At 69.7% G+C, this 57,671-nt stretch carries 47 protein-coding genes and 1 pseudogene (1 of these 48 cut by a window edge); 17 read left to right on the top strand and 31 right to left on the bottom strand.

Translation table 11 applies throughout. From position 1 onward, the window contains the following. From B0F77_RS07425 to B0F77_RS07400, 6 genes and pseudogenes are all read right to left on the bottom strand, one after another. A pseudogene (locus B0F77_RS07425) lies at positions 1-718 on the bottom strand (ATP-binding cassette domain-containing protein) (its annotated part extends 11 nt beyond the left edge of the window); the annotation flags it as partial. Next, the gene (locus tag B0F77_RS07420; RefSeq protein ID WP_086662022.1) at positions 715-2,538 is read right to left on the bottom strand and encodes a dipeptide/oligopeptide/nickel ABC transporter permease/ATP-binding protein; all 1,824 of its coding nucleotides are present in this window, start codon (positions 2,536-2,538) and stop codon (positions 715-717) included. The gene B0F77_RS07420 and the pseudogene B0F77_RS07425, both read right to left, overlap by 4 nt. A 73-nt stretch (positions 2,539-2,611) precedes the next feature. Further along, positions 2,612-3,559, bottom strand: a complete 948-nt coding sequence (locus tag B0F77_RS07415; protein ID WP_086662021.1) for an ABC transporter permease — start codon at positions 3,557-3,559, stop codon at positions 2,612-2,614. After that, complete coding sequence (locus B0F77_RS07410; RefSeq protein ID WP_086662020.1) at positions 3,556-5,127, bottom strand: ABC transporter substrate-binding protein; 1,572 nt, start codon at positions 5,125-5,127, stop codon at positions 3,556-3,558. The genes B0F77_RS07415 and B0F77_RS07410 overlap by 4 nt, the downstream gene beginning before the upstream one ends. Next, positions 5,124-5,990, bottom strand: a complete 867-nt coding sequence (locus B0F77_RS07405; RefSeq protein WP_086662111.1) for a serine hydrolase — start codon at positions 5,988-5,990, stop codon at positions 5,124-5,126. The genes B0F77_RS07410 and B0F77_RS07405 overlap by 4 nt, the downstream gene beginning before the upstream one ends. Then, complete coding sequence (locus B0F77_RS07400) at positions 5,990-7,366, bottom strand: serine hydrolase domain-containing protein (RefSeq protein ID WP_086662019.1); 1,377 nt, start codon at positions 7,364-7,366, stop codon at positions 5,990-5,992. Before B0F77_RS07400 ends, B0F77_RS07405 begins: the two co-directional genes overlap by 1 nt. Positions 7,367-7,590: 224 nt before the next feature. Between B0F77_RS07400 and B0F77_RS07395 the strand changes: the two genes are divergently transcribed. Further along, entirely contained in the window at positions 7,591-8,322 is a 732-nt protein-coding gene (locus B0F77_RS07395; protein WP_086662018.1) for an ABC transporter ATP-binding protein, read from the top strand. A gap of 3 nt (positions 8,323-8,325) precedes the next feature. After that, complete coding sequence (locus tag B0F77_RS07390; RefSeq protein WP_086662017.1) at positions 8,326-10,836, top strand: FtsX-like permease family protein; 2,511 nt, start codon at positions 8,326-8,328, stop codon at positions 10,834-10,836. Between the two features lie 110 nt (positions 10,837-10,946). Here B0F77_RS07390 and B0F77_RS07385 read toward each other — a convergent pair whose 3' ends face one another. Next, positions 10,947-12,254, bottom strand: a complete 1,308-nt coding sequence (locus B0F77_RS07385; RefSeq protein WP_086662016.1) for a cytochrome P450 — start codon at positions 12,252-12,254, stop codon at positions 10,947-10,949. Positions 12,255-12,386: 132 nt separating this feature from the next. Next, entirely contained in the window at positions 12,387-13,562 is a 1,176-nt protein-coding gene (locus B0F77_RS07380; protein ID WP_086662015.1) for a GNAT family N-acetyltransferase, read from the bottom strand. 62 nt (positions 13,563-13,624) lie between these two features. Here B0F77_RS07380 and B0F77_RS07375 point away from each other — a divergent pair, with 62 nt between their 5' ends. Further along, positions 13,625-14,359 carry a class I SAM-dependent methyltransferase gene (locus B0F77_RS07375; protein WP_158102629.1) on the top strand — a complete coding sequence of 245 codons (735 nt, stop codon included), beginning with the start codon at positions 13,625-13,627 and terminating at the stop codon, positions 14,357-14,359. Here the strand turns inward: B0F77_RS07375 and B0F77_RS07370 are convergent, their stop codons facing one another. The 3 genes from B0F77_RS07370 to B0F77_RS07355 form a co-directional block, all read right to left on the bottom strand. Further along, positions 14,360-15,109, bottom strand: a complete 750-nt coding sequence (locus tag B0F77_RS07370; RefSeq protein ID WP_086662013.1) for a DUF899 family protein — start codon at positions 15,107-15,109, stop codon at positions 14,360-14,362. 491 nt (positions 15,110-15,600) lie between these two features. Beyond that, positions 15,601-17,124: an ABC-F family ATP-binding cassette domain-containing protein gene (locus tag B0F77_RS07360; protein ID WP_086662011.1), complete on the bottom strand. Its 1,524-nt coding sequence runs from the start codon at positions 17,122-17,124 to the stop codon at positions 15,601-15,603. Next, positions 17,117-18,718 (bottom strand): ABC-F family ATP-binding cassette domain-containing protein, encoded by a 1,602-nt coding sequence (locus B0F77_RS07355; RefSeq protein ID WP_086662110.1) that lies wholly within the window; start codon positions 18,716-18,718, stop codon positions 17,117-17,119. The genes B0F77_RS07360 and B0F77_RS07355 overlap by 8 nt, the downstream gene beginning before the upstream one ends. Positions 18,719-18,949: 231 nt before the next feature. Here B0F77_RS07355 and B0F77_RS07350 point away from each other — a divergent pair, with 231 nt between their 5' ends. The 4 genes from B0F77_RS07350 to B0F77_RS07335 are packed head-to-tail and all read left to right on the top strand — an operon-like array spanning position 18,950 to position 23,040. Then, positions 18,950-19,561: a helix-turn-helix transcriptional regulator gene (locus B0F77_RS07350; RefSeq protein ID WP_086662010.1), complete on the top strand. Its 612-nt coding sequence runs from the start codon at positions 18,950-18,952 to the stop codon at positions 19,559-19,561. A 2-nt stretch (positions 19,562-19,563) separates the two neighbouring features. Next, positions 19,564-20,628, top strand: a complete 1,065-nt coding sequence (locus B0F77_RS07345) for a cytochrome P450 (RefSeq protein WP_086662009.1) — start codon at positions 19,564-19,566, stop codon at positions 20,626-20,628. After that, complete coding sequence (locus B0F77_RS07340) at positions 20,625-21,563, top strand: patatin-like phospholipase family protein (RefSeq protein ID WP_086662008.1); 939 nt, start codon at positions 20,625-20,627, stop codon at positions 21,561-21,563. The genes B0F77_RS07345 and B0F77_RS07340 overlap by 4 nt, the downstream gene beginning before the upstream one ends. Positions 21,564-21,567: 4 nt before the next feature. After that, a complete protein-coding gene (locus B0F77_RS07335) occupies positions 21,568-23,040 on the top strand; it encodes an amidase (protein WP_086662007.1) in 1,473 nt (490 codons plus the stop codon). Here the strand turns inward: B0F77_RS07335 and B0F77_RS07330 are convergent. Beyond that, positions 23,030-24,247, bottom strand: a complete 1,218-nt coding sequence (locus B0F77_RS07330; protein ID WP_086662006.1) for an MFS transporter — start codon at positions 24,245-24,247, stop codon at positions 23,030-23,032. The genes B0F77_RS07335 and B0F77_RS07330 overlap by 11 nt on opposite strands. 138 nt (positions 24,248-24,385) lie before the next feature. On the opposite strand from B0F77_RS07330, the gene B0F77_RS07325 reads away from it, so the two are divergent. Continuing rightward, positions 24,386-25,039 (top strand): winged helix-turn-helix transcriptional regulator, encoded by a 654-nt coding sequence (locus tag B0F77_RS07325; RefSeq protein WP_086662005.1) that lies wholly within the window; start codon positions 24,386-24,388, stop codon positions 25,037-25,039. Here the strand turns inward: B0F77_RS07325 and B0F77_RS07320 are convergent. Genes B0F77_RS07320 through B0F77_RS07310 form a run of 3 tightly spaced genes read right to left on the bottom strand, consistent with a single transcriptional unit; the run spans position 25,017 to position 29,034 of the window. Then, positions 25,017-26,369, bottom strand: a complete 1,353-nt coding sequence (locus tag B0F77_RS07320; RefSeq protein WP_086662004.1) for a carboxyl transferase domain-containing protein — start codon at positions 26,367-26,369, stop codon at positions 25,017-25,019. The genes B0F77_RS07325 and B0F77_RS07320 overlap by 23 nt on opposite strands. Beyond that, on the bottom strand, positions 26,353-27,756 hold the full coding sequence (locus B0F77_RS07315) for an acyl-CoA synthetase (RefSeq protein ID WP_086662003.1): 1,404 nt from the start codon (positions 27,754-27,756) through the stop codon (positions 26,353-26,355). Before B0F77_RS07315 ends, B0F77_RS07320 begins: the two co-directional genes overlap by 17 nt. A gap of 3 nt (positions 27,757-27,759) precedes the next feature. Next, positions 27,760-29,034: an SLC13 family permease gene (locus tag B0F77_RS07310; protein ID WP_086662002.1), complete on the bottom strand. Its 1,275-nt coding sequence runs from the start codon at positions 29,032-29,034 to the stop codon at positions 27,760-27,762. 135 nt (positions 29,035-29,169) lie between these two features. Between B0F77_RS07310 and B0F77_RS07305 the strand changes: the two genes are divergently transcribed. Then, entirely contained in the window at positions 29,170-29,871 is a 702-nt protein-coding gene (locus B0F77_RS07305; protein ID WP_086662001.1) for a FadR/GntR family transcriptional regulator, read from the top strand. Here the strand turns inward: B0F77_RS07305 and B0F77_RS07300 are convergent. After that, a complete protein-coding gene (locus tag B0F77_RS07300; RefSeq protein ID WP_086662109.1) occupies positions 29,849-32,836 on the bottom strand; it encodes a TIM-barrel domain-containing protein in 2,988 nt (995 codons plus the stop codon). The genes B0F77_RS07305 and B0F77_RS07300 overlap by 23 nt on opposite strands. A gap of 84 nt (positions 32,837-32,920) precedes the next feature. Continuing rightward, on the bottom strand, positions 32,921-33,538 hold the full coding sequence (locus tag B0F77_RS07295) for a dihydrofolate reductase family protein (RefSeq protein ID WP_086662108.1): 618 nt from the start codon (positions 33,536-33,538) through the stop codon (positions 32,921-32,923). A gap of 154 nt (positions 33,539-33,692) precedes the next feature. Between B0F77_RS07295 and B0F77_RS07290 the strand changes: the two genes are divergently transcribed. From B0F77_RS07290 to B0F77_RS07280, 3 genes are all read left to right on the top strand, one after another. After that, on the top strand, positions 33,693-34,721 hold the full coding sequence (locus B0F77_RS07290; protein WP_245847871.1) for an AAA family ATPase: 1,029 nt from the start codon (positions 33,693-33,695) through the stop codon (positions 34,719-34,721). Then, positions 34,718-38,839, top strand: a complete 4,122-nt coding sequence (gene fxsT / locus B0F77_RS07285; RefSeq protein ID WP_086661999.1) for an FxSxx-COOH system tetratricopeptide repeat protein — start codon at positions 34,718-34,720, stop codon at positions 38,837-38,839. Before B0F77_RS07290 ends, fxsT begins: the two co-directional genes overlap by 4 nt. A gap of 268 nt (positions 38,840-39,107) precedes the next feature. Next, a complete protein-coding gene (locus B0F77_RS07280; RefSeq protein ID WP_483868445.1) occupies positions 39,108-40,646 on the top strand; it encodes a GMC oxidoreductase in 1,539 nt (512 codons plus the stop codon). 23 nt (positions 40,647-40,669) lie between these two features. Here B0F77_RS07280 and B0F77_RS07275 read toward each other — a convergent pair whose 3' ends face one another. From B0F77_RS07275 to B0F77_RS07265, 3 genes are all read right to left on the bottom strand, one after another. Next, on the bottom strand, positions 40,670-41,149 hold the full coding sequence (locus B0F77_RS07275; RefSeq protein WP_086661997.1) for a carboxymuconolactone decarboxylase family protein: 480 nt from the start codon (positions 41,147-41,149) through the stop codon (positions 40,670-40,672). Further along, entirely contained in the window at positions 41,146-42,225 is a 1,080-nt protein-coding gene (locus tag B0F77_RS07270; RefSeq protein ID WP_086661996.1) for an NAD(P)H-dependent amine dehydrogenase family protein, read from the bottom strand. Before B0F77_RS07270 ends, B0F77_RS07275 begins: the two co-directional genes overlap by 4 nt. A 71-nt stretch (positions 42,226-42,296) precedes the next feature. Next, positions 42,297-42,527, bottom strand: a complete 231-nt coding sequence (locus tag B0F77_RS07265; protein WP_086661995.1) for a hypothetical protein — start codon at positions 42,525-42,527, stop codon at positions 42,297-42,299. 147 nt (positions 42,528-42,674) lie between these two features. On the opposite strand from B0F77_RS07265, the gene B0F77_RS07260 reads away from it, so the two are divergent. Further along, positions 42,675-42,911 (top strand): hypothetical protein, encoded by a 237-nt coding sequence (locus tag B0F77_RS07260; RefSeq protein WP_143466609.1) that lies wholly within the window; start codon positions 42,675-42,677, stop codon positions 42,909-42,911. 13 nt (positions 42,912-42,924) lie between these two features. Here the strand turns inward: B0F77_RS07260 and B0F77_RS07255 are convergent, their stop codons facing one another. The 3 genes from B0F77_RS07255 to B0F77_RS07245 are packed head-to-tail and all read right to left on the bottom strand — an operon-like array spanning position 42,925 to position 45,867. After that, the gene (locus tag B0F77_RS07255) at positions 42,925-43,650 is read right to left on the bottom strand and encodes an alpha/beta fold hydrolase (RefSeq protein WP_086661993.1); all 726 of its coding nucleotides are present in this window, start codon (positions 43,648-43,650) and stop codon (positions 42,925-42,927) included. 19 nt (positions 43,651-43,669) lie between these two features. Further along, positions 43,670-44,860, bottom strand: a complete 1,191-nt coding sequence (dinB, locus tag B0F77_RS07250; protein ID WP_086661992.1) for a DNA polymerase IV — start codon at positions 44,858-44,860, stop codon at positions 43,670-43,672. A 35-nt stretch (positions 44,861-44,895) separates the two neighbouring features. Then, positions 44,896-45,867, bottom strand: coding sequence for a serine hydrolase domain-containing protein (locus B0F77_RS07245; RefSeq protein ID WP_086661991.1), 972 nt, complete (start codon positions 45,865-45,867; stop codon positions 44,896-44,898). Between the two features lie 150 nt (positions 45,868-46,017). Here B0F77_RS07245 and B0F77_RS07240 point away from each other — a divergent pair, with 150 nt between their 5' ends. Both B0F77_RS07240 and B0F77_RS07235 read left to right on the top strand, forming a co-directional pair. Further along, on the top strand, positions 46,018-47,544 hold the full coding sequence (locus B0F77_RS07240) for an ArnT family glycosyltransferase (RefSeq protein WP_245847870.1): 1,527 nt from the start codon (positions 46,018-46,020) through the stop codon (positions 47,542-47,544). 286 nt (positions 47,545-47,830) lie between these two features. After that, entirely contained in the window at positions 47,831-48,961 is a 1,131-nt protein-coding gene (locus tag B0F77_RS07235; protein ID WP_086661990.1) for an HNH endonuclease signature motif containing protein, read from the top strand. 4 nt (positions 48,962-48,965) lie between these two features. Here B0F77_RS07235 and B0F77_RS07230 read toward each other — a convergent pair whose 3' ends face one another. From B0F77_RS07230 to B0F77_RS07205, 6 genes are all read right to left on the bottom strand, one after another. Next, entirely contained in the window at positions 48,966-49,820 is an 855-nt protein-coding gene (locus tag B0F77_RS07230) for an SDR family NAD(P)-dependent oxidoreductase (RefSeq protein ID WP_245847869.1), read from the bottom strand. After that, positions 49,817-50,389, bottom strand: a complete 573-nt coding sequence (locus B0F77_RS07225) for a TetR/AcrR family transcriptional regulator (protein ID WP_086661988.1) — start codon at positions 50,387-50,389, stop codon at positions 49,817-49,819. The genes B0F77_RS07230 and B0F77_RS07225 overlap by 4 nt, the downstream gene beginning before the upstream one ends. 47 nt (positions 50,390-50,436) lie before the next feature. Continuing rightward, positions 50,437-51,102: a response regulator gene (locus B0F77_RS07220; protein WP_086661987.1), complete on the bottom strand. Its 666-nt coding sequence runs from the start codon at positions 51,100-51,102 to the stop codon at positions 50,437-50,439. After that, complete coding sequence (locus B0F77_RS07215) at positions 51,099-52,331, bottom strand: sensor histidine kinase (protein ID WP_086661986.1); 1,233 nt, start codon at positions 52,329-52,331, stop codon at positions 51,099-51,101. The genes B0F77_RS07220 and B0F77_RS07215 overlap by 4 nt, the downstream gene beginning before the upstream one ends. 81 nt (positions 52,332-52,412) lie before the next feature. Beyond that, positions 52,413-53,030, bottom strand: coding sequence for a TetR/AcrR family transcriptional regulator (locus B0F77_RS07210; RefSeq protein WP_158102628.1), 618 nt, complete (start codon positions 53,028-53,030; stop codon positions 52,413-52,415). 5 nt (positions 53,031-53,035) lie between these two features. After that, positions 53,036-54,295, bottom strand: coding sequence for an MFS transporter (locus tag B0F77_RS07205; protein ID WP_086661984.1), 1,260 nt, complete (start codon positions 54,293-54,295; stop codon positions 53,036-53,038). A 56-nt stretch (positions 54,296-54,351) separates the two neighbouring features. Here B0F77_RS07205 and B0F77_RS07200 point away from each other — a divergent pair, with 56 nt between their 5' ends. Beyond that, the gene (locus B0F77_RS07200; RefSeq protein WP_086661983.1) at positions 54,352-55,137 is read left to right on the top strand and encodes an SDR family NAD(P)-dependent oxidoreductase; all 786 of its coding nucleotides are present in this window, start codon (positions 54,352-54,354) and stop codon (positions 55,135-55,137) included. Here the strand turns inward: B0F77_RS07200 and B0F77_RS07195 are convergent. Both B0F77_RS07195 and B0F77_RS07190 read right to left on the bottom strand, forming a co-directional pair. Continuing rightward, positions 55,127-56,275, bottom strand: coding sequence for an NAD(P)/FAD-dependent oxidoreductase (locus B0F77_RS07195; RefSeq protein WP_086661982.1), 1,149 nt, complete (start codon positions 56,273-56,275; stop codon positions 55,127-55,129). The genes B0F77_RS07200 and B0F77_RS07195 overlap by 11 nt on opposite strands. Next, the gene (locus tag B0F77_RS07190) at positions 56,272-56,589 is read right to left on the bottom strand and encodes a bifunctional 3-phenylpropionate/cinnamic acid dioxygenase ferredoxin subunit (RefSeq protein ID WP_086661981.1); all 318 of its coding nucleotides are present in this window, start codon (positions 56,587-56,589) and stop codon (positions 56,272-56,274) included. The genes B0F77_RS07195 and B0F77_RS07190 overlap by 4 nt, the downstream gene beginning before the upstream one ends. 132 nt (positions 56,590-56,721) lie before the next feature. Here B0F77_RS07190 and B0F77_RS07185 point away from each other — a divergent pair, with 132 nt between their 5' ends. Further along, a complete protein-coding gene (locus B0F77_RS07185; protein ID WP_086661980.1) occupies positions 56,722-57,504 on the top strand; it encodes an IclR family transcriptional regulator in 783 nt (260 codons plus the stop codon). Positions 57,505-57,671 lie beyond the last annotated feature (167 nt).

Raw genomic sequence — 57,671 nt, 5'->3', positions numbered from 1 at the left:
TTCGCTGTGGTGCGGCGGCGAGCAGCTCCCGCGTGTACAGGTGCCGCGGGTCGGTGAGCACCTGCTCGGCCGGCCCCTCCTCCACGATCTTGCCGGTCTTCATCACCGCGATGCGGTCGCTCACGTACCGGACGACGGCGAGGTTGTGCGAGATGAACAGCATCGACAGCCCGAGCCGCCGCTGCAGGTCCCGCACCAGGTTCAGCACGGCGCCCTGCACGGACACGTCGAGCGCGGACGTGATCTCGTCCGCGATGATCACCTTCGGCTGTCCGGCGAGGGCCCTGGCGAGGGCGACGCGCTGCCGTTGCCCGCCGGAGAGCCTCGCCGGGAGCGAGGAGGCGCGGCCGGGGTCGAGGTTGACCAGTTCGAGGAGCCGCGCGACCTCTTCGCGTTTGTCGGTTCCCTTCGGCATCGCCTCGGCGATCGACCGGCCGATGCTCATCCTCGGGTCGAGCGACGAGTACGGGTCCTGGAACACCATCTGCAGCCGCCGTTGCCGAGGTTTGAGGCGCTGGACGTCCATGCCGTCGATCAGGACGCGCCCGGCGGTGGGGGCGACGAGGCCGACCGCCGCGGCGGCGAGCGTCGACTTGCCCGATCCCGACTCGCCGACGAGGCCCACGACCTCGCCCGGCGGCACGGTCAGGCTCACGTCGTCGACGGCTTTGAGCGTGCCGTAGTGCAGGCTGACGTTCTCGAACTTCAGCTCACTCACCTCGGGCCTCCAGCGGTGACGAAGCAAGCGACGCGGTGCTCGTTCGCGACTTCCGTGAGCTCGGGTTCCTGCTGACGGCACCTCTCGTCCGCCTTCGGGCAGCGCGGCGCGAACGGGCACCCCCTGGTGATCTCACCCGGCTCCGGTGGCCGGCCGGGGATGACGGCGAGCGGCGCCTCCCGGTCCGTGTCGAGATCGGGCACCGCGGCCAGCAACGCCGTCGTGTACGGATGCCGGGCCGACGTGAACAGCTCGGCGGTCGGCAGCTCCTCGACCACCCTGCCCGCGTACATCACCAGCACCCGGTCGCAGGTCTGCGCGACTACCGTGATGTCGTGGCTGATCAGCAAGACCGCCGCCGACCGTTCCGCGCGGACCTTCGCCAGCAACCGCAACACCTCCCGCTGCACGGTGACGTCCAGCGCGGTGGTCGGCTCGTCGGCGATCACCAGCTGGGGTTCGCCCATCAACCCCATCGCGATCATGGCCCGCTGCCGCATGCCGCCGGAGAACTCGTGCGGGTACTGCCTGGCCCGTTTCGCAGCCGTGGGAATCCGCACGGCCTTGAGCCGGTCCACGGCCCGTTCGAAGGCCTTGGTCCGCGACATCCCTTGGTGCACTTCGGAAACCTCCGCCAGTTGCCGCCCGATGCGCCGCGTCGGGTTGAACGAGGTCATCGGGTCCTGGAACACCATCGCGAGCGACGTCCCCAGCTCGCGATCGGACGTCCTGAGCAACGGCTTCCCGGCGAACGCCAGCCGATCCGCCGTCACCACGCCGGGATGCTCGACCAGCCGCGACACCGCCAGCGCGGTGAGGCTCTTACCGGACCCCGACTCGCCGACGACCCCGATCATCTCGCCCTGCCGGACGGTGAACGACACCCCGCGCACCGGCGTGATCCACCCGGCCGGCCCGGGAAACGCCACCCGCAGGTTCCGCACGCTCAACACCCCGTCGCCCTGTTTGTTGTCCACAATGGACTCGGATGGTTTCTTCCCGGCGACGGCTACCTGCCGATGACCGGCAGCGGCTGCCGCGGCCTCACCGAACAGGTTGAACGCCAGTCCGGCCACCACCACGGCGACCGCCGCCCCGAGCGCGGGCGCGGGCGTGACGTAGATCCGGTTGAGCCCCTCGCCGAGCAGCCGTCCCCAGTCGTACGAGGGTGCCTGCACCCCGATGCCCAGGAACGACAACCCGGCGAACGCGGTCAGCGCCTGGCCCGCCGCGAGCGTCGCGTTGATCACGAGCGGTTCGGCGATGTTCGGCAGCACGTGCCGGGTGAGCAACCGGAACCTGCCCACTCCGCACACCCGCGCGGCCGCGATGAAGTCGCGGCCGCTCACCGACGCCGTCAGCGTCTGGGTGAGGCGGGCGAACGACGGGGTGATCGCGAACGCGATGGCCAGCACCGCCCCGATCGTCCCGGTGCCGAAGATGACGGCGAAGAACAACGCCAGCAGCAGCCCGGGGAACGCCACGGCGATGTTCACCGCCGACGTGACGGCCCTGGCCGCCCAGCGGGGGAGCACCGACGGCAGTGAGCCCAGGATCAGGCCGGTGATCACGCCGACGAACGTGGCCAGCAGTGCGAGCCCGAGAGTCAGGCGGGTGGCGACGAGGACGCGGTGGAAGATGTCGCGGCCGAGCGAGTCGGTGCCGAGCAGGTGGTCGGCGGACGGGCCCTGCTGCAACGCGTCGGTGTCGATCGCGGCGGCTCGGTCGCCCCAGAGGAGCGGGGCGAGGACGGCGAGCGCCACCAAGAGGGTCAGGAGGACGGCGGAGGCGGCGCCGACGGGGGAGCGGAGTGCGCGCATCACGTTTCCCTTGTCGTCGTCGGGGTGAGGAGGACGGCGGAGGCGGCGCCGACAGGGGCGCAGTGGGCGCGCATCACGTCTCCCTGATCGTCGACCGGGGATCCAGCAACGCCAGCACCACGTCCACCACCAGGTTCACCAGCAGCACGCCCGCCCCGTACACCAGCACGATGCCCTGCACCGCGGGATAGTCCTTCTGCTGGATCGACCCCACGATCGTCGACCCCAGCCCCGGCCACGCGAACACGTTCTCCACCAGCACGGTCCCGGCGACCAGCGCGGCGAGCATCATCCCGCCCAAAGTCAACGTCGCGGTGATGGCGTTGGGCAGCGCGTGCCGCACGTACACCAGCCGCGGTGGCAACCGCTTCGCCCGTGCGGTCCGGACGAAGTCGTTGCCCAGCACCGAAAGCAGCTCCACCCGGACGATCCGGGCGAGCACCGCGGCCGGTCCGATGGCCAGGGCCAGCACCGGGAGCACCCACGAGCCGGCGGCGTCGTTGCCCGCCACGGGGAACACGCCGAGCTGCACCGCGAACAGGCTCACCAGGCCGACGGCCAGCAGGAACTCCGGGATCGCCGTGAAGACCACGCTGACCGACGTGAACGCGAGCTCGCCGCCGCGCCGGCGGCCGCCGCGGGTCAGCACCGCCATCACGACGCCGACCGGCACCGCCACGACGATCACGACGAGGAACGCCAGCACCGCGAGCTGCACGGTCGCCGGCAGCCGGTCGCCGATCAGCGAAGCGACCGGTGTGCCGCTGACCAGGGAGGTGCCGAACTCGCCGCGGAACAGGCCGGTCAGGTAGTGCCAGTACTGCACCGGCAACGGGTCGTCGAGACCCAGCGCGGCACGGCGGGCGGCGACCACCTCGGGTGGTGCGGTGAGGCCCAGCGTCTCGCGGACCGGGTCGCCGGGGATCAGGTGGATCATCAGGAACGCCGCGGTCACCAGCACCCAGAGCGAGGTCAGGAACCGCACCGACCGGCGCCGGGCGAAGGGCAGCCACGTGGTCATGAGGCGAACATCCGGATCGACGTCGGGTCGGGGCCGTCGCTCATGGTGAACTTCGCGCCCTTGACGAAGGTCGGTACGAGCGCGTCGAAGTACGGGACCAGGTCGAGGGACTTGATCAGCGCGGCCTCGGCCTTGTCCCAGTGCTCGCACCCGGCGTTGCCCGCGACGGAGGCCGCCTTCGTGGACTCCGCTTCGAACGTGGGGTTGGTGATGTGGCTGAAGTTCACGCCCTGCGGCGGCACCGCACCGGACGCGAACGGCACGAGCTGGCTCGGCAGCGACAACGTCAGCGGCACCATCGACACGTCCCACGCGCCGGTGCCGAACAGCGTCTGGTTGACGCCGGCGGCGTCGACGGGCTGGATCTCGACCTTGACACCAATGCCCTGCCACGCCTGTTGGATCAGCTCGGCGGTCGCGGTGAGGGTCGGGCCGGCGACGGTCGGCTGGAGCAGCTTGATCGACAGCGGCACGCCGTTCCTGGCCCGCACACCGTCCGGCCCGGCCCGCCATCCCGCCGTGTCCAAACCCGCGGCGGCAGCGGCTTTGTCGTATCCGGGCAGGTTCGCACTCACGTTGTCGCCCGTGCACGGCCGCGGTTCGATGGTCACCAAACCCTTGGACGGCCTGCCCTTGCCGCCTGTCAGCACCTTGCCGGCCTGCGCGAGGTCGAGACCCTGCACGAGCGCGCGGCGCACCGCGGGGTCCGCGCCGGGGTGTCCGGACGCGTGGTTGAACGACAGCGTTCCCAGCGGTGTCGCGTAGTCGACGTGGTCGACCTTCTGGGCCAGCAGGCGTTCCTGGTCGGGGCCCGCGACCGTGGCCGCGGTGAGCTGACCGGACAGCAACAGGTTCACCGCGGTCGTCTCGTTCGCGATCACCCGCACGACGACCTTGTCCGGCAGGCCCTGCTGGTCGCGCTGCCAGTCGCCCGGTCCCCACGCGAAGTCCTTGCGCCGCACCAGGGTGTAGTGGTCGTTCGGCACGATCTCGGAGACGGTGAACATGCCGGTGCCCTGCTCGCCCTTGGTGAGCAACGAGCGGTCGGCCATGCCCTTGGCGCACACGATCGGCAGCGAGCCGGCGTTGGTCAGCAGGAACGCGTCCGGCGCCCCGCTGGTCACCGTCACGGTCCGGGTCGCTTCGTCGGCGGTCGCGGACGTGCCCGCCGCGACCTGGATTCCTGCCAGCGGCGACTTGTTCTTGGGATCTCCGATGAAGGTGATGTTCGCGGCGACGTCCGCGGCGGTCAGCGGTGTGCCGTCGGCGCACGTGATGCCCTGGCGCAGCGTGAAGGTCGCCGTCGTGGTCGTGGCGTCCCACTTCTCCGCGAGACCGGCGACGACATCGCCGGACGACGTGCGTTCGATCAACCTGCCGTAGAGGAACCGGCCGACCGAGCGGGCGGCGGACAGGACCGTCAGCGCGGGGTCGAGGGTGCCCGGATCCGCGCCGATCGACAGCGTGAACGTCTTGCCGTCGGCCAGAGCGCCCGACTGGGAACTCCCGGACGCCCCGCACCCGGACACGACGAGGGCGACCGACACGACTACGGCTGTGCGTTTCATGACGTGCTCCGGAGGTGGTCGACGGCGAGACGTCCGGCGCGGCCGATCACCGCGTCGACGGCGGGTTGCCTGAGGTCGAGCGACTTCGCGCGGGTGAACACGGCGACGGCGTAGGCGCGGCCGTCGGGGTAGGTGACGACGCCGGCCTCGTTGCGCACGCTGGGCAACGTGCCGGTCTTGGCGGCGACCTGGACGTCGGCGGGAAAACCGGAGCTGAGCCGATGCGGCCAGATCTGCTGGGTCATGATCTGCCGGACGCGTTCGCACGCCTCGGGAACCGCCGCGCGGTCGGTCCAGATGGCGTCGAGCAGCGTGGTGATCTCCCGCGGTGTAGAGGAAGTGGTGCGCTCAGGGTCCACGATCGCCATCTTGTGGATGAGGTCCCAGGTGGGAGATCCGAGCGCTTCCTCGGCCTCCAGCGGGGTCAGGGCCAGGTCGACGGACATCGACGCGAACAGGTCCTCGCAGCAGCCCAGGATCCGGGTGCGGTGCAGGCCGAGGTTCGACAGCACCTTGTCGACCGCGGCCTGGCCCACGCGGTGGAAGAGCACGTCCGTCGCGGCGTTGTCGCTCATCGTCATCATGAACAACGCGAGGTCGCGCCAGCTCATCTCGACGTCGTCGGCGCAGCCCGCGGTGCCGATCCCGCCGATGCGGTACCGGGACGTCACCCGCGTGCGCTCGGCCGGATCCAGCCGTCCCGCGGCCACCTCCTCGGCGTAGGCGACGGCGACCGGGATCTTGAACACCGACGCCAGCACGACCGGGTCGTCCGCGCCGAAGGAGAACTCGTGGTCCGTCCCGATCTCGCGGGCGTGCACGAACCCTTCCGCGCCGGCCTCGGCGAACACCTCCGTGAGCATCACCGGGCGACCCGCCGGTCGGCACGGCCGGTGTGCAGGAACAGCGCGCGGCCCTGGCCGTCGTCGCCGACGAACGCGTGCGGCATGTGGATGCCGTGCACCGGTTCCGCGGCAACGAGAGTGTCGTCGCGCCACGGCACCAGCTCGGTCTTGCCCGCCGACTCCGGGCTGAGTTCGGCCATGATCCCCTTCGGCACGACCTCCATCCAGATCCGGCCGTCCGCGTCCTGTGTGACGATCCGCTCGCCGACCGACGACACGTAGACGCCCTCGAACCGTTTGCCGTCGACGCGTTCCGGCTCAGCGGAGGGCTCGGGCATCGCGGGCAGTTCGACGCCGGTGAGCTCGCGCAGCACGTGCCGGAAGATCGCCTGGTACAGGTCGACGGTCTTGCCGCCGTTGGTCAGCAACGCGACCGCGACGCCGTGTTCGGGAACCAGGCGCAGGAAGGCGTTCTGGCCGATCGTGCCGCCGTCGTGGCCGATGACCGTCCCTTGTGGATAGTGGAACAGCTCCCAGCCCAGACCCCAGGCGTCACCCATCAGTGCCAGGTCCGGCACCTGTGACTGGACCTCCCGCATCGCCGCCGCGCTCTCCGGCGACAGCACGCCGGAGCCGCCGTTCAGGTGCATCCGCGCGAACTTCAGCAGGTCGCGGGCGGACATCGCGAGCATCGAACCGGCCGGTGCGTTCGACCGCACCAACGCCCACACGGGCGCGACCTGCGGCCCGGCCTCCGGGTCCGGCGTGAGGTGCCCGGTCGCCGCGCGGAACATGATCGCCTCGTAGGCGTCGGCGGCCGCGTGGGTGAGGCCGAGCGGGGCGAACAGGTGCTCGCGCAGGCAGTCGTCGTACTGCTTGCCGCGCATGACCTCGACGATCCGGCCGAGCACGACGTAACCGGCGTTGTTGTAGCTGAACATCTCGCCCGGCGCGAAGAGCTGCGGAGTGTCGTGCAACGTGGCGACGTACTTCTCCACGCAGTCGTCGCCGCGGCCGGTGTCGGTGAACAGGTCGCCCTCGAAGCCCGCCGTGTGGCACATCAGCTGGCGCACGGTGATGCGCGCGGCCGCGTCCTCGTCGGCGATCCGGAAATCAGGCAGGTAGTCGCGCACCGGCGCGTCCAGGTCCAGCAGGTTCTCGTCGACGAGCTGCATCGCGAGGGTCGTCGTCCACACCTTGGTGATCGACCCGATCTGGAACAGCGAGTCGGTCGTCGTCTCCACGCCGGTGTTCTTGTTCAACACGCCCGTGGCGGCCTCGGCCACCTCGTCGCCGACGGTGACGGCCGCGGTGGCACCCGGGACCTCGTACTCGGCCGCCAGTCGCGGCAGGTTGTGCTGCAACCAGTCGTTGATCTCGCTCAACTTGGACATCCGCGCGTCCCATCCATGCCGACGTGACTCCGGTCACGGCCAACGCTAGGTTCGGCGGCCCCGCGGCCACCTCGTCGTGATCGACGAATCTGCGGGCCCGGATCTGTCGGGACGGACGAAGGTGGAGCAGGCTCTACCTCGGTCCGGGCAGCCTGCGTGATCGATCTTCGCGCGCGCCGAACTTACGTTCTTCGCAGAAGTCGTTGCGAGCCAAGGAGAACGTGATGAGGGCAGACGCGCTGTCGCTGCAGGGGGTGCGGAAGGTGTACGGCTCGGGTGGTGGCGCCGTCACCGCACTGGACGAGGTCACCGTCGACATCCGGCGGGGCACCTTCACCGCGGTGATGGGACCGTCCGGGTCGGGCAAGAGCACCTTCCTGCACTGCGCGTCGGGCATGGACCGGCCGACGTCCGGGCGCGTGCTGCTCGGCGACACCGACCTCGGCCGGTTGAAGGAGGCGAAGCTGACCGAGGTGCGGCGCGACCGGATCGGGTTCGTCTTCCAGGCCTACAACCTGCTGCCGTCGCTGACCGTGCGGCAGAACATCACCCTGCCGCTGCGCCTGGCCGGCCGGAAGGCGGACCAGGCGTGGCTGCGCGAGGTCGTCGACCGGGTCGGGCTGACCGACCGGCTGGACCGGCACCCGGCCGAGCTGTCCGGCGGCCAGCAGCAGCGCGTCGCGATCGCACGGGCCTTGGTCGCCCGGCCCGAGGTGGTGCTGGCCGACGAACCGACCGGCGCCCTGGACTCGCGGACGGCGCACCAGGTGCTCACGCTGCTGCGGTCCATTGTGGACGAAATGGGGCAGACCGTGCTGATGGTGACGCACGACCCGGTCGCCGCGTCCGCCGCGCACAGCGTGTTGTTCCTGGCCGACGGGCGGCTCGCGGGTGAACTGCACGGTCCGACGCCGGAGAAGGTCGCCGAGCGCATGACGCACCTGGGGGAGTGGTAACCGATGCTGGACCTCGCCTGGCAGACCGTCAAAGCCCGCACCAGCGGGTTCATCGGCGCTTTCGTCGCCGTTCTCTGTGGTACCGCGTTGGTGGCGGCCTGCGGAATCCTCATGGAGTCCGGGTTTCGCGGCGGCGTGCCCACCCAGCGTTACGCGGCCGCTGACGTGGTCGTCACCGGCGATCGCACGGTGCGCCCACCAGATGGGGACGTGCTGGCGTTCGAGCACGCGGCCGAGCAGCCGGCCGTTCCCGCCGCGCTGGTCACCAAGATCGCCGCGGTGCCGGGCGTGCGGGCCGCGGTGCCCGAGCTGACGTTCCCCGCCGTGGTGGTGGGTCCGGACGGGCAGGCGCTCGCGGACAAGCCGTCGCTCGGGCACAACTGGGAGGCGGCCGTGCTGGCGCCGTTCACGTTGCAGGAGGGGAAGGCCCCGACCGGGAACGACGAGGTGGTGCTCGACTCGGCGCTGGCGGCACGGGCCGGCGTCTGGGTGGGCGGCGAGGTGCGGGTGATGACGCGCTCGGCACCGGTGAGCTACCGGGTGACCGGAGTCGTGGACGGACAGGGTGATCGCCAGGCGGCGCTGTTCTTCAGCTCTGCCAAGGCGGCCGAACTCTCCGGCCGGCCCGACCAGGTCAGTGCGATCGGAGTGCTCGCCGCCGGTGATGTCGCTGACGGTGATGTCGCCGACCGCATCGAGCACGTCCTCGCAGCGGACCACGTCGCGGTCTCGACCGGTGCCGACCGCAGCGCCGCCGAGTTCGACGACGTCAGCCAGACCAAGTCGATCCTGGCGATCCTCGCCGGCTCGTTCGGCGGCTACGCGGTCCTGGTCGCGATCTTCGTCGTGGCCAGCACGCTCGCCCTGACCGTCGAGCAACGCCGGCGCGAGTTCGCCCTGCTGCGGGCCGTCGGCGCCACCCCGCGCCAGATCCGGAAGCTGATCGGCGTCGAGACCACGGTCGTGTCCGTGATCGCCGGCGTGATCGGCAGCCTGCTGGGCATCGGGGTGAGCCAAGGCCTGCGCGCCGCGTTCGCGAAGATCGGCGTCGTACCGGCCGACTTCGCGCTCTCGATCAGCCCGCTGCCGCTGGTCGCCGCGTTGCTGATCGGCGTCGGCGCGGCCAGGCTGGCGGCCTGGAGCGCGTCGCGGCGCCCGTCCTCGATCAACCCCGTCGAGGCGCTGGGGGAGGCCGCGGTGCAGCGCAAGGACCTCGGCCGGGTCCGCCTGGTCATCGGCTGGGTGCTGCTGGCGATCGGCGCGGTCGCGACCACGGTCCCGTTGTTCCTGCGCGGCCAGCTCGGTGCGGCGATGTCGGTCATGGCCACACTCGTGCTGATCATCGGCCTCACGCTGGTCGGGCCGAGGGTGGTCGGCGGCGCGGTCCGGCTGATCGCACCGGCGCTGGGCCGGTTCGGTGCGAGCGGATACCTGGCGTCGGCGAACGTCCTCAAGAACTCCCGCCGCCTGGCCGCCGCGGTCACGCCGTTGATGCTGGCCATCGGTTTCGCGGTGGTGAACTTCTACAGCCAGACCACGTTCACCGCCGCCGTGGCACAGGAAACGAACCGATCCGTCACGGCGGATCACGTCATCACCGGCGTGGCGGGCGTGCCGGCCGAAGTCGCCGACGCCGTGCGGCGGATGCCGGGCGTGACCACGACCTCGCTGGTGCGCACGCAGGTGATCACGGCCAGCAAGACCGGTGACAGCGTCGACGTGAGCCGCGGCGCGGCCAACGGACTGGACGCCACCGCGGGTGGGACGGTCGACCTCGGCGTCGTGTCCGGGAATCTCGGGGACCTCGTCCCGGGCACCGTCGCGTTGAGCAAGGCGAACGCGAGCTGGGAGGACAAGAAGGTCGGGGACACCGTCGAGTTCTGGTTCGCCGACGGTGAGCCCGCCAAGCTCAAAGTCGTGGCGACCTACGAGCACGACATGGCGTTCGGTGACCACGTGCTTTCTGCCGTCGACGCCCGTGCACACACCACGGCGGGGATGGACAGCGCGGTGCTGGTGAAGTCCGGTGACGTCACGGCACTGCGTGAGCTGACCAGCCGTTATGCCGGGCTGACCGTGACGGACGGCGTGGCGGCACAGGACCGGAGTGACGAGCGGACCCAGTTCCTGCTCAACCTGATCGCGGTCGGCGTCATCCTCGGCTATGTCGCGATCTCGGTGTCGAACACGCTCGTGATGTCGACCGCGGCGCGGCGCCGTGAGTTCGCGTTGTTGCGCCTCGTCGGCACCGGACGCCGTCAGGTCGTGCGGATGATGCGCGCCGAGGCGTTGGTGACCGTCGGCCTCGCCGCGGTGCTGGGCTCGTTGGTCGCCGCACTGCCGCTCACCCTGCTGGCCATCGGCTTCACCGGCGTTCCGCTGCCGTCCGGAGGGATCACGGTGTACCTGGGCGTGCTCGCCGGTGCGGCGTTGCTCGGGGTGGTGTCGATCGCCGTGTCCACGCGCTTGTCGTTGCGTGCCAAGCCGATCGACACCATCGGCCTGCGTGAGTGAGCAGATGGCCGGCCGCTCGGCCCGCGGGTTGAGCGGCCGGTTGGTTGTAGGAAAGTGCCTGTTGATTTTGGGTTGGTGGTACTTGCAGACGCCATCTGGCCCAGGGGTGGTCAGAGAATGGGGTTGGTGTGGGCGCCGAGGTGGACCGGCAGCTTGTGCAGCCCGTAGACGATGGAGAGCTTGCGGAACGACAGCTCGCCAGGGTCGACCGCAAGCCTCATCTCCTGGAACCGCCGGACGAGCGCCGGGTACGCGATCCGCAGCTCCATCTTCGCGAGTTCGGCGCCGATGCACCGGTGCGCGCCGTAGCCGAACGCCAGGTGCTGGCTCGCGGCCCGTTCCGGGCAGATGTCGTCCGGCGAGGGGTAGACGGACGGGTCGCGGTTCGCCTGGCTCAGCGAGCACGCCACGATGTCCCCCGCGCGCACCTTCGTCCCGGCGATGTCGGTGTCCTTGCGGGCGATGCGCAGGAACGCCACCTGCACCACGGACTGGTGGCGCAGCAGTTCGTCGACCACCCCGCCCACGGCCTCGTCGTCGTCGCGGACCTTGGCCAGCAGGCTCGGGTCGCGCAGCATCGCGAGCGTGCCGAGCGAGATCATGCTGGCCGTCGTCTCGAACCCGCCGGTGAGCAGCCCATCGGCCAGACCGGCCAGTTCGTCGTCGTCCAGCTCGTCACCGTGCTTGCGGATGAGCTCGCCGAGCAGCCCGTCGTTGGGCGCCTGGCGCAGGGTGCGGACCAGTTCGCGGAAGTAGACGACCGACTCCGACACCGCGGAGAGCGAGGCCGTGGCGGCGCCGCCCAGGTCGAACCGCGCGACGCTGCGGCGCTGGAACTCCTCGCGTTCGCTCGCCGGCACGCCCAGCAGTTCGCAGATCGTGAGCGCCGGCACCGGCATGGCGAAGTCCTCGACGAGGTCGACCGCGCCGTCCTTCATGGACATCAGGTCGAGCTGGTCCGCGACGATCGCCTCGATGCGCGGGATGAGCCGGGAGAGCCGCCGCATGGTGAACTCCGGCGTCAGCACCTTGCGCAGCCGGGTGTGCTCCGGCGGGTCGCTGAACCCGAGGCCGCCCGGCGCCTCGTCGGCGAACAGGCCCATCTCCCGGAAGTGGCCGAAGTCGTTGCTGAACGACTCGCTGTCGACCAGCACCCGTTTGGACGCCTCGTAGCCGGTCACCAGCCACACCGTCACCGGCAGCGGCAACCGCGTGACCGGTCCGTGGGCGTGCATCCGCGCCAGTTCGGGCACGGGGTTCAAACCGTTGCGCCGCAGCGGTGCCAGCACGCGCGAGGGCACGAACCAGGACGACCCGAGGTCGAACCCGGTCTTGCTGAGGTGCGCGAGAAAACGCCGCCCCATCCATCCGGTCACGCGGGACCGGACATCTGTTGCTGACTGCAGAACGTCCCTCATGACGCGGCTGTCCCTTCGGCGGAAAGGGTGACGTACACGTGACGACCACCGGAACGGACAATAACGACGTGACCGCGCACACGTCGTCATACCTGGGCCTAACGCGCCGTCATACTTTGGTCCAGATGTTGATCAAAACCAGTGCAGGCAGTGCGGAGGTCGTTCCGCGCGGAACAGCGCGTCGGCTTTTTCGGCCGCTTTCGCGCTGTGTGCCCGAATGTATCCGGCCCTGATCAGGGTGCTCGGCGCGGTCCCTCCCAGGTAGACCGAACCGAGATCGCGCACGTCCAGCGACAGGTCCGGCGCGCGGTCCGTCGGGGTGCACGCGGCCCGGCCGTCCACGATCGTCAGCAGGTGGCGGCCGTGCTCGCCGAGGAACGGGTCGGTGACGTCCAGCACCAGTTCGCCGTCGTCGAGGTATCGGCGCGCTTCCAACGCTCGTCGGACGTCCAGCAGGCGCACCCAGAGCCAGTCCATCTCACCGCTCATCTGGCCGGCGTTGAAGTCCGCGAGCCGCCAGCGCAACGGATGTCCGGTGGGCAGGTGCCTGAACACCACCTCGGTCACCAGGTCGTGGTCGAGCGCGAACCGGGCCAGTGTCGCGAACACCTCGTCGTCGCCGGCGATGATCTCGTCGATGGTCAGGGTGCGGTCGGCGAGCGAGTAGGCGGCATAACCGTCCCGGTGCACGGCCACGTAGCGCGGTGCCGGAGCGACCGGCGGCATGCCCGCGCCGAGCTGCCACCACCGCGTCGGCCTCGACAACGCGCCGGGCTGGGAGCGCCGGTACCGGTCGTAGATCCCCGACATGACCTCGGTGGCCTCGGACCGCTTGAGCACCTCGATCTCGCCCCGCACCGGTTCCGTCCGGAACGCGCCCTGACTGCGTTGCACCGTCATGCGCCGCGTGTAGGTCGCCGGGCCGTAGCCGAACCTGCCGTAGATGGTGCCTTCGGTGGCCAGCAACACGGACAGGAACTCACCCCTGTCCCGCAGCTCGGCCAGCTGGAACCGCATCATCTCGGTGAGCACGCCGCGCCGCCGGTGGGTGGGCAGCACGCCGACCGCACTGATCCCGGCCGCCGGGACGACGACCTCACCTGGCAGCGTCAGTTCGAACGAGTACGCGGTGGCGGTGCCGACCGCCCTGCCGTCGATCTCGGCGAGCACGCCCCGGTCGATCTCGAGCGCCGACCACCAGAGGCCGCCGCCGTTCTCGTCCGGCGTCTCCGGGAATCGCCCGAACGCGGTGTGCACGGTGTCGACGAAGACGCCGAGGTCCTCGGCGGCCGTGGAACGGATCTTCACGCGCCACAGTGGACCCGTCGAAACCGCAGAGCTCAACCGAGTTTTCTGGCATGGTCGGCGCGGTGACGAGTGCAGAGGACTTCGACCGCTGGTACGCCGACCGCGCCGACTCGTCGACCGCCGACGAACTGGTGCGGCGGACGCTCGCCCTCCCATCCGACCTGGAGTCCACCAGCCTGCTCGGCGGGGCCGGGCTCGACGAGGTCGTGACGGCTCTCGGTCTGGGGGAGGGCCAGGTGCTGCTGGACCTGGCGTGCGGCCGCGGCGGGTACGGGCTGGAGATCGCGAAGCGCACCGGGTGCCGGCTGGTCGGCGTGGACTTCTCGGCCGTCGCCGTCGAGCAGGCCCGGCAGCGGGGTGACGGCGACTTCCGGGTGGGCACGCTGACGGCCACCGGACTCCACGGGGCGTCGGTGGACGCGGTGATGATCGTCGACGCGCTGCAGTTCGCGGAGTCGAAACCGGACGCGCTGGCGGAGTGCCTGCGGGTGCTCAAGCCGGGCGGACGGCTGGTCGTCACCTGCTGGCAGCCCGTCGATCCCGCGGACGAGCGAGTCTGGCTGCGGATTCGCGAGCTGAACCTGGCCGAGCAGCTGCCCGCGGCCGGGTTCACCGACGTCGAGGTCGCGGACAAGCCGGACTGGCTGGTGGTCGAGAAGAGGATGTGGGAGGAGGCGCTCGCCGTCGACGCGCCCGACGACCCCGCGATGGTGTCGATGCAGAAGGAGGCGCGGCTCGTCCTGTCGAAGTTCGACCTGAAGCGCCGCGTCCTCGCTTCCGCGACCAAGCCACACTGATCAGTGGCAGTGGCCCTGCCTGCCGAGCGTGGTCACCGGCGTCGCTCCAGGCCGGGTCCACTGCGGCACGGGCCTGCTGTCCTCGCCCCAGCTGGAGTTCCCGTCCGCGTCCGTCCGCCAGAACCACCCGGCCGGACGTGCCTCCGGCCAGCCCTCGGGGTGGTCCTCCCACGTCTCACCACGCCCGCGCACGGTCATGTCGAGCAGCCCCAGCGATCCGTTGACCCGCTCGGTCCCGCGTCCGGTCGTCGAGTAGGTGAGGAACACCCGGTCGCCGTCGCGCAGATAGCTGGTGAAGTACCCCATGTCGCCACCGGCCGGCCCCTCGACCCCGCGCACCGAGTACCACGGCTGGGAGTAGCCCATGAACTCGACGAACGGAGCCACCTCCTCCCAGGCGCCCACGGTCAGGAACGCGAACGAGACCCCGCGCGCGTTGAGGTAGGCGGCGTCGTCGAAGTGCCACGCCACGTGGGTGCAGCCCTCGCACTGCCCCTGGTGTGGCGCGCCGTCCCACCACATGTGCTTGTAGACCACGAGCTCGTCGCGTCCCTGGAACAGGGACAGGAACGGCACCGGCCCGTCGGCGCCGACGACCTCGACCTGGCCGTCGAACTCGACCATCGGCAGCCGGCGCCGGGCCGCGGCGATCGCGTCACCTTCGCGGGTGTGGGCCTTCTCGCGGATCAGGAGCTCGTCGCGAGACTTCTGCCAGGTGGCGAGGTCGACGATGGGCGGCTGTCCGGTCATGGTTGTCCTCCGTGGAGTGCGGTTTTCGCGCTTGCACAGAGGTGTCGAAGCTACCGGCGGCGTTTCGACATGGTCGAGTCGTCAGTCGTAGAAACTTTCTGGAAGCCACGGCACCCGAGGTGGCGATCGCACCTTCAGACGTGTCGTGTACCCGTCCAACACGACACGTTCCGGACGCCTGGGCAACGGGTCGTCGCTGAGGTACCGCTCGCACCGGCCGCCGGTCGAGGGGATGACCGGCGCGCCGCCCGACGCGATCAGGACGTGGGCGAGCGTCGCCAGGCGCGACGACGATCTGTCCCGTGTCGGCGGCATACGTGCCGTGCTCCAGCAACGCGGGCATGTTCCGGACGCCGTTCCCGACCTGACGGTCGGCGTGGTCGGGCAGGTCGACCTGCCGCACCGGAACGGCCAGCGCGGCACCGCACGCCACGCATTCGAACACCACCATGTGGAACCCCCGGACCATCATCCGGGGGATGTCCACCGAGTTACCGCAGGGCCATCTCGGTGCCCCGCCACCGCTTCCGCAGCCAGCGGTCGTGGCTGGCGAGCACGATCGCCCCAGGGCCCGGACCCAGCGCGGCCTCCAGTTCGTCGCACAACGTCGGCGAAAGATGGTTCGTGGGCTCGTCGAGCAGCAACAGATGCGGCGGATCGGCCACGAGCAGCGCGAGCGCCAGCCGCCGTTGCTGGCCGACCGACAGCGTGCCGACCGGTTTGCCCAGGTCCCACTTGTGCAGAAGGCCCAATGACGCCAACGGCACCTGTTCGACCCGCTCGGCACCCAGAGCACGGCCGTAGGTGCCCCGAGCGGTGAGGCGCGGGTTGGCGAACGACGTGTCCTGGTCGAGCAGGCCGACGCGGAGATCGGGGTGCTCGGCCCGGAAACGGCCGGCCAGCGCGTGCAGGAGTGTCGTCTTGCCCGAACCGTTGGGGCCGGTCACCAGCAGCCGGTCGCCGTCGCGCACGTCGAGGGAGCCGAGCGAGAGCAGGAACTCCGACGACGTCAGGCCGGACGGGTGGAACTGGAGTGGTCGCGGTGGAGCGGGCACGCTGCGGCGTTCGAGGTCCTCCAGGCGCCGGGTGGCGTTGCGGACGCGGCGGGAGATCTGGCTCTGCACGCGGTTCGCGCGCACGCCGTACCCCATCTTGTCGCTGTCGCGCATGGCCCGGTTCGGCGCGATGCGGCCGGAGATCAGGCCGAGCGAGTCCCGCAGTTCGGCCAGCTCCTCCTGTTCTTCGAGGTACTGGCGTTCCCAGCGGTCACGATCGGCGCGCTTCTGCGTGACGTACTCGCTGTAGGTGCCGCCGAACCGGACCGGGCCCTCCAGCGCCGGGTCGAGGTCGATCAGGTCCGTGCACACCGCGTCGAGGAACGCCCGGTCGTGGCTCGCCAGCACGACGGTGCCGGGCAGGCCGCGCAACTGCTCCTCCAGGAACGCGGCCGCGTCGTCGTCGAGGTGGTTGGTCGGCTCGTCGAGCAGCAACGCCGACGGCCGGCGGACCACCAGCGCCGCCAGCAGGAGCCGGCGCCGTTCGCCACCGGAGAGCGAACCGAGGGGGCGATCACGGGTGACCGCACCGAGTCCGAGTCCGGTGAGGACGATGTCGGCCCGGCGGTCCGCGTCCCAGGCCTCGTGCCGCTGGGCCAGCTCCAGCCGTTCCGCGTAGAGGTCCGGCTCCTCGTCGATCACCGCGGCGAGCCGCTCCAGTTCGGCGAGGTCCTCCCTGGCCTCGGCCAGCGCGTCGTCGAGGACGTCGGCGACGGTCGCCGACTCGGCGTACGGCATCTCCTGGTGCAGAAAACCCAGGTCGGCAGGACGTTCCACCGTCCCGCCGTCGGGCTGGTCGACGCCGGCGAGCAGGCGCAGCAGGGTCGACTTGCCGGCACCGTTCTCGCCGATCAACCCGATGCGCCGGCCGGGGGCCGCGGTCAGCGACACGCCGTCGAGCACGCGCCGGTCCCCGAACACCCGCACGAGCTCGTGGGCGATCAGGGCTGCCTCAGCCACGTGCGTCCGCCAGCAGCCTGCCGCCGTCCAGCCGCAGCCAGCGGTCGATCTTCACCTCGTTCAGGAACCGTTCGTCGTGGCTCACGACGACGAACGCGCCGCGGTACGCGTTCAGGGCGCTCTCCAGCTGACTGACGCTGACCAGGTCGAGGTTGTTCGTGGGTTCGTCGAGCAACAGCAGCTGCGGCGCGGGTTCGGCGAACAGGACGCACGCGAGCGTGGCCCGCAGCCGTTCCCCGCCGGACAGCACACCGACCGGCAGATGGGCCCGCGCGCCGCGGAACAGGAAGCGCGCCAACAGGTTCATCCGGTCCGCGGGAGGCATCGCCGGGGCGAACGCGGCCAGGTTCTCCGCCACCGTGCGGGCGTCGTCGAGCAGGTCCAGCCGTTGCGACAGGTACGCGACCCGTCCGTCGGCTCGTTTCACCTCACCGCTGTCGGGCTGGAGCGAGCCGTGGACGACGCGCAGCAGGGTCGACTTGCCCGCGCCGTTCGGTGCGGCCAGCGCGATGCGTTCCGGGCCGCGGATCGACAGGTCCAGCCCGTCGAACAGGTCCCGCACCCGCACTCCTGAGCCGTCGAACAGCGTGCGCCCGGCGGGCACGGCGGTCTGCGGCAGTTCGAGGCTGATCTTCTGGTCGTCCTTCAACGCGCGTTCGGCCTGGTCGAGCCGGGTCTTCGCGGCGCTCAGCCGGGCCGCGTGCGTGCCGTCGGCCTTGGCGGCGGACACCTCCGCGTTGCGTTTCATGTTGCCCGCGAAGATCCTCGGCAGACCGGCGTTGGACAGGTTGCGCTGCGCGTTCGACGCACGGCGAGCGGCACGTTCGCGGGACTGCTGCATCTCCCGCTTCTCGCGCTTGACCTCCTGCTCGGCGCTGCGGATGTTCTTCTCCGCCACCTCGCGCTCGGCTTCCACGGCCTCCTCGTACTCGCTGAAGTTGCCGCCGTAGAACCGGATCTCGCCACCGTCGAGCTCCGCGATGCGATCCATCCGGTCGAGCAACGCCCGGTCGTGGCTCACCACCAGCAGACAGCCGCGCCAGTCGTCGAGCACGGCGTGGAGCCGGTGGCGGGCCTCCACGTCGAGATTGTTGGTGGGTTCGTCGAGCAGCAACACGTCCGGCTGCTTCAGCAACTGCGCCGCGAGCCCGAGCGAGACGATCTGACCGCCGCTGAGCGTGCCGAGCCGCCGGTCGAACGCGAGATCGCCGAGGCCGAGCCGGTCGAGCTGGGCGCGGGTGCGTTCCTCGACGTCCCAGTCGTTGCCGATGGTGGTGAAGTGCTCCTCGCCGACGTCACCGGACTCGACGGCCCTGATCGCGCTCAGCACCGCCGCGACCCCGAGCACCTCGGCCACGGTCAGGTCGGCGGTCAGCGGCAGGTCCTGCGGGAGATAGCCGAGCACGCCGTCGGCGGACACGCTGCCGGCCGCGGGTGTCAGCGCTCCCGCGACGAGCTTGAGCAACGTCGACTTCCCGGCGCCGTTGGGGGCGACGAGACCGGTGCGGCCGTCCGGAACCGTGGCCGACAGACCGTCGAAGACGAGGGTGTTGTCCGGCCAGGCGAAGGACAGGTTCGACAGGACGATGGACATGGGTGAGACCTCAGCGATGTGCTTGCGCGCGAAAACCACGGCGCGAGTGGAAAAGGGGACGACGGAACGGCCATCGGGTTCGATGGCCTGTCACATCCAGGGCTCACCCTGAGATGTCGTCTTCACCCACCAGCACGTCGAGCTCCTCTGTCGATGATCTCTCCGTTTCCACGTTAGCAGCAGTACGCAATTCAGTAGCGGTACGAAGCCGCACAGCGTTGACTCAGCCGTGTGACCAGCTACTTCGAGGTGTGGCGGCGGCACGGGGAGCTGCCGCCGGCGCTCCCGCAACCGTTCGTCGACCTGCTGGTGTTCGCGGACGGCTCGCTGTGGCTGAGCGGGCCGGAGACCGAGGCCAGGACGGGCAGGCTGGACCAGCCGCTGACCGGCGTGCGGCTGCGGCCGGGCACGTGCGCCGAGGTGCTCGGGATCGCCGCGGACGAGGTGCCGCTCGCCGGGATGCCGTTGCCCGGCACCGGCCTCGCCGACGGGTTGCGGGCGTTGCGCGGCCCGGCCCGCCGTCCCGACGAGGCGGTGCGGCGCGTGGTCCGGGCGATCAACGCGGATCCTGGAGCTCGGGTGTCCGAGCACGTTGCCGGGATGTCGGAACGGCAGCTGCGGCGTCGGTTCCAGATTGCGGTCGGGTTGAGCCCCAAGGTGTACGCGCGGGTCGTGCGGTTGCATCACGCGATGGCGCTCGCGCGGGCTTCGGTGACCCCGGACTGGGCGGAGATCGCCGTGCGCAGCGGGTTCTACGACCAGCCGCACCTGCTCGCGGAGTTCCGGCGGGCGGTCGGGATGTCGTGTGTCCGATTCTTCCAATCGTCGGTGAGCACGCTGTAGGTGTGTCCGTTGATGAGATCTTGGCTTTCCACCGGCAGGAACCGGGTCCGGTGCGGTTCGCCCCGTTCGGCGCCTGGGTGGCCACGCGGTATTCCGATGTGGACAGGGTGCTGACCGACCACGAGGTGTTCTCGTCGGACGAGCTGCGCCACAGCACCCAGCCCATCCCGCACCGCGACAATCCCTTGCTGCGCAGCCTGCTCGCGACCGATCCACCGCGCCACCACGCGTTGCGCCGGATCGTCAGCCAGGTGTTCACGCCACGCGCCGTCGCCTCGCTCGAACCGTTGATCGCCGCGAGAGTCGCCGAGCTGACCACCACGTCGGCGCTGGACCTGATCGCCGGCGTGGCCTACCCGCTGTCCGTGCACACGATCGCCGGCCTGCTGGGCGTGCGGCCGTCGCCGGACTTCGTCGGGTGGACCGAGGCCATCACGTCCTTCTTCGGCACCTTCACCGCGGACCGGACCGCGTTCGACCAGGCGTTGCGGGAGATGGGCGCCTACTTCCGCGCGGAGTTCCGGCGCCCCACCGGCATCATCGCGACCCTGCACGCAGCCGGGCTGGCCGAGGACGAACTGGTCGACTTCTGCACGTTGCTGCTGATCAACGGCCACGAGACCACCAAGACCCTGCTGGTCAACGCGATGCTGTGCCTCGTCTCCCGGCCCAAACCGGCCGACCTGGCGGTGGCCGTGGAGGAAGTGCTGCGCTATCTGCCACCCACCGGTGGCACCGACAGGTTCGTCACCAGGCCGACCACGCTCGGCGGCGTGGAACTCCAGCCGGGCCACCGGGTCGTGGCGATGATCTCCGCGGCCAACCGCGACCCGGACGTGTTCGCCGACCCGCACACCTTCGACCCCGGCCGCACCGTCAACCCGCACCTGTCGTTCGGCCACGGCGTCCACTTCTGCCTGGGCGCGCACCTGGCCCGGCTGGAGGTGCGCGTGGCGCTCGGGGCGTTGCTGGACAGGCCGTGGCGGCTGGGCGAGGTGGACGTTCTCCGGACGCCGGTGGGCGTCGACGTCCTCCGCTTGGAGCTCCGACATAACCTGGGCCGGTGACCGTTCTGGAGTTGCTGCGAGACCGCAGGCAGCAGGACAGCAAGCCGGGCCAGCGCACCGACGACGCACGCCTGGTGCTGCTCGTCGAAGGCGGAAGCTCGCGCGGGGCGTACTCGAGTGGCATGACCGTCGCGATCGAACGGCTCGGGTTGCTGCCGATGTTCGACGCGGTCTACGGCAGCTCGGCGGGGTCGCTGAACGCGGCCTGGCTGTTGTGCGGCCGCGCCGACAGCAGCAAGCACGCGTGGTGGGACCCGGCCGTGATGCGCACGACCATCAACCCGATGCGGGCCTTCCGGCGGCAACCCGTCGTGGACACCCGGCACCTGATCCACAACATCTACACTCAGGTCGTGCCGATGGGCTTCCAGGACATCCTGGACAACCCGGTCGAGTTCCACCCGATGGCCACCGATGCCCTCACCGGTGACTCCACCGACCTGCACGGGCTGATCCACGACGTGCCGAGCCTGCAGGCCGCGCTGCGGGCGTCCACCGCGATGCCGTTCCTCGCCGGACCGCCGGTGCTGATCGACGGCCGCCCGTACGTCGACGCCGGGATGAGCGAGATGGTCCCCGTCAAGTCGGCCCTCGCGCAGAAGGCCACGCACATCGTCGTCCTGCGCACGGTGCGGACCGACGAGATCCCCATGGCGCCGACCCGCGGCGAACGGATGGTGCTGTCGCGCTGGCTGGCCCGGCACGCACCGGGCGTCGTGGAGACGTGGTTGCGCCGCAGGGAAGGCAGGATCGAGGAGGAGGAACTGCTCGCGGCCCACCCCGCGTGTCTGCAGATCCGGCCGCCGCTGGGCAGCCTTCAGGTCGGGCGCACCGAACGGCGCCCGGACGTGCTGCGCAGCGTCGTCGACATCGGCATCGAGGTGGCGATGAACGAGCTCAGGTCATCCTTCGGGGCCGTCGAGCGACTACCTTGATCCGGTGGACTTCGACGAGTACCGGAAGTACGACGCCACCGGGCTGGCGCAGCTCGTCGCGGACAAGCAGGTGTCCGCGGCGGAACTCCTCGCGGTGGCGAGGGAACGCGCCGAGGCGGTGAACCCGAAGCTCAACGCGATCGTCCGCGACGTCCCCGCCGAGCCGTCGGACGACCTCACCGGGCCGTTCGCTGGTGTGCCGTTCCTGATCAAGGACCTCGGCCAGGACTACGCGGGCCTGCCGACCTCCAACGGGTCGCGGTCGCTGCAGTCCTATCGGGTCACCGCGCACTCGACCGTCGTGCAGCGCTGGATCGACGCCGGCCTGGTGATCTTCGGCAAGACGAACCTGCCGGAGTTCGGCGCGAAGGCGATCAGCGAGTCGACGGTCTGGGGTCCGGCGCGCAATCCATGGGATCTCGAACGCACTCCCGGTGGTTCCTCTGGCGGGTCGGCCGCGGCGGTCGCGGCCGGGATCGTGCCGTGTGCCGGGGCGAACGACGGCGGTGGCTCGACCCGGATTCCGGCGGCGTGCTGCGGACTGGTCGGGCTGAAGCCGGGGCGCGGGCTCACCCCGTTCGGCCCGGAGACCGCCGAGATGATGCACGGCGCGGCGGTGCAGGGCGTGGTGTCCCGGACCGTGCGCGACACGGCCGCGATGCTCGACGTCATCTGCGGCGGCGAGCCGTCCGGCCCCTACACGCCGGGCCTGCCGCCGGCGTCGTTCGCGTCGTGCGTGGGCGAGCCGCCGGGCAAGCTGCGGATCGGCGTCCGGGTGCCGTCCGCGATCAACCCGACGCCGCACGCCGAGGCGTACGCGGCCGTCGAGTCCGCCGTGCGGGTGCTGACCGAGCTGGGCCACGAGGTCGAGGAACTGCCCGAGGCGCCGTTCGACGACGCCGCGCTGGCCAAGGACTTCCTGCTCACGTGGTTCGTGAACCTCGCCTGGAAGGTCGCCGACGCCAAGCGGCTCACGGGCGCGCCGGACGTCGCGTTCGAACGGGACACGCTGCTCATGGCCGCGCTGGGACGGGCCACGAGCAGCGTCGACTACGTGGACGCGGTGCAGCGCCGGCACGAGCACACCCGCCGGCTGAGCACGTACTTCGAGTCGTACGACCTGCTGCTCACGCCGTCGCTCGCGACCCCGCCGCCCAAGGTCGGCTCGTTCGACCTGCCGGTGTCGCTGCAGCGGGCGACCGACGTGCTGCTGAAGACCGGCACGGCGAAGTTCCTGCGGCACACCAAGCTCATCGACGACATGATCTCCGACAACCTCGGCTGGGTGCCCTACACACAGCTCGCGAACATCACCGGCCGGCCCGCGATCTCGGTGCCGCTGCACTGGACCGCGGACGGGCTGCCGCTCGGTGTCCAGTTCGTGGCGCCGCTGGAGGGGGAGTCGTTGCTGATCCGGCTGGCGGCCCAGCTCGAGGAGGCGCTCCCGTGGGCCGACCGGGTTCCGGTCATGAGCTGAGGTTGAACCGCGCGGCGGCCACGCCGATCAGCGTCACGATCGCGGTGACCACACCGAAACCGACCGCCGCGGCCGCCGCGCCCACGACACCGACGAACAGCCCCGCGAGGATCGCCGAACTGCCCATGGCGAGGTAGCCGACGAAGAAGATCGCGGTGAACAGCCCGGCGCGTTCGTGCGGCGCGACCTCCGGCACGAGCCCACGGGTGGTGCCGGCGAACGAGAGGCCGATCCCGCCGCCACCGAGGATCGCGGCGGCCCAGAGCAGCGTCAGCGAGGTGGCGCCGATGCTGCCGACGAACAGGACCGCGCCGGCGATCATCGCGGTGGTCCCGGCGATCCGCAGGCGCGGCGGGCGCACCTGGCTGGTGAACGCCGAGCCGGCCGTGGCGGTGGCGAGGGCGACTGCCGCGAGCAGGGATCCGAGGATCGGGCTGTGCACCTTGAACACCGCCACCAGCAGGGCGGGCACCAGTCCCATGAACAGCGTCATCGTCATGAACCCGCCGACGATGCCCGGCACGGCCGCCCAGTACAGCCCGCGCACCTGAGCGGGCAGTGAGATGCGCGGGTTCAGCGAGGCCAGCGCGCCCGGCTTGCGCGTCGCGGTCTCCGGTGTGACCAGCGCGAACATCGTCAGCGCCGCGATCAGCACGGCGAGCACGAGCCACACCGCGAAGGGCGCGTCGGTGGCGAACTCGGCCAGCACGCCCGCGAAGAGCGCGCCGATCGCCAGTCCTGCGAGCGGAGCCATGCTGGTCATCTGGGCGCCGAGCTTCTTGAACCGCTCTGGCGCGAGCTCGACGACGGCCGCGCTGAGCGAACTCGACGCCGCGCCCGTGGCGATGCCCTGCACGACCCGAGCGGCGATGACCCAGCCGATCGAGGGTGCCGCGAGGAACATCAGCATCGCCACCAGGTCGATCGCGAGCGCGGCGACGATCATCGGCTTCCGTCCGATGTGGTCGGAGAGTGACCCGATCACGACGATCGAGACCAGCAGCGAGAACGCGTAGACGCCGAACGCGAGCGTCAGCACCCACGGCGGGAATCCCCACTGGTGCTGGTAGATCGGTAACAACGGGGTCGGTGCTCCGGCCGCCACCAGGACCACGACCATCGCCGTCGAGATGCCCGCGAAGCCGACACCGCGGGACAGGAACGGCCGCGGCACGGCCGGGTTCGTGCGTTCGAGCAGCGCGGTCATCGCACTTCCTTCGCGTTCGGAGGTCCCGGAGGTTTCGGGGGTGTGGTCAACGACGGTAAACGTGTTCACTTCGTTTTTGCAAGTGTGCTTCCGATTACGCCGTTGGCTCTGGATAGACAAGCTTGCTACGCTGAGTGCGTGAAGCGACGTGACTTCGGTCAGTACTGCGGCCTCGCCCGAGCGTTGGAGCTCGTGGGCGAGCGGTGGGCGTTGCTGATCGTGCGCAACCTCGTCGTGCGGCCGCGTCGCTACACGGAGCTGCAGACCGGCCTGGCGGGGATCCCGACGAACGTGCTGGCCACCCGGCTCAAGGAGCTCGAACAGGCCGGCATCGTGGAACGCCAGGTGGCCCCGGCGCCGCAGCGCGGTGTCGTCTACGCGCTGACCGCGGTCGGCCGTGATCTGGAACCGGCCCTGCTCGCTCTCGCCCGCTGGGGCTCGACCCAGCTCGGGGAGCCGCAACCGGGTGACGTCGTCTCGCCGGAAGGGCTGGTGCTGAGCCTGCGCGCCAGGTTCCAGCCGGAGCAGGCAGCCGGGCTGACGGCGTGCTGGGAGATCCACGTCCGCGACTTCGTGATGCACGCCGTGATCACCGAAGGCGCACTGACGACCGGACTCGGCCCCGCACCGGTCAAGCCCGACCTGACCATCACCGCGTGCTTCGCCGATGACGAGCTGGCGTCCTATCGCGGGATCATGAGCGCGGTCCGGGACGGGCTGGTGGATCTGAGCGGCCGCAAGAAGCTGCTCGACACCTTCCTGCGGGTGTTCACCGTTCCGCGGGCTGCCTGAGCGCGCTCGAGCCCGACGGCAGCTCGGCGACGCCCACCGCGATCCCGAGCTCGACCAGGTCCTGCGGACGCAACCGCAGCTCCTCCGCCGTCTCCCGCGTCCGCGCCGGGTCCCGCTTCAGGATCGCCGCCGCCAGCTCGGGTGAGATCACCGCGAAGTAGCTGTCCGGCGTCACCCACATCCGGTCCGGCGCGGCGAACGCGAGCGCGCCACCAGAGCCGCCCTCACCGATCAGCAGCGTCGTGACCGGCACACGCGCGGCGGCGACCGCGGTGAACATGTCCGCGATGGCCGCCCCGACCCCCGCCTTCTCAGCGGCCTCGTCGTTGGCCGCGCCGGGCGTGTCCACCAGCGTCAGCACCGGAATGCCCAGCCGGTCCGCCAGCTTCAGGAGGCGGGCCGCCGTGCGGAACCCGGCGGGCCGCGTGGCCGTGCCGCGCTGCGCGGCATAGGCGATCGTCACGCCGTCCCGGTGCCCGAAGCCGCACAACACCTCCGCGTCGACGCCGCCCGCGCGATCTCCGCTGATCGGTTCGTGCCAGTCGAAGTAGGCGGCGAGGTACTGCTCCGCGCGCGGACGGCTCGGGGCACGGGCGCGCAACACCGCGTCCCAGCCCGTTTCCGGCAACGTCGTCGCGCCCATCGCCTGGGGCACCGGTGCGTCGTCCGCCGTTGTGGTCAGCAGCTTCAGCCACCGTTCCAGCCGGCCGCGCAGCTCGTCCGGCGGCACCAGCTGGTCGACCAGGCCGGCCGCGAACTGTTGTGTGACCGAGTATCCCGGCGGCCGTACCCGTGAGCCGGCGAACCCGACCTGGGCGCCCGCCAGCCCCAGCACGACATCCGCACCCGCGCCGAGCGTCGCCCAGCCGCCGCCGGTCGTGGGGTCGCGAAGCACCGCGAGGTGGGGCAGGCCGGCCTCGCGGGTCAGCGCTAGCTGGCGCGCGATGCGTTGCAGTTGCAGGAGAGCGAGCGTGCCCTCCTGCATGCGGCTGCCGCCGGTCGCGACCAGGGACACCACCGGCACGCGCAGCTCGCGGGCGCGCGTGAACGCCTGCTCGATGCGGGTGCCTGTGCGGGTTCCGAGCGAACCGCCGAGGAAGCCGAACTCGAACGCCACCACGACCGCCGTGACGCCGCCGATGTCCGCGACACCGCAGACGACGGACTCCCGTTCGCCAGTCCGTTCGGTCGCTTGCGCCACAGCGAGGTCATAACCAGGCCACCCGAGTGGACCATCGCCCTCTGCCGGACCGAGATCGTCCGGCAGCTCCGTGAACGCCGACGCCACCAGCGCGATCACCGCGCGGGCCGGCTCACGTCCCGAGGGCACGTTTCATCACCTTGCCCATGTCGTTGCGCGGCAACGACTCCACGAACCGCACCACGCGAGGCCGCTTGTGCGGGGTGAGCAGCCGGGCGACGTGGTCCACCAGTTCCTGGGCGGGCACCTCGCCGGTCGGCACGACCCAGGCGATGATGCGCTCGCCCAGGTCGTCGTCGGGTTCGCCGGTCACCGCCACCTCGGCCACGGCGGGGTGTTCCAGCAGGGCGTTCTCGATCTCGCCCGCGCCGATCTTGTAGCCGCCGCTCTTGATGATGTCCGTCGCCTTGCGGCCGACGATGCGGTAGTAGCCGTCCGGGTCGCGGGTGCCGACGTCGCCGGTGCGGAACCAGCCGTCCGCGAACGCCTCCGCGGTGGCGTCGGGGCGGTTCAGGTACTCGGTGAACAGGTTCGGGCCGCGCACCTGGATCTCGCCCACCGCACCGGTTTCGTCCAGCACGCCGCCGTGGTCGTCGACCAGACGGACCGAGACGCCCGGCAACGGCAGGCCGACCGCGCCGGGGCGGCGTTCGCCGTCCGCGCGCACGCTGGTGTTCATCAGCGTTTCGGTCATGCCGTACCGCTCGACCACGCGCTGTCCGGTGGCCGCGGCGATTCGTTCGTGGTCGCGCACGGGCAACGCCGCCGAACCCGACACCAGCAGCCGGGCCTTGCCCAAAGCCGCGCTGAGACCGGCGTCCGAACCGACCTCCTCCGCGATGCGGTGGTACATCGTCGGCACGCCGAACATCATCGTGGCCTCGCCGTCCAGTGCACGCGCCAACTCCACGGTCGAGAACTTGCCCAGGTGCCACAGGGTTCCGCCGCGTCGCAACGGGCCGAGCACGCCGAGGATCAGCCCGTGCACGTGGAACAACGGCAGCGCGTGCACCAGCACGTCGTCGGAGGTCCACTGCCATGCCTCGGCGACCGCGTCCAAAGTGGACACCAGAGCCCGGCGCGGCAGCACGACCCCCTTGGGCGAACCGGTGGTGCCCGAGGTGTAGACGATCAGCGCCGGAGCGTCGTCGTCAGGCATCGCGAACGGTTCGAAGGTGCTGCCGTCGAGCGTGACGTCCCGCCGTGGCACGGACCGCAGGCCCGCGGGCACTTGCTCACCAGGAGCGGCGAGCACGCAGGCGGGCGCGCTGTCCGCCACGATGTGCGCGAGTTCGCGCGAGCCGACCTTCGGGTTGAGCGGGACGGCGGGCACCCCGGCGAGCAGCGCGGCGACCACGGCGACGCACGTCTCGATGGTCGGGGTGGCCCAGATCGCGACCCTGGGCAGCCCGGCCAGCTGAGCGGCCAGGGCTCCCGCGCAGGAGGCCAGCGACGCGTGGGTCAGCTCGCGGTCGCCGAAGCGCAGCGCGACGCGGTCAGAGGACAGAACGAACATGAGTCACCAGATTCCGGGGACGACGAGGGCGAGCCAGACCAGCGGCGGCGCTGCCGCGACCATGATCCCGCCGTAGACCATGAGCTGCTTGAAGAACTTGTCGCGGTCGACGTCCTGCGCACCGGCCAGCACCAGCGCGCCGTTGGTGGAGAACGGACTCACGTCGACCACGGTCGCCGACACCGCGAGCGCCGCGATCAGCCCGACCGCGCTGACGTCACCCCGCAACAGGAACGGCACGGCCAGCGGGATGAGCGCGCCCATGATGCCGACCGACGAGGCGAACGCGGACACGATCGCGCCGATGTAGCAGATCAGCAACGCGGCGAGCAGCGGCGCACCGACGCCCGCGACCGAGTCGCCGGCCCACTTGATCGTGCCCATCGTCTGCAACACCGCGACGTAGGTGAGGATGCCGCAGATCAGCAGCACGGTCGGCCAGGTGATCTGGGTGATCGCCTGTTTGCTCGTCTCCGGCCACACCACGCTCAGCAGCACGGCCACGGTGATCGCGGCGAGGCCGACGTCGAGGTCGAACACCAGCGCGGCCACCACCAACGCGACCAGCCCGGCCAGCGTGGCGATGCGCGGCGTGGTCAGCGTTACCGGTTCTTCGGCTTCGTCCACCGCGTCGCCACCGCCGCCCGCGTGCACCAGGATCTGGACCGGCTGCCGCGCCAGCTTCATGCCGCCCAGCACCACGAACACCACGGCGGCGATCAGCAGGTTCACCACGAGACTGGCCAGGAACAGCACGATCTCGTTGCCCGGCAGGCCTTCCTTGGCCACGATGCCGTTGACGATCGTGCCGTAGATGCTGATGGGGGAGAACCCGCCCGCCTGCGCGCCGTGCACGACCATCACGCCCATCAGCAGCGGGCTGATCTTGTACTTCGCGGCGAACCCCATCGCGATCGGCGCCACGATGGCGACCGCGGCCGGGCTCACCGCGCCGATCGCCGTCAGCACACCGGTGATCGCGAACATCACCCACGGCATCAACGCGATCCGCCCGCCCACCAGCCGGATCGCCATGTGCACCAACCAGTCCGTGGTGCCGTTGGCGCGCGCGATGGCGAACAGGAACGTCACCCCGACCAGTACGACGAACAACGAGCCGGGGAAGCCCTTGAAGATGTCGTCGGTCTTCATGTCCGCGACCAGCGTGCCGACCCCGAAGGCGGCGGCGAACGCGAGCGCACCCATGTTGATCGACCTGGTCGTGGCGATCACGAACACCACGACCAGCACGAGTATCGAGATCAGTTCGGCGGACATCAGGGGCTCCCGTCGTTGGGGCTGTCCTAGTAGCTGGCACAGTGGCCAAGTGGCTGAGCCACTTTCCGCCCTGCGTCCACCAGCTGTCAAGAGGTGGCCTAGTGGCTGAGCCACTTGACCGGTTATTCTGGTCGCATGTCCGAGGCACTGCGGCCGATGGTGAAGTCCCGCCTGTACGAGCAGGTGCTCGAACGCCTGCGCGCGTACGTCGGCGAAGCGGGCCTGAAGGCGGGCGACAAGCTCCCCGCCGAACGCGACCTGGCCGCGAGCCTCGGCGTGAGCCGGGCGTCGGTGAAGCAGGCGATCGTGGTCCTGGAGGTCCAGGGCCTGGTCGAGGCTCGGCACGGCGGCGGCACCTACCTCGTCCGCGACACCCTCGACGTCGAACCGGTCGAGCAGCTCGTCGAACGCCGCAAGCGCCTTCCCGAGGTGCTGGAGGCCCGCGAGGCACTCGAGACCAAGCTCGCCGAACTCGCCGCCGAACGCCGCACCGACGCCGAGCTGGAGGACATCCGCCACGCCCTGGACTTCATGCGCGACGAGATCGCCGAGGGCGCCAACGGCGTGGAAGGCGACCGTCGCTTCCACGCCGCTGTCACCGCCGCCGCGCACAGCTCACTGCTCGCCGACTTCATGAAGACGATCGCCGGCCAGATCACCGAGAGCCGCACCGAGTCGCTGCGCCAGCCGGGACGCCCGTCCCGTTCGCTGGCGCAGCACACTGCGATCTACGAGGCCATCGCGGCGGGCGACCAGAAGAAGGCCGCCGCCGCCATGCGCAAGCACGTCCGCACCGTCGCGAAGGTGCGGCTGCTCACCTGGGTGCCCGAAGACTGACCAACGCCCGCCCGTTCGCCTCCACGACGTGGCTGGACCCGTCCGCCTTGTGCACGACGAACTTCCAGTCCCGTGTGGACACCTTGCCGGACGACCACACGAACGCGATGTCGCCGGACTGGACGATCCGGGTACGCCGGCCGTCCTCGTACAGCGTGAACTCACCCTTCGCGCCGGCCGTGACGTGCACGGTCAGGTCATCTGCGGCGTGCTGCGCGTCGTTGGTCACGTTGTCGGTGCGCTCCACCAGGATTCCGCCGGAGCGCAGGAACACCGGCATGGTGTCCAGGCCCGCGCTGACGGTCGCCCAGCTGTTGCCCTGGTAGACCTGCCCGGTGAAGTAGTCGGTCCACTGACCGGGCGGGAACCACACCCGCGTCGAACCGACGTCGCCGGGCGTGGTGATCGGCGCGACCAGCATGTCCGGCCCGAGCAGGAACTGAGTGTCCACAGTGGAATAGGCCTCGGGCGAGGCCGGGTATTCCAGGTACGCGGGCCGTACCATCGGCACGCCGGTGCGGTTCGCCTGCTCCGCCAACGTGTAGATGTAGGGCACCAGACGTTCGCGCAGGTTCAGGAACTTCGTCGCCGAGGCCTGCGCGGCCGGCCCGTACTGCCACGGCATCCGGTCGCTGTGGTTGCTGTGCAGGCGCGTGATCGGCTGGAACGCGCCCAGCTGCACCCACCGCGCGTACAGGTCGTCCGGCAACTTGGTGGTGTAGCGGACCTGGCCGTTGTCGAGGTAGGTCTCCGATCCGCGAATGCCCGTGGTGTCGTTGTGCCCGCCGATGTCGTGGCTGATCGAGGACATCCCGGTCGCCACGCCCTCCGCCGAGGTGTACCCGATGGTCCCCTTCAGCGCGCCCCACGTCGACGAGGTGTCGCCGGTGAAGTGCAGCGTGGTGCGCTTCTCCGCCCACGGCCCGGTCTGCAGCGGTCCGGAACCGCTGTAGCCGCCCGCCTGCAACGAGCCGAACCCGCGCGAGAACGCGAACGCGCCCATCTTGGCGTACTGCTCGTTGATCCACGTGTCCGGCGTGACCCCGCGCAGCGACGAACCCGAGCCGTCACAACACCAGTCGAGCCACCAGAAGTCGGTCGGCATCTTCTGGTGCAGCTCGACGTACGCGCGCAACTGGTCCGGGTCGGCCCAGTCGAACACGTAGCAGTCGGCACAGGATCCCTTGGCCAGCTTGCCCTTCGCGGTCGCCTGCGCTCGCGCGAAGTCCGGGTCGGTGCCCTGGATGCTCGGATGGATGTTGAGCGTGCTGTGCATGCCCTCGCGGTGCACCCAGTCCAGGAACCCCTGCGGGTCGGGGAACTTCGACTGGTCCATCTGCCAGCCGTTCCACGTGTTGCGCGCCTTGAAGTCGGTGTCGACCACCAGCACGTCCAGCGGCACTCCGTGCTGACGGAACGCGGGCAGGATCCGGTCGCGGTAGTCGGCGGCCGTCCGGTCGATGTACTCCGAGTACCAGACCCCGTAAGCCCAGCGCGGCAACAACTTCGGCCCACCGGTCAGCGTCGCCAGGTCACCCAGTGCCGCCTTGTGGTTCTGGCCGTAGCCGAACACGTACCCGTCCTGGTACGGCTGCGCACCACGATCCGGCCGCGGCGTGCCGTTGGCGTACGCGGAACCCGTGTCGTCCAACAGGTACCAACCGTCGCGGTACATCAGGCCGGGAGTGAGCCGGGGATCGCCGCTGGTGCCGGTGTAGCCGTCCAACGAGCGCCGGTAGCCGCCGAGTGCCAGGTGCTGCACCGGGTTGTTGATCCCGATGGTGTCGAGGTTGACGTGGCACCCGGTGGCCGGACACGTGACGTCCAGCGAGGAAGTGCCCGCGGGCAACGGGATCTGCGCGGTCGTGGTGGCCCACGTGGCCCAGTTCGCCGTCGCCGGCACCGTGATCGGCTGCCCGTTGATCAGGACGGTCCGCGGCTCGTGCTTGCCGTCGCCGCCGACCCCGTTGGCATAGCGCAAAACCACCGGATAGGTGCCCGCCGACGGAACCCCGCTCACGGGCTGGCGCAACCGCGTGCCGCCGACCAGCTCGGCGACGAACCCGGTCCCGGCGAACCCCGCGTGTTCGTCGGCGATCTTGGCCGGACCGGTGAGCGCGCCGTTCTCCGCCTCGCAGCTGGTGCCGAACCGGCAGTCGTCGACCGCCCGATCACCCGGATACGGCTGGCCGGACGTGAGCAGCGCCAGGCTGTCAACGTTGACATTGCCCGAATCGGCGGCCCGCCGGGTCAGCGAGACGCGGTGCTCACCGGCGGACAGGTCGACCTCGGCCTCGACCTGCCTCCAGTCGTTCCAGTCCGCGGTCGCCGGCAACGTGATCTGCCTGACCGCCTGCCCGTCGACGCTGAGACCGAGCGTGCGGTTCTCGTGCTTGCCGTCGCCGCCGACCCCGTTCGCGTACTTCACGACGACCCGGTGCCGGCCCGCACTCGTTGCGCGCACGGTCGCCGTGATCCCGTTGTTGGCGTAGGAGAACCCGGCGACGAACCCCGCGCCGGTGTACCCGGGATGGTCGGCCGCGACCAGCACGGCCTCCCGTTGCTGATCTTCGGCCTCGCACAGCTGCCCGGTCGCACAGACCACCCGCCGCCACGGGGACGCGGTCGTACCGGCCGTTCTGAGCTCGAGGTTGTCCGCCCGGAACGGTCCTGACCCGACGCGGTAGCGCAAGGTCATCGCCGAGGTGGTGATGACCAGCCAGCCGTTCTCGACTCTGGAGCTGTAGGGCGTGCGGGGGAGACCCGCTCGATTTACAACGTTGTAAGTGGAGGCGTTCTCAAAGACTCGATCACCCGCGAACTCACTTCGCACGAGGGTGGGGGAGAGGATCTGGAACCTGGCCTGCCCGGACACGACCGTGTTGCTCGGTTGAGCGGTCGCGGGGGCGGGCAGAACCAGGCTGAGCAGTGCCACTAGGGGGACGATCGTCGCGCGTTTCCGCATCCGTGCTCCTCGTCTGACGCCGTCGGCTTCCGAGGTGTTCAGGGACGTGAACACCTCTCACCTTGGCCCGGCGATGTGGAGCGATCAAGACGCCGTTCGGCGCACCACGCGATACGTCACGTGCGTGAAGGAGCTGCCCGCCCGCGACTCGACCTGCTCCAGCTTCAGCCCGGGAACGCCGTCGAACAACCGCGTGCCGGCGCCGAGCGTGATCGGCACGATCCGCAGCCGCAGCTCGTCGATCAGCCCCGCCGCGAGGTACTGGTTGATGGTGGAGGCCCCGCCGTGGATGGAGATGTTGCCGTCGCCGGCCGCCTCTCGCGCGAGCTTGAACGCGGCCTCGATGCCGTCGGTGACGAAGTGGAACGTCGTGCCGCCCTCCATCGGCTGCGGATCGCGCGGATGGTGGGTCAGCACGAAGACGGGCCCGTGATACGGCGGATTGTCGCCCCACCACCCGTTCCACGGCCGGTCCCAGTCACCGCGCACCGGCCCGAACATGTTGCGCCCCATGATGAACGCCTTGGTCTGGCCGAGCATGTCCATCTGCCACTGGAACTCCGCGGGGTCGTCCATCCACGCGTGCAGCTCGCTGCCCCAGCCGTCACCACCGTCGTCACCGAACGGGCGGTCCTCGGTCTGGTCCAGCCCGGCCGCGCAGCCGTCGAGCGAGATCGAGAGGTCGCAGGTCACCTTGGTCATGCGACCCAGCATGGATCTCCATTCGGGTGCCCTCAAGATCCTGGCCGCCAGGTGCGCCATTCGGCTGAAGCAGTGCGGCTGTCGACCGACCGGCGCGCCGCGTCTCGGTAACGTTCGACGTTCCGCTGGAAGATCCGGAAAGGGTGTCGGTGGCGTGAACGCGAACACCGGGTGGCAGGTCTACCAGGGCACGGGCCAGGTCGCCTCCGCACCGTTGGCCGAGGTCCCGGAACCTCCGCCGTGGCGCAAGTTCACCGGGTCCGGTGAGGTCTTCCGGCCAGCCGACGACGGGGGTGAGGGAGATCGCCGCGTCGGCGCCCTGCGGGCCATCAGGCGAACTCCCCATCCCCGCGAGGTGGCGATGGTGAACGCGGCGATCTACCTGCGCCGCCCGCTGCTGGTGACCGGCGATCCCGGGACCGGCAAGTCGTCGCTGGCCTACCTGATCTCCCGGGAGCTGGGCCTGGGACCGGTGCTGCGCTGGCCCGTCACGAGCCGGACGGCGCTCAAGGACGGCCTGTACCTCTACGACGCGATCGGGCGGGTGCAGGCCGCGGCTGACCGTTCGCCCGAGCTCGCCGCCGACTCGGACCTCGGCGACTACATCCGCCTGGGACCGCTCGGTACCGCGTTGCTGCCGTACGAACTCCCGCGGGTGCTGCTGATCGACGAGCTGGACAAGGGCGACATCGACCTGCCGAACGACCTGCTCAACGTCTTCGAGGAAGGGGAGTACGACATCCCCGAACTCGTCCGGTTCGCCGCCAGGCAGCCCGAGATGCGCGTGCTGACGGCCGACCGCGGCGGTTCCGCGGTCGTGCGGGACGGCGTGGTGCGCTGCCGCGAGTTCCCGATCGTGATCATCACCAGCAACGGCGAACGGGAGTTCCCACCCGCGTTCCTGCGCCGGTGCCTGAAGCTGCACGTCGATCCGCCGGACTTCGACCAGCTCGGGAGCATGGTCGCGGCGCACTTCGGCGAGGCGGACGGCATCGACCTGGCGCGACTGATCGCGGACTTCCTGGAGCGCAGCGGGCAGCTCGGAGGGCTGGCGTCCGACCAGCTCCTCAACGCGGTGCACCTCGCGACGCAGCTCGCGACCTCCGGCGCGTACCAGCCGGACGCCGAGTGGAACGACCTGCTGACCGCGATCTGGCACCCGTTGTCGGCGGAGGTTGAATGAGCGAACCCCGCCTGGACGAGGGCATCGGCACCGCCGACCTGACCTACCGCGAGCTGCGCGACGTCCTGTGGCTCAGCGGAAAACTCCGTCCTGACGCGGACGGCGTGGAGGCGGCGGAGCCCACCGCGCCGACGCCGCCCGTGGAGGCGCTGGAGACCGATGCCGGGAAGGACCGGACCGACGCCGGGCAGGAAGTGCCCGCAGAGCAGGAACCGGAGCCGGAACCGCCGGGCCTCACCAGGATCGTCGCACTCGGCGAGGGATCCGACGTCGTCCCGCTCGGGTGGCCGGCCCATGCCGCGCTGCCCGATGCGCGGGGGATCGCGCGCGCGTTGCGGCCGTTCATGCGCACGACACCGTCCCCGTGGCGCACGGTTCTCGACGAAGAGGGCACGGCCGTCCGCGCCGCCCAGGACGGGCTGTGGGTGCCGGAGTGGAAACCCGCGCCGTGGCGCCGGTTCGACGTCGCGCTGGTCACCGACGTCGGGTCCTCGATGGACATCTGGCGCGGGACCGCGCGGGAGTTCCTCAGGCTGCTCCAGCGTCAGGGCGCGTTCCGAGACGTGCGGCACTACCGGCTCGACTGCTCCAAGGACTCGCCGGAGGACCTGCTGCTGCAGGTCGGCGGGACGGACAAGACGTGGCAGTGGTCCCACCTCGTCGAACCGGCCGGTGGCCGCATGGTGCTGGTGCTCACCGACACGGTCGGCCCGGCGTGGCGCAACGGTGCGGCCGCGGGGCTCCTGGCCAGGTGGGGCCGGACCATGCCGGTTGCCGTGGTCCAGGTCCTCCCCCACCGGCTGTGGCACTGGAGCGCGCTGACGACCCGCCGGGTGCGGCTGTCCGCGCGGAGATCCGGTGCGGCGAACCGGCATCTGCGGGTCAAGGCCGTCCAGCCCGACGCGGACATCGCTGCGGAGGAGCTGAAGAACGCCGTCCCCGTTCCGGTGCTCGGCCTGTCGCCGGACTGGATGGCCGGCTGGGCGAAGCTCCTCACCTCGGACGACGGCGGCTGGATCGAGACGACGGCAACGCTGGTGTCGCCGGCCGACGGCGAAACCACGCCGGCGATCCCGAACGAGCCCGCGGCACTTCTGTCGGCCCGCGACCGCGTGCTGCGGTTCCGCTCGCACGCGTCGGTGGAGGCCTTCTCGCTCGCCGGCCTGCTCGCCGACCTGCTCGCCGCGGAACCGCTGAGCCTGCCGCTCATGACGCTGGTGCAGCGGAGGTTGCTGCCGGGTTCCAGTCCGTCGGCGCTCGCCGAGGTGATGGTGGGCGGCCTGCTCAAGCAGGTCCCTCCCGCCGGCCGGGTCGAGGGGGACGCACCCACGATCACCTACGACTTCTACGAAGGCGTGCGCGAGGAACTGCTGAGCACGGCCGTACCAGCCCCCGAACCGACCGACGAGAACCGTCCTCACCTGCGAGTGCGGACAGCCGTCCTGCGAGCGCTGTCCGGCCCCTATGCGCCTCGCGCGCTTCGGCTGGCGCGAGCACGGGAGGAAATGCGACCTGCCTCGTACGAGTCAGACGCGATCATGGGGGAGGTGGCGCACGCGATGACGTCCGCGGCTGCCGAACCCCCGATCGGGGAGCATGACCTGTATCCGGTGTGGGCTTCGGTGGGCCGGCGCCGCGAGACGACCGGCCAGCCGTCGGTCTGGGGATCGGTTCCGTTCCGCAACCCCGACTTCGTCGGTCGTGCGGACGTCCTGCGGCGTCTGCGTGAGCGGCTGAGCGAGCCGGGCGTGACCGCTGTCGTACCGGAAGCACTGCACGGCATGGGGGGCATAGGGAAGTCGCAGACCGTCGTCGAGTACATCTACCGACACGCCGCCGAGTACGACGTCGTCTGGTGGATCCGTTCCGAGCACCCGTCCCAGATCACCGCGAGCTTGGTGGAGCTGGCCAGGAGACTGGGCCTGCCCGCGGGGTCGGCGGACATCGCGGTTCCCGCCGTGCTGGAGGCGTTGCGCACCGGGACTCCCTTGCCCCACTGGATCCTGGTCTTCGACAACGCGGACCGGCCCGAGTTCGTCCGGCCGTTCTTCCCCGTGGGCAACGGGCACATCGTGGTCACCTCGCGCAATCCGGACTGGGCCGGCGTCGCGCGGCCGATCGAGGTGGATCTCTTCACCCGTGCGGAGAGCGTCGAGCTGTTGCGGCGCAGAGACGTGGGGATTTCGGAGGAAGACGCCGACCGGCTCGCGGAGGCGCTCGGCGATCTGCCGCTCGCGGTCGAGCAGGCGGCCGCGTGGCGGGCGCAGACCCTCATGCCGGTCGCCGAGTACCTGGAGCTGTTCAACCAGCATCGCATGGAGTTGCTCGGGGCCTCGTCGAACGACTACGAGGTCCCCGTCGCGGCCGCGTGGAACGTCTCGTTGGTGAGGCTGAAGCAGGAGCACCCCGAGGCGTTGCGACTGCTCCAGGTCTGTGCGTTCCTCGGCCCCGAGCCGATCTTTCGGAGCTGGTTCATCGGGGTGCGCGGCGCTTCTTTGCCCGACGAGCTGGCGCCGTTGCGGGATCCGATGAAGCTCGCCAGGGCGATGCGCGCGATCAACAGGTACGGCCTCGCCAAGATCGATCACGGGAACGACACCCTGCAGCTGCACCGGTTGCTGCAGGCGGTGCTGAGGAGCCGGCTGGACGCGGAGGAACAGGACCGGTTCCGGCACGCGGCGCACGTGCTGCTGGCCCGCGCGGATCCGAACGACCCCGAGAACCCGGTGAACTGGTCGTCCTATTCCGACGTGCTACCGCACGCGCTGGCATCGCGAGGGTGGTGGTGCGAGGACTTCGACGTGCGTCTTTCGATCAGCAACCTCGTCCGCTACCTGCTCGCCAGTGGAGACCACGGCGGTGCGCTGGACCTTTCGCAGGACGCTGTGCACGTGTTGCGTCAGCACCTCGGTGAGAGCAGCGTCGAGACGATCGAGATGACACGGCTGTTCGCCATCGCCCTGCGGAGGCTGGGCAGGGTCGAAGAAGCCGTGGTCGTCAACGAGAAGAATCTGGAACGGGTTCGCGAGGCGGTGGGGGAAGACCACGAGATGTGGCTGACCGTGCTCGGCACCGTCGCGGCCGACCGGCGCACGCAGGGGAAGTTCGCGGAGGAGCTGGAACTGCGGCAAAACCTCTACGACAGGTCGCTTGAGCTCTTCGGACAGGACGATCTCACCACGCTCTCGTGCGCACACGACCTCGCGAGCTGCCAGCGGCTGATGGGGGAATTCGTCAAGGCTCGAGAACTCGACGCGGAGAACCTGCGCCGCCGCGAAATCGTGCTGGGGGAACACCCCTCGACCTACCGCGCGCGGAACGCGCTCGCCGTTGATCTCCGCGAGTGCGGTGACCACGAGGACGCGCGTCGGTTGCAACAGGAGACGTTGTCCCGCCAGCGAGAAGAGCTGGGACCGGACCACCCGCACACGATCGGCGCGGCCCGGAACCTCGCGGTGACGTTGCGCAGGCTCGGCGACCACGCGGGTGCGCTGGAACTGTCCCACGACTGCGCCGCCTGGTACCGCCACCGGTACGGCGACCGGCACGTCGACACGGCGATCTCGCTGTCGAGCCTGTCCGTCGACCTCCGGCACACCGGCGACCTGCGAAGAGCACTGGAGGCCGCCTCGGCCGGCTACCGCCTGTTCCGGGAGATCCGCGGGGACGGCCACCCGTACACGCTGCTCGCGGCCACGAACCTGGCTTCGGTGCGGCGGTCGCGGGGCGACCTGCGGCGTGCGCGTGACCTTGACGAGCTCGCGGAGCGCGGCCTGTGTGAAGCGCTCGGCAGCGACCACCCGTTCGCCCTGGTGGCGGCAGCCAACCTCGCGAGCGATCTGGCGGTGCTCCGCGCTCTGGTGCAGTCCAGGGTGCTGAACGAGGACCTGGTGCGGCGGTCGGCGAGAGTGCTGGGTGAGGAGCACCCGACGACGTTGGCGATCGAGCTGAACCTCTCGCTCGACCTGCGGCAGGACGGTGCGGACGCCGAGGCGGAGTCGCTGCACGCGCGGACCGTGGACCGTTTCGTCAAGGTTCTGGGCGTGGCCCACCCGGCGACCATCGCGGCTCGCGAGTACCAGCGGGCCATCTGCGACGCCGACACCATGGAGCTCTGAGCCTCCGCCGCGTCCTCATCGGACGATCCGCCATCTGATGGCGCCTTCCCGGTCCAACGACCGGGACTTCAAGTCCGCTACCAGTGCCGACTCCCTGAACGAACCGGAACTACCAGGTAGTGACTTGTCCCACAAGCCCAGGTATAACTTGTTCTCATGCGCTCACAGTGAGGAAGATCACATGACCCACACAATGACGTGTGACAACGGTTTCGAGGGTCCTTCGCGCCGCACGTTTCTTGCTGGAACAGGTTCTATTCTTGGTGCCGTGGCACTCGGTGGTCTCGCTCCAGCGGCACGAGCGTCCACGTCGATCGCGGACGCCGCCGTGATCCCCGCCCTGGTGATCGGCACGGGCTACGGCGGCAGCGTGGCGGCCCTGCGGCTCGCCCAGGCCGGCGTCGACGTCCACATGGTCGAGATGGGGATGGCCTGGGACACGCCCGGCGCGGACGGCAAGATCTTCGCCAACACGACGACGCCGGACCAGCGGTCGTTCTGGCTGCGCACCAAGACGAAACAGCCGCTGAGCAACTTCCTGGGCTTCCCGATCGACAAGGCGATCCCGCGCTACACCGGCGTTCTGGACGCCGAGGAGTTCGCCGGCATCACCGTCTACCAGGGGCGCGGCGTCGGCGGCGGCTCGCTCGTCAACGGTGGCATGGCGGTCACGCCGAAGCGCGAGTACTTCGGCGACGTGCTCCCGATGGTGAACGCCGACGAGATGTACAACACCTACTACCCGCGCGCCAACGCGGAGCTCGGGGTCGGCCTGATCCGCCCGGAGTGGTTCGAGACGACCGACGCCTACCAGTACGCGCGGGTCGGCCGGAAGCACGCGCAGCGGTCGAACTTCCCGTACGTGTTCGTGCCGACCGTGTACGACTGGAACTACATGGAGCAGGAGGCGGCCGGGACCGTCCCGAAGTCCGCGCTGATCGGGGAGATCCTGTACGGCAACAACTACGGCAAGAAGTCGTTGCAGAAGACCTATCTCAGCAAGGTCCGGGCCACCGGCCGCGTCACCATCTCGCCGCTGCACCGGGTCGTGTCGGTCGTGCCGGCGTCGGGTGGGTACAGCGTCACCATCGAGCAGCTCAACACCACCGGCGACCCGATCGCCACCAAACAGGTCACGGCCGCCAGGGTGTTCTTCGCGGCGGGCAGCGTCGGCACCAGCAAGCTCCTGGTCAAGCTCAAGGCCACCGGCGCGCTGCCCAACCTGAACGGTGAGGTCGGCAGGGGCTGGGGCGACAACGGCAACGTCATGTGCGGCCGCGCCAACCACATGTGGGACCCGACGGGCGCGCTCCAGTCGTCCATCCCCACGCTCGGCATCGACAACTGGGCGGCCGGCGGCGCGTTCGCCGAGGTGGCGCCGCTGCCGACCGGCATCGAGACCTACGCGTCGTTCTACCTGTCGATCACCAAGACCCCGAACCGCGGCCAGTTCTCCTGGAACGCCGCCGCGGGCAAGGTCGACCTCAACTGGCAGACCGCGTGGAAAGAGGTGTCGATCAACGCGGCGAAGAGCATCTTCGACAAGATCAACGCCAAGGAGGGGACGATCTACCGGACCGACTTCTTCGGCGTGTACAAGGTCTGGGGCGACCACCTCACGTACCACCCGCTCGGTGGCGCGGTCCTGAACAAGGCCACCGACAACTACGGGCGCCTGCACGGCTATCCCGGCCTGTACGTGATCGACGGGTCGCTGATTCCCGGCAGCACCGTGGTGAACCCGTTCGTCACGATCACGGCGCTGGCCGAGCGGAACATCGAGAAGATCATCGCGACCGACCTCTGACGACAGTCCAGTGTGGACCGAAGTCAGAACTTCGGCAGCACGCACATCGCGTCGAGGCCGAACACCCGGTTCAACCTGCCGAACACGAGCCACGCCCCGATGCTCATCGTCAGTTCCACGATCTCCACCTGGCTGTAGTGCTCGGCCATGCGGGACCAGAACTCCTCGTCGAGGCCGTGGTGATCCAGTGCGTACCGCTCGGCGTACTCCGCGGCCAGCCGCGCGCGGTCGTCGAAGGCGTCGGTGGTGCGCCACTGGGTCACCGCGTCGATGAAGTCGTCCTCGACCTTCACGCCGTCGCGTTCGGTCCGCCAGTCGAGGCAGAACATGCAGCCGTTGATCTGCGCGATCCGCAGGCGGGCGGCCTCGAACTCGCGCAGCCCCAGCGTGGTGTGCTGGTACACGGCCAGCGAGAGGTTCGCCGCGGCGATGCCGATGCCCGGCACCAGCTCGCCCCACACGTACCCGATGGGGTCCTTGCCCTCGGGGATGTCGATGTTCATCGCGGGCTCCTTCCGAGCTTGCCTGGCACCGGCCGCAACGGGACGTCCAGAGCGTCGTAGAGGCCGGGTTCCGCCTCGGCCAGCCAGTCGATGGCGTTCACGATGCGGCCGACCGCAGTCGCGTTGCCGCCAGCGGAACGGTTCTCGCCCTCGTCGACCGCCTCGACCGACACCTCGATGCGCGGGCGTCCCTCGATGATCACCTTGTGTGCGCCGTCGCCCGACGGCGGCATCGGCCAGTCCGTCGCGCACGACGCGTGGATGCGCGTGACGTGCTCGATGACGATGAGCGGTTCGCCACCGACGATGCCCTGCACCTCGAACCGGATCGCGCCCTGCGTGCCCGCCTCGAACTCGCCCATGGTCCTGGTCGTCACGGTCTCGTCGAGCGCGCGCCGGTCCACGGTCTCGCGGATCTCGTCGATCTCGACACCCAGCGCCCTCGCCATCAGCCGGATCTGCCCGCCCCACACCATGGTCGGCACCGTCGCCATGAGCATCGGCGCCTGGTAGTCGAGCGGCTGCCCGAACCCGATCAGCCACCGCACCGCGTCGGGCTGGTCGTAGGTGGAGTAGTCGAAGATCTCCTGGCAGCGCACCGCGTCGATCCGGCTGCCCAGCCCGCTGATCATCAACGGCAGCACGTCGTTGCCCCAGCCGGGGTCGACGCCCGAGACGAACAGCGACCCGCCCCCCTCCTTGATGGCGGCTAGAACCGGTTCTCGTAACTCCGGCGGCGCGCTGCGGTGGTCGTAGAGCGCGTACAGCGAGGGCGTGACGACGACCGCGCCCGCCCTGATCGCCCTGGTGATGTCGGCGAGCGCGTCGTCTGGGCGGATGTCGCCGGACGCGGCGTAGACGACGGCGCGTGGGCTCGCGGCCAGCGCCGCATCGATGTCCGTGGTGGCCGCGACCCCGAGTTCGTGGTCCAGCCCGGCGAGATCACCGGCGTCCCGGCCGGCCTTCTCGGGGTTGTGGACCACCACGGCCGTCAGTTTCAGTCCCGGATGGGCCTCGACGGCGCGAATCGCGGCACGGCCGACGTTTCCGGTGCCCCACACCACTGTGGCGATCATGCCGGTAGACTAACTAGAACACGTTTCAGTTTACAAGCGGCCATCGGGTGTAAAGGAGCGGTGAATCGGCCTCAGCGGTTCGACGAGGGGAACCGGCCGTCCGCACTGCCGAGCGCCACCAGCGCCGTGTACTGGTCCTGCCATGACCGCTCGGTCGCGAGCAGGTCGGCGAGCCGCTGCACCCACTCCTCGTCGACCGTCTGTCCGGCGCCCGCCGTCAGATGACGCGCCGTTTCCTCACGTGCCTTGAGCCACTCGGACAGTGTCGGTTCGAGCGCGGGTCCGCCCTGGTCTTCTGGCATGTGGCGACAGTACGCGGTGCGCCTGGCACTCGCCGGTGGCCTTTGCGCTACTCTGGGCATGTTGGGGTACCAGCTGACGGCAATCAGCCGATGCGGTCCCCGATCCCGTCCGGTCCGGTGTTTCCGGCCGGGGACAGGAGTGCCGGCTTGCAGCCGGAACACCAGGCGTCACCCTCTTCTCGGTTCGATCAGCCACGCCGTGCGGCGGCCGACTTCGCGCAGGCGAGGCTGGACGCCGAGACGGCCGGGGTCCACCAGCAGCGTCAGGCCGCCAGGCGAGTCGCGGAACGGTCCCACGACGTGGGCGACTGCCGTGAGCTGCTGGCGATGCTCGGCCTGGCGAACCTGCCGGCGCTGGCCGCCGATGGAGCAGGCAGGCTCTGACTGTCCACTCGAGTCACTGGAGTAGGAACCGCTCCAGCGCGGCGTTGAACCCCGGTGCTTCTGGCACCAGGTGATCGCGCCCGCGGCAGATCGCCCGCGAGGCACTTGTCTCGCGGGCGATCGTGTCGCAGATGGTCTCCTGGGCCTCGCTGTGCCCGCCGGACACCACGAGGATCGGGAAACCGGCTTCGCGCAACGCGGGCAGCGGCGGTTCGGCCTCGTCCGGCGACCGCGCGCCCAGCAGCTGCCGCATGCCCTTGACCAACGTCGGGTGCGGCTCGTCGGGCACCTCGACCGGCACACCCGCGATGACGAAGAACCGCCGCAACCCCTCGACGGGGTCCAGGCCGGAACCGAGCAGGGCGCTGATCTGGGCGGCGTACTCGTCCACGGCAGGGACACCCCGTGCGACGGCGGTGGACGGTGGTTCGACGATGGTCAGCGACAGCACGTTCGCCGGCCGCGCCGCCGCCGCGTACATCGAGACGATGCCGCCGTAGGAGTGGCCGACGAGGTGGCTCGGCTGGTCGAGCAGCTGGTCGGCGACGAGCGCGGCTTCCCGTTCGAAGTCCTGCCGGGCGGGCGGCGACTGGCCGTGGCCCGGCCGGTCCGGCGCGAGCAGCGTCCACCGTTCGGTGAGCGGGCGCTGTGCCCGCCACGTCTCCCGGCCGCCGAGCACGCCGCCGTGCACCAGCACCACGCGCGGTCCCTGCCCCCATTGGTGAACGTGCAGTCGCATGATCCGAGAGCGTATGGGGTCAGTCCGGCAGCAGTGGTACCGAAATTCCAGGATCGCGGCCCAACAGCGCCGCCCGCGTCACCGACGAACTGCCGAACCGGTCCCGCAGGACGTCCAGGGCGGCGTCCAGAGCGGCGGGTTTGGCCTCCTCGAACGGCAACACCAGCTGCATCGGCGTGTCGTTCTGGAGGTTGGTGAGGGAGATGCCCAGCAGGGTGATGCCGCGGTTCCTGATCATGGGCATCGCCGTGCCGAGCAGCTGTCTCGCCGCGGACAGCAGCACCTCGGTCTCCGTCGTCGGGTCCTTGAGCGTGTGCGAGCGGGTCGCTCGCGTGAAGTCGGCGAACCGCAGGCGGAGGATGACCGTCCGGCACGCGCGGTGGCCCGTGCGCAGACGCCGTGAGATGCCGTCGATGAGCGAGGCGAGGATGGCTTCGAGGTCGTCCTGCGTGCGTTCCCGGCGGCCCAACGCCCGTTGCGAACCGATCGAGCGGCGCCGCTGTCCTGTTTGGACCGGACGCGGATCGTGGTTGTGCGCCAACGCGTGCAGCTGCCGGCCCGCCGCCCTGCCGATGAGCGACACGAGCCCGGTCTCGTCGAACCCGGCGACCTCGCCGACCGTCCGGATGCCCAGGCTGTGCAGCCTGGCGGCGATGACCTCGCCGACGCCCCACAGCCGTTCGACGGGCAACGGGTGCAGGAACTCGAGTTCCTGGTCCGCCGGCACGACCAGCAGGCCGTCCGGCTTCGCGACCCCGCTGGCGACCTTGGCGAGGAACTTGGTCCGCGCGACGCCGACCGTGATCGGTAGCCCGACCTGCTCCAGCACGGTCGCCCGCAGGCGTGCGGCGATCAGTTCCGGCGGCCCCACGATCCGGTGCAGGCCACCGACGTCCAGGAACGCCTCGTCGATCGAGATGCCCTCGACCAGCGGTGTCGTGTCGCGGAACACCTCGAACACCGCCTTGCTCGCGGCGCAGTAAGCCGACATCCGCGGTGGCACGACGATCGCGTGTGGACAGAGCCTGCGTGCCCGCGCCCCACCCATCGCGGTCCGCACCCCGTACGCCTTGGCCTCGTAGCTCGCGGCCAGCACCACGCCGGTGCCCACGATCACCGGGCGGCCGCGCAGCTTCGGGTCGTCCCGCTGCTCGACGGCCGCGTAGAACGCGTCCAGGTCGGCGTGCAGGATCGGAGTGCTCACGAACACATGTTCGCATCCGTCACTCGTTCAGAACAGTGGTGTCACATGATCGTGCGGGCAATCGGCCAGGCGCCGGGCGCGGTGTTGGAAAGGACGGTGCGGGTGGTGCTGGTGTGACGGTCGTGAGTGGACTTGAACGACACCCCGGCGTCGTATCCGGCGAGGATCACCGTGTCGTCGGTTTCGTGCAGCCAGAAACCGAGCCCGTAACGCAGTGACTCCTCGGGCACGTCGTGGCGCGGCCGCACGATCTCGTCGACGTCGGCCACGATGTCGCCGGCGAAGAGCGCCCGCCAGAACGCGGACATGTCGGCGGCGGTCGTGTGGATACCGCCGTCACCGGTCGCCAGGACCGGCAGGTGGAAGATGTTCGAGCGGTCCATCCCGTCCAGGTATCCGACAGCGGCGTCGGCGGGTAGTTCGTCGGCGCGCAGGAACTCGGTCCTGGTCATCGCGGCCGGGCGGAGCACCCGTTCGCGAACCAGTTCGTGGTAACCGATGCCGCTCGCCCGTTCCGCCAGCAGCGCGAGCACCACGAACCCGCCGTTGCAGTAGCCGAACCGTTCGCCGGCCTTGAACTTGGCGGGAAGCCCTGCCATCAGCGGCAGGAAGGCCTCGGTCGTGGTCAGCAGGTGCACCGCGCCGACCATGTAGTCGTTGGCCTCCCAGTCGCCTTCCTCGTCGAGGTAGTCGCCGATGCCGGACGTGTGCGAGAGCAGGTGCTCGACCGTGACGTCGTCGGCGATCAGCGGCAGGTCGTCGCCGAGCAGTGAGCGGGCCGTGGTGTCCAGGCCCAGCAAGCCTTCTCGCACCAGTGAGAGCACGGCCAGTGCCGTGAAGCCCTTGCTGCCGCTGGCGGTGCCGAACCTGGTGTCCAGCGTGTTCGGCACGCGGTAGGCGCGGTTGGCGAGCCCGTAGGCCTTCGCGAACTCGACCTCTCCGGCGCGGTCGATCGAGACCACGCCGGAAAAACCGGTGTCGGCGGCGATCCTGTCCACGTCCTCGATCGGCATTCCCGCAGGCTAGCCCCAGGCGTCGGGCACCCCGAAACGGATTTTCCGGTCAGCGGACCGCGGTCTGCCGAGTCAGGTGTGACAACCAAATCGGCGGGCACCCCGTTTCCGGAGTGTCGGGCTTGTTCGCGAACCTGGAAGGACCCGCGGTTGTCGCTCGCCACGATCCAGCTACCTCGCACCGTCGGGGTGCGTGCCGGCGAACAGCCACCGGTTGCGCACCGCCGGTGGCTGTTCGCGCTGGTCGCCGCCGTGTTGCTGGCCCAGATGGCGATCGCGATGGGCACGACGGCGCTGCAGCAGAGCCCGACCATCGACGAGCCGGTCTACGTGGGTGCGGCGGCGGTGTACCTGGAGGAACACAGCCTCCGGTACAACCCTGAGCATCCGCCGCTGGGCAAGCTGATCATGGCCACCGGGCTGGCGTTCGCGGATCTGCGGCTGGCGCCTGGGTTCCGGGGCGACCAGACCGAACTCGGCAGGCACGTGCTCTACGAGTCCGGCAACGATCCCGGGCACCTGTTGTGGCTGGCCAGATTGCCGATGATCGTGCTGACGCTGCTGTTCGGGCTCGTCGTGTTCCTGTTCGCCCGCGACCTGACCGGCGACACCGGCGGACTGGTCGCGCTCGCGCTGTACACGTTCTCGCCGGACCTGATCGCGCACGGATCGCTTGCCACGCTGGACGTTCCGGCCGCCGGGTTCGTGCTGACGTCGGCCTGGCTGCTGTGGCGTGCCCGCCGCGACCCCGTCTTCCTGCCGTTCGCCGGACTCGCCCTCGGCGCGGCGCTGGCCACCAAGATGAACACCCTCGCCGTCGTTCCGTTGCTGCTGTTCCTGGTCTTTCGCACGCACCGGATGCGCGGTGTCGCCATCACGTCGCTGATCGCGGTCGCCGTGGTGTGGGCGTCGTACCTCGTCGTGGATCCGCTGGCGTCGTTTCCTGGGCCGTATCTGGACGGCCTGCGCCTCCAGTTCGGCTTCGAGAACCGGGTGTGGGGCGGCTATCTGTTCGGTGAGCACTACGAAGGGTCGCGCTGGTACTACCTGCCCGCCGCGCTGCTCGTGAAGACGCCGCTGGGCGCGCTCGTGCTGTGGTTCGCCGGAATCCTCGCCATGGCGAAGCTGCGGGCGGCGCCGTACGTTCTTGCTCCCGCGGCCGTGTTGCTGGCGGCGGCGATGACCGGCAACCGTGACCTCGGGGTCCGGTACGCGATCTTCGTGCCGATGTTCCTGGCGGTCGCTGCGGCCGCTGTGGTCGCGGCTCGTCGTCGGTGGGCCGTTGTCGCCGTCGCTGTGGCTGCGGTCAGTTCGTTGGCGGCCTTTCCGTACTACCTGCCGTATTCGAACGAGGCGTTCGGCGGTTCGGCTCAGACGCATCTGCGTCTGCACGACTCGAACGTTGACTGGGGGCAGGATCTGGGGCGTCTGGCCGAGCGGTTGAAGCGCTATCCCAGTGAGCGGACCTGGCTCATCTACAAAGGGGCCGGGGTGCCGGAGTACTACGGCATTCGTGCTGGGGATCCTCGGGTGGTGCCGCCGGAGCAGGTGCGTGGGCTGCTTGTCGTGTCTGACACTGCTATCGCCAAGGCTGATGACCGGTTGAAGGCGTTGATTGCGTCCAGTACGTCGATCGACTCGGTTGGGCATTCGATCACGATTTTTCGGCGGTCGTAGGTTTCGGCTTGGGTTTCGGGCACGCCTGGCGGCGACCCGGCACATGCCCTCCTTCGTCGGGCGTGTGCCGGAACGGATTTCTGTGGTTGCGTTGGTTGGGTGGTTGCGGGGCGTGGTCCATTTGCGTTGTTTGGGTTCCGGGGGCGTGCGTGGTTGCTAGTGGTTGCGTGTCGTAGAGAGAAAAACGACGCACGGGCTATACGGCGGCATGTCTGAGCTGGGGTTTCACCCTATTGAGTGGCTGGATTTGGTCATTTTGGTTTTTGATCAAGAATAGAATTGAGGTATGGAAGCGGTCGAGGTTCTCGATGCCCTGGCTTATCACGAGAGGGAAATCGCCTATCATCAGGCGCAGTCGTTGCGCGTGCTCGCCGACTATGCGATCGCGTGTGAAGGCGAGGAGTTCTTCGACGCCGAGATCGCGGCGGCGATGCGGTGGACGTCGCGGTGGACCAGCGATCAGATCGCCTTGGCGCTTGACCTTGTGTCGAAGTTGCCTCGGACGCTGGACGCGTTGGAGAAGGGCGAGATCGACCTCTACAAGGCTCGTGTCATGCATGACAAGACCGGGCCGTTGTCCGCTGATCTCGCGGCCGAGGTGGAGGAGCGGGTGCTGGCCAAGGCTCCGGGGCAGACCGGTGCGCAGATGCGGCAGCTCACCAGCCGGGTCGTGATGCGGGTGGACCCGGAAGGGCACAAGGAACGGGCCGAGGAGCGCAAGAAGCAGCGGTGCACCGGGATCGATGCCATGGAAGAGGACATGGCCCGGTTCTGGGCTTATCTGCCCGCGCACCTCGCTACCGCCTGCTACGCCCGCGTCGACGCCATCGCCCGCCAGACCAAGACCCCGACCGATCCGCGCACCCTCGACCAGGTGCGTGCTGATGTGGTGGCCGACCTGATTCTGGCGACGCCGGACAAGTCCAGTGCGGTCAAGGTGGAGCTGTACGTCGCGGTGTCCGCGGCCACGTTGATGGGCGTGTCCGAGCAGCCCGGTGAACTCGCCGGGTACGGCCCGATCACCGCCGACCTGGCTCGTGAGCTGGCCGGGGACTCCACCTGGCGTCGTCTGCTCATCGATCCGGCGACCGGTGAGGCCCTGGAGTTCGGCACGTCCACCTATCGTCCGCCCGCCGCGCTGCGCAGGTTCGTGTGGACTCGTGATCGCACGTGCCGGTTCCCGGGGTGCACCCGCCAGGCCCAGCACACCGACCTCGACCACACGGTCCCGTTCCCGCTGGGATCCACGTCGGCGGCCAACCTCGGCGCGTTCTGCCGCAGGCATCACCGGGTCAAGCACCGCACCGCTTGGGAAGTGTCCCAGCCCAAGTCCGGCAGGTTCTGCTTCCGCAGTCCGGCAGGGAAGACCTACCACCGCGAACCGGAAGCGGTGCTCGGCGACCTGCCACCCTTCTGAGGATTTACGCGGACAGATCGAGACCGGTGAGCTCGCAGCTCTTCTCCCACAGCGCGGCAGCGGTGTCGGGGTCGGTCATGTGCGCGTGCGGTCGTTCCAGGTGGGGCCTGCCGCGCAGGCCGAACTGGCGGGGGCCCCAGAGTTGGCCGCCTTCGACCTCGGGGTCCAGCACGGCTTTCACCGTGGGCATCGCACCAGAATCCTTGCCGTGCAACAGCAATCCGGCAATTCGGGTGGAGGTCGGCCGGGTGTGGACTCCGGGACGGCTGGGGGTCAGGGAGTCCAGGGCTCCGCCGGGGTGGACTACGACGCTCATCGCCCGGCTGCCCGCGGCGCGCAGGCGGCGGTCGAGTTCGAAGCCGAAGCTCATCTGGGCGAGTTTGGAACGTCCGTAGGTGCGTTTCGGGTCGTAGGCGTTGGTGGACTGCAGGTCGTCGAGGTCGAGGCGTTCGGAGCGCGCGGCGAAGCTGCCCACGGTGATGATCCGGGCGGTGGTGAGCAACGGGGTCAGCCAGTACGTGAGCGCGAAGTGCCCGAGGTGGTTGGTGGCGAACATCAGTTCGTGCCCGTCGACGCTTTCCCTGCGATCAGGGGAATCCAGGGCGATTCCGGCGTTGAACACGACGGCGTCCAGCTGATCCAGACCGTCCACTGAGGACTTCAGTGACGACAGGTCGCCGAGGTCCAGCGGCAGGTGGCGGATGTCGGCACCGGGAACGCGCGTCCGGATCGCGTCCGCCGCTGTCTCGGCCTTGGTGCTGGAGCGGCTGCCGAGGATCACGGTGGCGCCTGCTTGCGCCAGTTGTTCGGCGGTGAAGTAGCCGATGCCCGCGTTGCCGCCGGTCACGAGAACGTTCACAGGTCGGGCCATCCTTGCTTGAGATGGGAGAACGCCTCGGCCAGGGCAGCGGTGCGGTCCGGCCGGGTGGAGGCGAGATCGGGGGTTTCCAGCACGTAGCGAGCCAGGACGTGCAGCGAGTCGTCGGGTTCCGCGAGTCCGGAGGCCTCGGCGAGGAGTGTCGCGAGGGTGTCTTGGCAGGCGATCCAGCACGTGCGGGCGTAGGCCCAGAGCGCCGGTGTGCTCATGACCAGGTCCATGCGGCGCCGGTACTCCGCGGGCAGATCCTCCCGGAAGGGCGCCCTGTCCGCGAAGAACGCGTACAGGGCGTCCAGGACGGACACGCCTTCGGGACGTTCGCGGACCGCCGCGGTCAGGGAGGCCTCGCGTTCGCCGCTGTCGTCGAGAATCAGCGCTTCCTTGCCGGCCGGGAAGTGTGCGAACAACGTCGCGATCGCGGTGTCGGCCGCTTCGGCGATCTCCTTGACCGTCACGTTGTCGTAGCCGCGTTCGAGGAAGAGCCGCAGTGCGGCGTCAGCGAGTGCCTTGCGGGTCGTCGCCTTCTTCCGATCACGCCGTCCGGTCGTCATGCGTCCACCATAACCAGAACGAGTTCAAAACTGAAATCGTTCTGATTTTACTCGCCGGGGACCACGATGCCCATCTCGTAGGCGGCCACGATCGCCTGGGCTCGGTCACGCACTCCCAGCTTCGCGAACACCCGGCTGACGTGGGTCTTCGCGGTCTGCTCGACGATCACGAGCGCGGCCGCGATCTCGCTGTTCGACATCCCGCGCGCGACCAGCCGCAGCACCTTCAACTCCTGCGCGGTGAGCCGGTCCGCGCGCTCCGGCTTGACCGTCTCCGGCCTGCGCGCGGCGAACTCCGCGACCAGCCGGCGGGTGACGGCGGGTGCGAACAGCGCGTTGCCCGCCGCGATCACCCGCACGGCGTTGACCAGGTCCTCCAGCGGCGCGTCCTTGAGCAGGAACCCGCTGGCGCCCATCCGCAGCGCGCCGTAGACGTACTCGTCGACGTCGAACGTGGTCAGCATGAGCACCCGAACGGTGTCGGCGAGGTCTGGGTTGCCGAGGATCTGCTTGGCTGCTTCCAGACCGTCCATGATCGGCATGCGGACGTCCATCAGCACGACGTCAGGACGGTCGCGGATGGCCGCGTGCACGGCGTCGGCGCCGTTGCCCGCCTCGCCGACGACCGTGATGTCGGGCTGTGCGGCGAGCACCGCGCGGAAGCTCTGCCGGACCATTGTCTGGTCATCGACGATCAGCACCCTGATGTTCACCCGGTCGAACCCTCGTTCCCGTTGAGCGGCAACGTGACCGCCACGACGAAACCACCCCGTTCAGCCGGACCCGCGCGGAACTCACCGCGCAGGGCGGCAACCCGTTCGCGCATGCCCAGCAGGCCGTGCTTGGTCCGATCGTCCGGTGGCGACGGTGGTTCTGTCGCGGCGCTGTTGGTGACGGTCAGCCGCAGTTCTGTCGAGTCCGCCGAGATCTGTACGTCCACAGTGGATCCGGGGGCGTGGCGCAAGGCGTTGCTCAGTGCTTCCTGGGCGATCCGGAACGCGGACAGCGCCACTCCGGTCGGCACGTTCTGCACGTCTCCCGAGATTTGCAACGACACCTCGACTCCCGCGCCGCGCAGACGGTCGACGAGCTCGGCGATCTCCTCCACGCGTGGTTGCGGAGCCGTCTCCACGTGGCCGTCCTCGTTGCGCAGCACCCCCAGCAGCCGACGCATCTCGGTCAGGCCTTCGCGTGCGGTGTCCTGCATTTCCGAGAATTCGGTGAGCAGTTCCGGTGGCAGGTCGGCGAACCGGTATCGCGCGCTTCCCGCCCGTAGTGCGAGTACGGACATGTGATGCGCCACGACGTCGTGCAGCTCGCGCGCGATGACCGCGCGCTCGCCCAACGTGGCCACTCGTGTCTGTTGTTCGGCGCTGTCGGCTTCCGCGATGCGCCGCAACCGCATCGCGTTGCCGAGCACGAGCGCCCCGCCCACGATGGCGCTGGCCATGAGCGTGTACTGCCAGTAGATGTAATGCGGCAGCCACACGGCGAGCATGGTGTAGAAGAACACCCACGCCAGAACGGTCTGGCGATAGTTCAGCGCGACGACCAGCAGTACCACCGTGGTCGCGAGGAACAACCCTGGCGACCAGGGCAAGAGCCACTCGTCGTTCCAGCTCCAGTTGATCACCGGCTCCAGCACCACCAGCGCGACCGACAGCCGCCACGCCCACATGGGACGCGTGAGCGTCAGGAGCACGGCCGCCGCGGCGATCCCGGTGAACCACCACCCCGAAATCGGGTAGTCCCAGCCCCTGCGTCCAGGTGGGACGATCACGTCCAGGAGGACGACGAACGCCGCCACCGCACAGGTGAACCCCAGCCGGACATGCCGCCATTGTGCCGATGGCGGTGTCTTGACGAGTTGGTTCGCGGCGAAGAGTGTCGTGACACCCGTGGCGAGGAACTGCCGGACCTCACTGAGTTTCATGTACCCCATTGCCTGAACGTTAGGAAAACGGCGTTCCCGAGTCGTCGTACCGAGGCGCACACTTCCTGTGCTACCGGGGTAGCACGGTCGTCAGCTGTCAGTGCGCCACACGTCGGCGAGGTTTCTGTCGAACATGGTCGCGATCGACACCAGTGCGGCGTCGAGATCCACGTTCGCGGGATCGACGAGGGCCTGCAGGTGGATGCCGAGGAGCGCGCCGTTGAGCGCCACGGCCGCGGCGCGTTCCTGCTCGGCCGCGATCTCGGGGTCGGCGCCGGCCGGGCGCCGCAGTCGCAGCAGGACCTCGATGCCCTCGCGGCGCCGGGCGAAGAACTCCCGGTACTGCTCGTGCACGACGCCACGGTCGCCCAGCGCCTCGACCAGGATCATGAACACCAGCGCCGAGTTGCCGCTGCGGAGCAGTTCGGCGGTCTCCGCGAACACCTCGCTGAGCGACGGCACCGACTCGTAGCGCTCGGCCGGCCAGATCCGTTCGACCGCGCGCTCGACGACGGCCATCACCAGGCCGTCCTTGTTCTTGAAGTGCCACGGGATCGAGCCGCGACTGATCCCGGACCGCTTCGCGATGTCCACAAAGGACGTGCGGTCGAAGCCGCGCTCGGCGAAGAGTTCCTCGGCGGCGTCCAGGATGCGGCGGCGGCTCTCCTCGCCGATCTCGTCGATCCGGCGCGGCCCTGGGGAGTTCACGGCGATCATGGTAGATCTTCCGCTCGCGCGATGTCGCGGAGCAGGTGCCGGGTGCTCGTGAGCAGGACGAGACCAGCGACGACCGAGGCCGCCGGGGCGACGACGGCGACCGCGGTCTGGACGCCCCAGAACTTCTCCGCCACGCCGGTGAGCAACGCGCCGCCGAGCCCGCCGACCAGCGCGGTGAGGACACCGGCCAGCGCGAACGCCGTCGCGCGGAACTCCTTCGGCGTCACCGACGCCACGACCAGGCTCAACGGCACGATGCCCGCGAACGTCAGACCCTGGACCACCATCCCGATGATCACGTAGGTCGTGACGTCCGGCGCGTACGCCTGCACCGCGAACCCGATGCCCAGCACGGAAAGAGCAACGGCCGCGAGGCGCAGGCACCACTTCGGGCCGCGCCGGAACAACCTGTCGCTCAACGCTCCGCCGAGTGCCGCGCCCAGCAGTCCGCCGACCGCGCAGATTGACGTGATCAGGCCACGCGACGCCGCACTTTGGCCGAGATGGTCCTCGAGGATCAGGTTCAGGTAGATCGGCACCGTCGTCACGCACATGCCGAACACGCCGAGCGCGATCATCACCCGCATCAGCGTGCTGATCTTCGTGATCCGCTGGAACGCGCCGCGCGGGGTCGACGTGGAGTGCGCCCGGACCGGTTCCGGCAGGCGCAGGGCGGCCAGGCCGAGCAGAAGTGCCGGTACGGCGAGGAGAGCGAACGCCCACCGCCACGGTTCGTGCTCCTCGGGGATCACCGCCGCGAACGCCGCCGCCAGCAGGGGACCGGTCACGATGCCCAGCGGCTGCCCGCCGCGGTGCAGTCCGAGCACCCGGCCGCGCCCGTCCGGCGGATAGGCGTCGACCAGGAGCGATGCCTGGATCGGACCCTCGTTGGCCTTGCCGATGCCGGCGATCACCCGGACCGCGACGGCCTGCCAGAGGTTCTGGACGAGGCCGAGCAGCCCGGCCGCGGCCGCCCAGATCAGCGTGCACACCCCGGCGATGGTGGTGCGGCGATGCCGGTCTCCCAGCAGGCCGAGCGGCAGCGCGGCGAGGGCCACCATCACCCCCGCCAGGGCGCCGACCACGCCGATCGCCGCGGTGCTGAGACCCAGCGAGTCCCGGATCTCCGGCGCGAAGACCACGAACATCACGTTGTCGACGCTGTCCAGCACCTGCAGGCCGACGAACACGCCGAGCGTGGCGCGGCCGCCGGTGGTCAGCACCTTGTCGAGCGTCATCTCAGCGCCAGCTCCCATGCTGAGCAGGCTACTGTGTTGACCAACATAGTGTCATCAGATCAACATAGAGAGGGATGAGAATGAAGGGATCGGTCGCTTTCATCACCGGTGGCGCGCGAGGAATCGGCCTGGGCATCGCCAGGTCGTTGGCCAAGCGCGGCGTGAGACTCGCGCTGGCTGACATCGACGAGGACGCGTTGGTGCGCAGCGCGACGGAACTGGAGAGGACGACGTCGGTTGAGGTGTATCGGCTCGATGTGCGCGATCGGGAGGCGTTCGCCGAAGCGGCTCGACGGGCCGAACAGGTGCTGGGACCGGTCGAGATGTTGTTCAACAACGCCGGCATCGTGCCGCACTCGACCGCGGAGGAGCTGAGCTACGACAAGTGGGATCAGGCCCTTGCCGTGAACCTCACCGGCGTGATCAACGGGATCCAGACGTTTCTGCCACGCATGATCGAACGCGGCTCGGGCCATGTCGTGAACACCGCGTCCGCCGCGGGGCTCGTGACCGACCCGAACGTGCTGTACACGACGGCCAAGTTCGCGGTGGTCGGCCTGTCCGAGTCGTTGCGGCTGAACGTGGCCAGGCACGGCGTCGAGGTCAGCGTGCTGTGTCCCGGCCCGGTCGACACCGGCATCGTCAGGAACACCCGGGCGTCGAACGCCGGCGTGGCGCTGCGGGACGACCTGGTGCCCGCTGTCGAGGCGTTCCTCCGCGGCGGGCCCGGCATCGACGAGGTCGGTGAGATGGTGCTGGCGGGCATGGAGAAGCGCTCGCCGTGGATCTTCACGGGCTACGACGTCCGGCCGCACCTGGAGAAGCGGCTCGCGGAGATGCTGGACGTCCTCACGCGGTGACGAGCTGACGACGCAGGCGGCCGAACAGCTTGGCGTTGTTCATGGCGAGCACCCCGACGGCCAGCCCGGCCCGGCGGAACTCGGCGACGAACTTGCGGTCGTCCGGTGACCCGTCGATGACAGCGATCTCGTCCGCGCCGGTGGTGTCGCCCACGAGCTGCAGGCGGACGCCGTACTGGTCGGACCAGACGTAGCCGGACGGCCGGAAGGTCTCCAGGGTCGTGCCGGCGAGGAGGTTGCGGACGGCCACGACCGGCTGTTCCGAGGCGTTCGTCCAGTGCTCGTGCCGGACGTGATCGCCGGAAGCGGTGCGATACCGGGCCACATCGCCCACGGCGACGACGGACGGGATGGACGTGACGCAGCCGGTGTCGCACAGGACGCCGTTGTCCACGCTCAAACCCGAGCCGTGCAGCCAGTCGGTGGCGGGTGCCATGCCGATTCCCGCCACCACGACGTCGGCTGGCAGGTGGGAGCCGTCGCGCAGGACGACGCCGGTGACGCGCGTCCCGTTGTGCGCGAAGGATTCCACGCCGACGCCCAGGCGGAGGTCGACGCCGTGATCCGCGTGCAGCTCGGCGCAGAGCGTGCCGAGCACCGGCCCGAGCGCGCGTTCCATCGGGACCGAGGCGGCCTCGACGACCGTCACGTCGTGGCCGAGCGAGCGGCAGGTGGACGCCACTTCGGCGCCGATCCAGCCAGCGCCGACGATCACGACGCGGGCGCCCGGACGCAGATCTGCCCGCAGTGCAAGGGCATCGTCGAGAGTGCGCAGGGTGTGGACGCCGGCCAGGGTTTCGGTCCCCTGCAACGTGCGGGGGCGGCCGCCGGTGGCGATCACCAGGCCGTCGGTGTGCAGCACTTCGCCGGTCGACAGGTGAAGCGAGCCCGAAGAGGGGTCGACCCGTTCGGCGCGGACGCCGAGCCGCCATTCCGCGCCGAAGTCCTCGTCGGACAGCGCGAGCTCCTCGGCCGGCAACGTGCCGGAGAGGAACGCCTTGGACAGCGGCGGCCGGTCGTACGGCGCGTGCACTTCCTCGCCGATCACCACGATCCGCCCGTCGAAGCCCTGCCCGCGCAACTCCTCGACGGAACGCAGCCCGGCGAGCGAGGCGCCGACGACGGCGACCGTTCTCATGCCACGGCCTCGCGGCTGCCCGTGTCCACGTAGATCACGCCGTCCTGCACCACGACCGGATACGTGCGCACCGCCTTCTTGGCCGGCAGGCACGTCGGCATGCCGGTGCGGAGGTCGAAGAGCGCGGCGTGCAGCGGGCATTCGACGAAGCAGCCCTCCAGCCAGCCCTCGGACAGCGAGGCGTCCTGGTGGCTGCAGGTGTCGTCGATCGCGTAGAACTCGCCGTCCGCGTTGAAGACAGCGATGGCCACGTCGCCGGGAAGAACCATGGACTCGCCCACGGGCAGGTCGTCCACGGCGCAAGCGGTGATCATCTCGAACCCTCCGTTGCGTATTACGGAACATGGTGTGCGATACGCAACAGCAGAATGGCTCAGGACCCCAGGGAGCGTCAAGCAGCGTTTTGGCTGATCAAGGGTGTTGCTCCAATCGGTTACCGTTGCGTCATGAGCAACAACGGGGAGGGGCGCGACCCTGCGCTCGTGCAATCGGTCGATCGGGCGGTGACCGTTCTGGAACTGCTGGCCCGCAACGGCGAAGCGGGGATCACCGAGATCGCCGCCGAGCTCGGTGTGCACAAGTCCTCCGCGTCCAGACTCGTTTACACACTTCAGGCCCGTGAACTCGTGGAGCAGGACGGCGAACGCGGCCCCTTTCGGATCGGCATCGGCATGCTCCGGTTCGCGGGCGCCGTGACCGGTCAGCTCGACTACGTCCGGGTGGGCGGCCCGGTCTGCTCGGAGCTCGCGGACCGGCTGGGCGAGACCGTGAACATCGCCGTGCTCGACAGCGGTGTCGCCCTCAACGTGAGCCAGGCGCGGGGGAGTTCCGCGGTGGCCGCGCAGAACTGGGTCGGTCAGCGCACGCCGTTGCACGCCACATCGAGCGGCAAGGTCCTGCTCGCCGCCGCGTCGGAGGAAGACCAGGAACGCGTGCTCGCCCGCGACCTGGAGTCCTGTGCCCCGCGCACGATCACCGACCCGGTGAAGCTGCGCTACGTGCTGCGCCGCACGGCCGAGGACGGGTTCGCCACGTGCATGGAGGAGCTGGAGGCCGGTCTGCACGCGGTCGCGGTCCCCGTCTTCGGCTCGCGCGGCGACGTCGTGGCGGCGATCAGTGCCGCCGGACCGGCCTACCGGCTGTCGCGGAAGCGCATGCCCGAAATCGTCCAGGAACTGCGCGTGGCGTCGCGCGACCTCTCCGTGCGCATGGGGCATCCCGTGCTGTGAAACGGATTCACGAACGACGAGCCCCCGGCCGCGGCCGGGGGCTCGTCGCCGTTTCGGATACGTCCGTCCGTGCGACAAGGCCTTGACAACGGCTCGAACTGGTCTCACCGTGATGCGCGCTGCAGTTGCATAATGCGAACCTCGTTGCGTATTACGGAACTCGCTCG

Source organism: Lentzea kentuckyensis (genome assembly GCF_002150765.1).
In the GTDB taxonomy this organism is placed as follows: domain Bacteria; phylum Actinomycetota; class Actinomycetes; order Mycobacteriales; family Pseudonocardiaceae; genus Lentzea; species Lentzea kentuckyensis.
Note: the sequence above shows the minus strand (reverse complement) of the source record. Positions and strands in the feature narration are given on the sequence as shown.

Bases quoted from the DNA above. Each gene is read 5' to 3' on its own strand.
- B0F77_RS07295 (WP_086662108.1), bottom strand. From the start codon at position 33,538: ATGACCAAGGTGACCTGCGACCTCTCGATCTCGCTCGACGGCTGCGCG.
- B0F77_RS07315 (WP_086662003.1), bottom strand. From the start codon at position 27,756: ATGTTCGTTCTGTCCTCTGACCGCGTCGCGCTGCGCTTCGGCGACCGC.
- B0F77_RS07200 (WP_086661983.1), top strand. From the start codon at position 54,352: ATGAGAATGAAGGGATCGGTCGCTTTCATCACCGGTGGCGCGCGAGGA.
- B0F77_RS07385 (WP_086662016.1), bottom strand. From the start codon at position 12,254: ATGAGGGACGTTCTGCAGTCAGCAACAGATGTCCGGTCCCGCGTGACC.
- B0F77_RS07190 (WP_086661981.1), bottom strand. From the start codon at position 56,589: ATGATCACCGCTTGCGCCGTGGACGACCTGCCCGTGGGCGAGTCCATG.
- B0F77_RS07420 (WP_086662022.1), bottom strand. From the start codon at position 2,538: ATGCGCGCACTCCGCTCCCCCGTCGGCGCCGCCTCCGCCGTCCTCCTG.
- B0F77_RS07185 (WP_086661980.1), top strand. From the start codon at position 56,722: ATGAGCAACAACGGGGAGGGGCGCGACCCTGCGCTCGTGCAATCGGTC.
- B0F77_RS07300 (WP_086662109.1), bottom strand. From the start codon at position 32,836: ATGCGGAAACGCGCGACGATCGTCCCCCTAGTGGCACTGCTCAGCCTG.
- B0F77_RS07225 (WP_086661988.1), bottom strand. From the start codon at position 50,389: ATGACGACCGGACGGCGTGATCGGAAGAAGGCGACGACCCGCAAGGCA.
- B0F77_RS07370 (WP_086662013.1), bottom strand. From the start codon at position 15,109: ATGACCGGACAGCCGCCCATCGTCGACCTCGCCACCTGGCAGAAGTCT.
- B0F77_RS07415 (WP_086662021.1), bottom strand. From the start codon at position 3,559: ATGACCACGTGGCTGCCCTTCGCCCGGCGCCGGTCGGTGCGGTTCCTG.
- B0F77_RS07405 (WP_086662111.1), bottom strand. From the start codon at position 5,990: ATGCTCACGGAGGTGTTCGCCGAGGCCGGCGCGGAAGGGTTCGTGCAC.
- B0F77_RS07305 (WP_086662001.1), top strand. From the start codon at position 29,170: ATGTCCGAGGCACTGCGGCCGATGGTGAAGTCCCGCCTGTACGAGCAG.
- B0F77_RS07330 (WP_086662006.1), bottom strand. From the start codon at position 24,247: ATGACCGCGCTGCTCGAACGCACGAACCCGGCCGTGCCGCGGCCGTTC.
- B0F77_RS07390 (WP_086662017.1), top strand. From the start codon at position 8,326: ATGCTGGACCTCGCCTGGCAGACCGTCAAAGCCCGCACCAGCGGGTTC.
- B0F77_RS07245 (WP_086661991.1), bottom strand. From the start codon at position 45,867: ATGCCGATCGAGGACGTGGACAGGATCGCCGCCGACACCGGTTTTTCC.
- B0F77_RS07410 (WP_086662020.1), bottom strand. From the start codon at position 5,127: ATGAAACGCACAGCCGTAGTCGTGTCGGTCGCCCTCGTCGTGTCCGGG.
- fxsT (WP_086661999.1), top strand. From the start codon at position 34,718: ATGAGCGAACCCCGCCTGGACGAGGGCATCGGCACCGCCGACCTGACC.
- B0F77_RS07275 (WP_086661997.1), bottom strand. From the start codon at position 41,149: ATGAACATCGACATCCCCGAGGGCAAGGACCCCATCGGGTACGTGTGG.
- B0F77_RS07270 (WP_086661996.1), bottom strand. From the start codon at position 42,225: ATGATCGCCACAGTGGTGTGGGGCACCGGAAACGTCGGCCGTGCCGCG.
- B0F77_RS07205 (WP_086661984.1), bottom strand. From the start codon at position 54,295: ATGGGAGCTGGCGCTGAGATGACGCTCGACAAGGTGCTGACCACCGGC.
- B0F77_RS07310 (WP_086662002.1), bottom strand. From the start codon at position 29,034: ATGTCCGCCGAACTGATCTCGATACTCGTGCTGGTCGTGGTGTTCGTG.
- B0F77_RS07255 (WP_086661993.1), bottom strand. From the start codon at position 43,650: ATGCGACTGCACGTTCACCAATGGGGGCAGGGACCGCGCGTGGTGCTG.
- B0F77_RS07400 (WP_086662019.1), bottom strand. From the start codon at position 7,366: ATGTCCAAGTTGAGCGAGATCAACGACTGGTTGCAGCACAACCTGCCG.
- B0F77_RS07215 (WP_086661986.1), bottom strand. From the start codon at position 52,331: ATGGGGTACATGAAACTCAGTGAGGTCCGGCAGTTCCTCGCCACGGGT.
- B0F77_RS07265 (WP_086661995.1), bottom strand. From the start codon at position 42,527: ATGCCAGAAGACCAGGGCGGACCCGCGCTCGAACCGACACTGTCCGAG.
- B0F77_RS07235 (WP_086661990.1), top strand. From the start codon at position 47,831: ATGGAAGCGGTCGAGGTTCTCGATGCCCTGGCTTATCACGAGAGGGAA.
- B0F77_RS07355 (WP_086662110.1), bottom strand. From the start codon at position 18,718: ATGTCCATCGTCCTGTCGAACCTGTCCTTCGCCTGGCCGGACAACACC.
- B0F77_RS07395 (WP_086662018.1), top strand. From the start codon at position 7,591: ATGAGGGCAGACGCGCTGTCGCTGCAGGGGGTGCGGAAGGTGTACGGC.
- B0F77_RS07195 (WP_086661982.1), bottom strand. From the start codon at position 56,275: ATGAGAACGGTCGCCGTCGTCGGCGCCTCGCTCGCCGGGCTGCGTTCC.